The sequence below is a fragment of the Nocardia pneumoniae NBRC 100136 genome (assembly GCF_000308755.1).
GTDB classification, from domain to species: domain Bacteria; phylum Actinomycetota; class Actinomycetes; order Mycobacteriales; family Mycobacteriaceae; genus Nocardia; species Nocardia pneumoniae.
Map to the genome: position 1 here is coordinate 1 of NZ_BAGF01000049.1, position 57671 is coordinate 57671.

Genomic DNA, 57671 nt, shown 5'->3' on the forward strand with positions numbered 1-57671 from the left:
GACCCTGCGGCAGCGACCAGTACGACGTGGAGACCCGGACCGGCGGGAAACGCGATGTACTGTGAACTACTTCTCGCGGCCGGTGAACTGGTCCATCGAGTGGTAGACGCCGACCGTGTTCAGGAACAGGTCGCGCAGTTTGATCGGGAGCAGGCCGGAGAGCGCCTTGTTCAGGCGGGAAGTCCAGGGCAGCACGACCAGGGGGGTGCCGTTCTTCATTTCACGCCATGAGGTGTCGACCACGTCCTGCTGTTCCAGGATCGGAGTGAACCAGAATCCCTTGGCGCCCTCGAACATTCCGGTGTTGATGTAGGTCGGGCACACGGTGGTGATCTTCACGTGGTCGTGCCCCGCCTGCTCCAGTTCGATGCGCACCGAGTCCGACCAGCCCAGCGCCGCCCACTTGGACGCGGCGTAGACGCTCATGCGGGGATTCGACACCAGACCCGCCGACGAGGCGATGGTGAGCACCCGCGCCTCGGTGGAGCCCGCGACCATGGCGGGCAGGAACTCGAGCGTCACGTACATCGGGGCCAGGGAGTTGATCGCCATCGTCTTGTCGATGTCGGCGCGATTCTCGGTTTCCCAGAAGTAGCTGTTGCCGCGCACGATGCCCGCGTTGTTGACCAGGATGTCGATGCTGCCGACCTGTTCGCGCACGGTCGCGGCCGCCTCGGCGATCGCTTCCGGCGCCGAGACGTCGACCACGTGATGGTGCACAGCGCTGCCGTGGCCGGTCAGTTCGGCGGCGGTCTCCTTCAGCGCGGTGTCGTTGATGTCCCACAGCACCACCGCGGCGGCGCCTTCGCGCACCGCGCGTTCGGCGAACAGCTTGCCGAGCCCCATCGCGGCTCCCGTGATCAGGACCCGTTTGCCCGCGACCGTGTTCAGTTTCATCCGTCTTCTTCCCGATCCGTGAGTCGTGCGAGTTACTTCTGCCGCAGCGCCTTCATCACGCCGAAGTACAGCGTCATGGTCTTCGCCCACATCGCCTCCGACATGCCGGGCAGCGGCGCGATCGGCAGCACCCGTTGCACCGCGATGGTCTGGGTGTCGATGTACTTCAGCAGGCCTTCGGGGCCGTGCCTGCGCCCGGTGCCGGAGATGCCGAGCCCGCCGGAGGGCGCGTCGGCGCTGCCCCACGCGGCGATGAAGCCCTCGTTGACGTTCACCGACCCCGCGTTGATCCGCGCCGCGACCGCACGGCCGCGGGCGGTGTCCTTGGTCCACACGCTGGCGTTCAGCCCGTAGGCGGTGTCGTTGGCCTGTTCGATGGCTTCATCGTCGCTGCTCACGCGGTAGATCGACACCACGGGACCGAAGGTCTCCTCGCGGTGGACCGTCATGCCGGGCCGCACCCCGGCCAGCACCGTGGGTTCGTAGAAGTAGGGGCCGAGGTCCGGGCGCGCGCGACCGCCCGCCAGCACGGTGGCGCCCTACGCGACCGCGTCGTCGACGTGCGCGGTGACCGTGTCGAGCTGTCGCTGGAAGGTCAGCGACCCCATGTCGCTGTCGTAGTTCAGCCCGCCACCGAGCTTGATCTTCTGTACGTGCTCGACGAATTCGGCGACGAAGCGGTCGTACACGCTGTCGTGGACATAGATCCGCTCCATCGACTCGCACAGCTGCCCGGCCGAGGCGAAGCAGGCGCGGATGGCGATCTTGGCCGCGCGGGAGACGTCCGCGTCGGCGAGCACCAGCAGCGGGTTCTTGCCGCCGAGTTCGAGCGAGTACCCGATCAGCCGCTCGCCCGCCTGCTGCGCGATGGTCCGGCCGGTCGCGCTGGAACCGGTGTAGTCGACGTAGTCGGCGCGGGCGATCACTTCGCCGCCGATCACCGATCCGCGGCCGAGCACTGCCTGCCACAGTCCGCGCGGCAATCCGGCGCGCACGGCGGCGTCGATCGCCCACAGCGCCGTGAGCGCGGTCTGGTTGTCCGGGCGGGCCACCACGGCGTTGCCCGCGATGAGGGCGGGTAACGCGTCCGAGGCGGCCAGGGCCAGCGGATAGTTCCACGGTGAGATGACCGCGACCACGCCCTTGGGCCGGTGCCGCACGTCGACCCGGGTGAGCACGGGAAGCACACCGCGCGGCCTGCGCGTGGCCAGCAGCCCGTGGGCCACCGAGGCGTAGTACCTGGCGTTCACGGCGACGTCGCCGACCTCGTCGAACGCGTGCGCGCGCGACTTGCCCGTCTCGGTCTGCACGATATCGAGGATGGCGTCCTGCTCGGCCAGCACGATGTCGTGGAACCGGCGCAGCACCGCGATCCGCTCCCGGACCGGCCGCCGCGCCCACTGCCGCTGCGCTTCCCGGGCGGTCGCGAAGGCGGTCTCGATGTCGCCGGTGGAGGACTGCGGCAGGTCGGCGATCTTCGCGCCGGTCGCGGGCGCGAAGACTTCGACGGCAGGGGCGCCGCCCGCGACGGCGTGCGAAAGCAACGGCCGTACCAGCGACGAGGGCAGCGCGTCGGCGGGGGCCAGCTGGGGGGCGGTCGTCATGGTCGGCCCTCTCGAGGACGGTGGGCTGCGCCGCACGCAAGCACCATTTAATGAACAGTGGTGTTAGATTAATGTCTATGTCACAGCTCGTGTCAAGCTGTTCGTCGTGGGACACAGGCAAGCCGAGGGCGGCGTTGTGAGGCGGCACGATGTCGGCTGAGACCACCACCGCACGGCGCGGGCGACCGCCGCAGACCCAGGAACAGGCCGAAGAGGTGCGCGCCCGCATCGTGCTCGCCACCGCGGAAGTGTTCACCCGCAACGGTTCCCGCGGGCTGAGCGTCGCGCAGATCATCGAGCAGGCGGGGCTGGCGCGGCCGACGTTCTACCGCTATTTCGGCAATGCGACCGAACCGCTGCTCGCGGTGCTGGACAGTTCCAACGACGGGCTGGTCGGCGGCATCCGCGCGGCGCTGACCGGCACCGATGAGCCCGTCGAGCTGGGCATCCGGCTGATCGACGCCTATCTGGACTGGGCGCGCGGCCATGGCCCCATGCTGCGTCCGCTGTTCGCCGAACTGCACGACCCGGGCTCGCCGGTCTCGGCGTATCGCGAGCGCGCGCTCGACGACATTCGCGCTCTGGTCCGCGAGACCTTCACCGAGCTCGGCCGTCCGGTTCCGAGCCCGCTCGACCTGGACGCCGCGCTGCACTTGTGCGAGTACGTGGTCTACCGCATCTCCGCAGGCACCGCGCCCGGTGCCGAACCGGACCCGGATACCGTCGCCGCCGCGCGCCTGACGATGATCCGGGTGCTGCTCACCACCCTCGGCACCCGGACCGATCTGCAGTACGCGCTGACGCTGGAGACGATCTTTCCCCCGGAGCCGTAGGCGAACCCGCGGGTCAGCGCGGAATCGGGGTGACCGGGTGACCGGCGGTCCTGCGCTGTTCGAGGCGGCGGATCAGCTCGCGCACCCGTGGGTCACGCGCGAGCATGCCGTCCAGCACCACGTTGATCACGCCGCGCAACAGCGCGTAGGGCTCCCATTGCGGCGGCGCCACGGTGCGCGGCGCGCGGCGCGCGATGCCCTCGGCGAGGGATTCCGCCGCCTCGCGCACGGTGATCCGCTGGTTGAGCGGCCAGGGCAGCAGGGCGCCCAGATCGGCGCCCAACTCGTCCTCGTCGAGCGTGCCGTGCGTCATCGCGGTGTCGACGACACCGAAGTACGCCACGCCCGCCGTGGCCCCGACGGCGGCCAGCTCGACCCGCAGCGCCCGCCCGAACTGCTCCACCGCGGCCTTGCTCACCATGTAGGGCGAGCCGCCCATCCCGGGTGCGAACGCCGCGGCGGAGGAGACGACCACGACGTGCCCGTTCGCGGCGACGATGTCCTCCAGCGCCGGGTGCACGGTGTTGAACACGCCGGTGACATTGATCCCGATGACCCGATCGAAATCCCCGGGATTCATCGTCCTGATGGTCGCAGGCTCCGGCGCCACGCCCGCGTTGGCCACCACCACGTCGATCCGTCCGAAGCGCTCGCGTACCCGGAATATGGCTTGGCGCATGCCGATTCGATCGGAGACGTTCGCCCGCACGACGAGCGCGCGCTCCCCCATCGACCGGGCGACCGCCGCGGCGGCGGCCTCGTCGATATCGATCAGCGCCACCGAAGCGCCTGAGGCGTAGAGCTTTTCGGCGAGTGCCCGGCCGATACCGGTGCCCGCGCCGGTGATCACCACCACCCGGTCCCGGACATCCAGCCGGTCCGCGGCGGGCTGGGCGGACCGGAAAAGCACGCTGCGCAGCAGGTCCATGACCACGGCGCTCACCCGACCCGCAGCTGGTAGGACTCCGGATCGAATCGGCTTGTCCGACGCCGGTATTCGAAGCTCCAGTTCGGATACAGTCCCGCGTTGCCGCCGTCGGCGGTCTGGTAGTAGCTGCGGCAGCCGCCGGTCAGCCAGGCGGTGTCGCGGCTGCGTTCGGTCACCTCGTCGAGGAAGGCGCGCTGAACCTCCTCGCGCACAGCTATCCGCTGGATGTTCCGCGTACGCATGGTGGTCACCGCATCGACGATATAGCGCACCTGCGCTTCGATCATATAGATCGCGGACTGATTGCCAGCAGCGCCGAACGGCCCGAGGGTGCAGAAGAAGTTCGGGAAGCCCGCCATGGTCGCGCCGAGGTAGCTGCTGGGGCGGGTCCGGTAGCGATCGCCGATCGATCGGCCGTCGACGCCGAGTATCCGATCGAAAATCGCAGGTGGGACACCGAATCCGGTGCCCCAGATGATCGTGTCCACCGCATGCTCGGCGCCGTCGGCGGTAACGATCGACCGTGCGCGAATCTCCCGGATGCCGTCGGTCACCAGTTCGACATTCGGCTTGGTCAGCGCCGGATAGTAGGCGTCGGAGAAGATCGCGCGCTTGCAGCCGATCACGTAGTCGGGCGTGAGCTTGCGGCGCAGCGCCGGATCGCGGACCTGCCGCAGCAGCTGGAGTTTCGCCAGCGCCTCGTACGGGTGCCGGAAGCGCTTGTCCACGAAGCCGACCAGGCCGAACCCCTCGATACCGGTGTAGTACAGACCGCGGATGGCCTTGCCGAGCAGGGGCATCCGGCGCAGCAGCGCTCGTTCGGCGGGCAGCGTGCGGCGATCCAGCCGGGAGACGATCCACGGCGCCGAACGCTGGAAGACCGTCAGCTTGCCGACCACCGGCTGGATTTCCGGAATGAACTGCACCGCGGAAGCGCCGGTGCCGATCACCGCGACCCGCTCACCGGTCAGATCGTGCTCGTGATCCCAGCGCAACGAATGGAATTGCGTGCCTTCGAATGTTTCCGCGCCGGGCAGCCGTGGGATCCGCGCCTCGCTGAACGGCCCTACGGCCGAGATCAGCACGTCGGCGGTCAGGTCGCCGCGGCCGGTGCGCAACCGCCACCGGGTCGCCGCCTCGTCCCAGCGCGCCTCCAGCAGTTCGACGTCGAAACGCATGTGGCGCACCACATCGTGGCTCGTCGCGACCGACCGGATGTAGCCGAGGATCTCCCGCTGCGTCCCGTAGGTGCGCGACCAGTTCGGGTTGGGCGCGAAGGAGTACGAATACAGGTGCGAGGGCACATCACACGCGCAACCCGGATAGGTGTTCGCCCGCCAGGTGCCGCCGAGATCCCCGGCGCGTTCGAGCACGACGAAATCGTCGATTCCCGCCTTCCGCAGCGATACGGCGAGGCCGATCCCGGCTATCCCTGCTCCGATCACCACGATCGGGACGTGTTCCGGATCCGCAGCCATAGTCATGCCTTCCTCCCACACGCGGGCACCATTGCCCGCCGAGCCGTGTTGCTCACCAGCTCATAAGTCCAGGTCGAGTTCGCCACCGCGCGCGCGGGATACGCAGGTCAGCATCGTGTTCGCCCGCTCGTCGGCGACCAGCAGCCGATCGCGGTGTTCCACCGCGCCCGCGAGCACCCTGGTCTTGCAGGTCCCGCAGAAGCCCTGCCGACACGAGTAGGCCACCCCCGGCAGCACCCGGCGGATCGCGCTGAGCGCGGATTCGTCGGCGGCCACGTCCACATCTATGCCGCTGCGGCGCAGGCGGATCCGGAACGGCTCGCCATCCCGCACGGGCAGCGGCGAGAACCGCTCGGTGTGCAGCGAGACCGTCGGGTCGTGCAGCGCGAGCACCGCACGCGCGGCCTCCGCCAGCGGCGGCGGGCCGCAGACGTACACCGCGGCGCCGGTGGGCGTCTGCTCGAAGATCATCCGCGCGTCCGGGACGCCGAACTCGTCGTCCGGTCGCACCACCACGTCGCCGCCGGTGTAGCGGGCCAGCTCGTACAGAAACGGCATCCGCGACCTGGTCCGGCCCAGGTACATCAGCCGCCAGGGCACTCCGGCGCGCTCGGCGGCGGCGACCATGGGCAGGATCGGCGTTATCCCGATGCCGCCCGCGACGAGCAGGTAGCACGGCGCCTCGACGAACGGGAACGCGTTGCGCGGACCGCGCACGCGCAGCCGGTCACCCGCCGTCAGCTCTCGGTGGATCTCCGCGGAACCGCCCTCGCCGTCGGCGATGAGGCGCACCGCGATCCGGTAGAACCCGCGGTCGGCGGGATCGCTGGTGAGCGAGTACTGCCGCTGGCGCCCCGACGGCAAGAAGACATCCAGATGCGCACCCGGCGTCCAGGCGGGCAGCGGCGCACCGCCCGGGTCGCGTAGCCACAGGCTCACCACCCCGTCGGCCTCCTCCCCGATCCGATCGATGACCACCTCGAAGTCGTAGCCGGTGTGGCGCACCGGGTGCGGCGGCGAAAGCAGGCGCGCGGTGTCGCCTTCCACGAAAAGCCGCTTGTACGCGTCGGCGGCCGAGCCGATCAGCCGCAGCGCGGAGCCGGGCCGGAACCGCTCGCCTACGGCGGTCACGCGTCCGCCGCCCGTGCCGCGGGCGACTGCGCGAGGTAGCGCAGCGCGTTGTCCATCGGGCCCAGCTGCGACGGATGGAAGCCGGGCCGCAGATAGCGCGGGATCTCGGTGAGGAAGGTCGTCATGCTCGGCACCACGCCGCGCACCGACGCGCTGACGAATTGCAGCGGCCAGAACCGTCCCTTGTCCGGCGACGGGTCCTTGTGGAACAGGTAGCCGCCCGAGACGACGAACAGGATCAGCAGTCCCGCGCTGGCGATCAGCGCCTGCCGCGCCTTGCGCGCGTATCCCCCGTCGACGTACATGTACGCGTCGTAGACGACGCTGCGATGCTCGACCTCCTCGGCGCCGTGCCAGCGGATCAGGTCGAGCATCGCCGGGTGCATGCCCTTGGCTTCCAGCTTGTCGTTGGTCAGCAGCCATTCGCCGATCACCGCTGTGTAGTGCTCCATGCCCGCGAACAGCGCCAACCGCTCGCACAGCCACTCGTGCTTGGCCCGTCCCGTCAGCCCGTGGTCGCCGAGCACCCGGTCGATCAGCCACGCGACACGGTCGACCATCGGGCCCACGTCCAGGCCCAGTCGCTCCAACTGCCTGCGCGCCTTCTCGTGCGAACTGGCGTGCATGGACTCCTGGCCGATGAAGCCGCGCACTTCCTCGCGTAGCCGCTCGTCCTCGATCAGGGGCAGCGCCTCGGCCAGCGCCTGCGCCATCGCGCGCTCCCCTTCCGGCAACACCAGGTGCATCACGTTGATGATGTGCGTGGCCATCGCCTCGCCGGGGATGTAGTGCATCGGCACCGTGGCGAAATCGAATTCGACGGCGCGCGCGTTGATCGCGTGCGCTTGGTCGACGTAAGCGGCAGACCCCATCTCGCACCCCTCGTCGTTGATCGGTGTTCTCGCAATCTATTATTGACATCAACCGCTGTCAACATCAGATGATGTCAATTCGATCGCTGTGAGAGGATGGCCGCATGGTCGAAGGGGACGGTTCGATTCCGGGTATGCGTCGCTGGCGCGGACGCTCTCCCGCCGATCGCGTCGCCACGCGCCGAGAACAGCTGATCGAGGCGTGCACGGAGCTGATGGCCACCGTCGGCGCCGCCGAGACGTCGATGCGCGGCGTGTGCAGGCAGGCCGGGCTGACCGAGCGCTATTTCTACGAGAGCTTCCCCAACCTCGACGCGCTGCTGACGATCGTGCTCGACACCGTGGTCCTCGGCGCGCGCGACCGGCTGCTGGCGGAGCTGCCCAACGCACCCGGCGAGCGCGACGCGATGTTTCGCCACATGGTCGCCGTCTTCACCGAATACCTCGTGGAGGACCGCCGCCGCGGCCGCATCATGTTCGTGGAATCCCAGGCAACACCGGTGCTGATGCCACGGGCGAACGAACTCATCGGCTTGTTCACGGCGCCGATCGCGCTCATCATCGGCGGGGGCAACTACGCCGATCCGGTATCCGACGAGCACGACTTCGCCCTCAACGCCAACGCCATCTTCGGCGCACTGGCCTACCTGTACCGTCCCTGGCTCGACGGGGAGATCCCGGTCTCCCGGGAGCGTTTCGACGAGCACGCCGCCGCTGTCATCGAGCGGATCGCGACGGCGCGCTCGTCGCTGCGCACCGAGACATAGGCCCAACAGGCCACGTCACAGGCGTGAGGCATACCGATACCAACACGCTCCGCGCGGCGCGGGCACATCTGCTGGTATCCGCGAACGTGACGTTTGCCGTTGGCCACGAGTGCTACTCGGTAACTGCGAAAGGGGATTCGATGATCAAAGGAGACAGCCATGTCTGATCTGGTGCGCCAGAGTTTCGAATCACCCGAGGAGACCCGGCCTTTCGAGCAGGACAAAGGCAGAGTCGATCTCGTCAACCTGGACCGCGGCCCGGTGGGCCGGGCGGTCTTCGAACCCGGATGGCGGTGGTCGGTTCATGTCAAGCCGATAGCCCAGACCGACAGCTGTCAGTCAGCCCACGTCGGCTACTGCATCTCGGGCCGAATGGTGGTAGCCATGGACAACGGCGAGCAACAGGAATACGGGCCCGGCGACTTCATGATCGTCCCACCCGGCCACGACGCATGGACCGTGGGAGATGAACCCTGCGTCGTGCTCGACTGGCAAGGCTTCGCCGACTACGCCAAGCGGTAGGCGGGCGACACCGCCGCTGACAAGTGCGCCGCCCACACGGCATGCAGGTGGCACCGCACAGCGGTGCCACCTGCACTCGCTTCGACACAGAAGCTAGTCCCGGGCCCCGGCTTCCGCGGGTCGCCGCGCCCGTTCGAAACGCATGGCCCGGTCGGCGATCCGGCCGTATCGCAGCGTGAACACGTCGCGCAGATAGTTCATCCGCAGCCGCCACGGGGCGCGGTCACCTTGCACGGGGAACAGACTCTCCGCGCGGCGCACGTAGCCGGGGGTGAAGCCGGGGAACAACGATTGGGAGCCGACCGACGGGTCGCGGACCGGCACGCAGCGCACGTATCCGTGCTGATCCATGTGCTCGAGCAGCCGCACGACATACTCCGACACCAGATCCGCTTTCAACGTCCACGAGGCGTTGGTGTACCCGATGACGAAGGCGAAGTTCGGCACGCCGGACAGCATCATCGCCTTGTAAGCCATGGTCGCCGACGGCGTCACCGGCGCGCCGTCCACCACGAGTTCGATGCCGCCGAAGACTTGCAGATTCAAGCCCGTGGCCGTGATGACGATATCGGCATCCAGCGTGGCGCCGGAGGCCAAGCGCAGGCCGGTCTCGGTGAAGGTCTCGATCCGGTCGGTGACCACGTCGAGCACGCCCTGCCGGATGGCGCGGAAGAAATCGCCGTCGCGTGCGAGGCACAATCGCTGGTCCCACGGGTTGTATCGGGGCGTGAAGTGCGTGTCGATGTCGTAGCCCGCGGGCAGCCAGCGCCGCTGCCAGCCGCGGATGCGTTTGCGCATACCCGCCGGATTGCGCCTGCTGAACTGATAGAGCGCGGTGGAGATCGCGACGTACTCGGCCCGCGCGAGCGCGTACGCGGCCCGCGCGGGAAGGAAGCGACGGACCGTGAGCGCCAGCGGGTCGCGGGAAGGCGCGGAGATGATGTAGCTCGGGCTGCGTTGCAGCATGGTCACGTGCGCACCCTGCGCGGTGAGCGCCGGGGCGAGCGTGACCGCGGTGGCGCCGCTGCCGATGAGCACCACCCGCTTGCCCGCGCAGTCGAGTTTCTCCGGCCAGAACTGCGGATGCACGATCGAACCGGTGAACCGTTCGATGCCGGGGAACTCAGGGGTGTATCCGGTGTCGTAGCGGTAGTAGCCGGCGCAGGAGAACAGGAATCCCGCCGTGAACGTGACGGTTTCACCGGTGTCGGTGCGCTCGGCGCGCACGGTCCACCGATTGTCCGCGCTGGACCACTCCGCGCGAATCACTCGGTGCCGGAACCGGATTCGGCTGTCGACGCCGTACTCCGCGGCGGTCTCGCGCAGGTAGTCGAGGATGGCGCCGCCGTCGGCGATCGACGCCTCGCCCAACCACGGCTTGAACCGGTAGCCGAGGGTGTACATGTCCGAGTCGGAGCGAATACCCGGGTACCGGAACAGGTCCCACGTTCCGCCCAGGTCCGCCCGGCTCTCCAGGAGCAGGTAGGAGCGCCACGGGAAGGCTCGGCGCAGGTGGCATGCCGCGCCGATGCCGGAGAGCCCGGCGCCGACGATGAGCACGTCGACATGCTCGGCCGCGGTCGTCATCACCTCTCCCTTCCGTCGTCGGCGAAGGTCCTGGCGGACCGGGCGGCGCTCGCCCTCTCCCAACCCTATCGCCCCAGGTGGAGGGTTCGAGACACGGAGCCCGCAAGCCTCGGAGGAAACGATGGGTTTCCTTCTGCCCCAACAAGGCTCGCAAATAGTACAGGCCGGACAGGCCGCTCGATACCAACCGGCCCCGCAGTGCGAGACTCGCAGTGAAGTCACTCACATCCACCGGTGGGCACAACTGGTCGAACGCCCACGAACAACCACCGTTCGGCAATAGCCGATCGGTAGCCATTCCGAAAGCGGTGGATTCGCCGACCCGGAGCGGCGAACTCGGTCCCGAATGGGAAACACCGCGATAAACCGATACGTGCGCTCGACTCGCAATGATGCGAACGTCATAGCCAGTCGATCACCGGTTGGTGATACCGCACGAAACATCTATGCTGGGAAGTGATTTCCGTCTCAGACGGAGCGGTCACCGTACCTATAGCCATTCGTTGTTACTGTCGGGTAGTGTCAATCTCACCGACGATCAGAGTCGATCCGGAACCGTATATGTCAACGATTTCAGGAGCGCTCGTGTCCAATTCTCGCTTCGAATCCATCGGCGCCTATCTGCCCTCGAATGTGGTCACCACAGACGAGCTACTGTCCCGCATGAAGGAACCCCCTTCATTCGATCTGGAGAAAATCACCGGCGTTCGTGAACGCCGGCGGCGTGATACTCGACCGGAAAGTCACGAAGACTCGTTCACCTTGGCCCTGAAGGCTGTCGAGGACTGTCTGTCCAGGTCACAGTATGGTCCAGAAGACATCGACGTGATCATCTACACCTCGATCTCACGTAGCAAGCATGCCACTCGCATGTATATGGAGCCCTCTTTCGCGTTGGGGATCAGCCGTCTTATCGGCGCGAAGAACGCCATTGCGTTCGATATTTCGAACGCGTGCGCCGGAATGCTCACCGGTACCTATATCCTGGACCGGATGATACGCTCCGGCGCCGCCCGGAACGGACTCGTCGTCAGTGGTGAAGCGATTACCGCGATCGCCGATACCGCGGTCGACGAGATTTCCGAGAAATACGACCGGCAGTTCGCTTCGCTGACCGTCGGCGACTCCGGATGCGCCATCGTGCTGGACCAGGCCGTCGACGAAAACGACGTTATCCACTACATCGAAATGATGACGGCCGCGGAATACGCGCACCTGTGCCTCGGCATGCCCAGCGGCAAAACCCAGGGCGTGGCGATGTACACCGACAACCGCACGATGCACAACGAGGACCGTTTCCTGCTCGGCACCAACACCCAGCGGAAATTCCTCGAGGCGCAGGGCAAGACCTTCGCCGACGAGAAGTTCGACTACGTCATCCACCACCAGTTCGGCGCCGCCGCCATTCCGTGGATGAACGCCATCGCCGAGCGTGAGTTCGGCAGCCCGATGCCGCCGGATCTGCGGGTCATCGACAAGCTCGGAAACACGTCCACCACTTCGCATTTCATGGTGTTGCACGACCAGCTCAGCCAGCAGAACATCCCCGCGGGGTCGAAGCTGCTGCTGATCCCGGCGGCCTCCGGCATCGTCACCGGGTTCGTGTCCACCACCATCTCGTCGCTGAAGGTCTGAGGTCAGTCATGAGCGTGCGCATCAAGTCCACCGGCGTCAGCCGGGCAGGCGACACCCACAGCATCATCGAGCACACCGCCCGCGCCGCCAAGCAGAGCCTGCAGCGCGCCGGAATCCGTGCCGATCAGATCGGCCTGCTGATCAACGCGGGCATCTACCGCGATTGGAACATCGTCGAACCCGCGGTGTCCGCGCTGATCCAGAAGGCGGCCGGGATCGGTCTGGAGTACGCCAAGGACGACCCGAGGACCTTCTCGTTCGATCTGATGAACGGGGCGGTCAGCGTGCTCAACGCGGTTCAGGTGGCCACCTCGGTGCTGGAGACCGGCAGCGCCGAGCACGTGCTGATCGTGTCCGGCGACACCCATCCGTCGATGACGCGTTACGTCGCCGACGACGAGTTCCCGTACGCCGTCTCCGGCGCGGCACTGTTGCTGGAGCGCACCGACGAACCGGTCGGCTTCGGCACGGTGCACACCGTGAAGGGTGAAGGCACACCGGCGGTCGAGGGCTATCTCGACACCACGACGATGGGCAACCGGGGGCGCGGCCTGATCACCGTGGTGCGGGAGCCCGGCTTCGAAGACCGACTGCTGGCGGTGGCCGTCGACGCGGCGCGCCAAGCCCTAGCCGAGTCCGATCACGCCTCGCTGAGTGAGATCGCGCTGATCGCGTCGACGCCGAGCCCGGAGTTCCCGAAGCAGCTGGCCGACGCCCTCGGCATCGACCAGAACGCGGTCCGCACACCGGATCTGCGTTACGGCGACCCGCACACGGCCGCGCTTCCCGCGGCCTACGACCTGGCGATCGCGGACGACTCGTTCACCGAGTACCGCCAGGTGCTGTTCGTCGCGGCGGGCGCGGGCCCGGCGGCCGCGGCGGTGCTGTACCGGTTGCCCGTCCTCGCCGGGGCGCCTGCGTGACAACGGGAACCTCCTGGCAGGCCATCGATCGGTTCCGTGCCGTGGTCGGCACGGACCCCGGCCGCGTGGCGGTGCGCTACGCGGCCGGGGTCGACCCCGATGGCCTGCCGGCCTACCGGCACCTCACCTATCGCGATCTGGACCTGTGGTCGGACACGATCGCCGAACGGCTGGCCGCGGCGGGCGTCGGTACCGGGACGCGCACGATCGTGCTGGTACTACCGAGCCCGGAGCTTTACGCGATCATGTTCGGGCTGCTCAAGATCGGAGCGGTGCCGGTGGTGATCGACCCCGGCATGGGCGTGCGGAAGATGTTGCGCTGCCTGCGCGCCGTGGACGCCGAGGCATTCATCGGCATCCCGCAGGCGCACGCGTTGCGCGTGCTGTTCCCGCGCAGCTTCCGCACCGTCCGTACCGCGGTGACGGTCGGCAGACGCTGGTTCTGGCGGGGTGAATCGCTGCGGGCATGGGGCCGGACCCCCACGGGTCCGGTGCCGCCGGGCCGCCCCGCCACCGAGGACGACCTACTGCTGATCGCGTTCACCACCGGCAGCACGGGACCGGCCAAAGCCGTGCGACTGACCTACGGCAACCTGGCCGCGACGGTCGACCAGGTGCACATGGCGCGCGGAGAGGTGACGCCGGAGGCTTCGCTGATCACCCTGCCGCTGGTCGGCGTGCTCGACCTGATGCTCGGTTCACGCTGCGTGCTGCCGCCGCTGATCCCGAGCAAGGTCGGCGCGACCGATCCCGCGCACGTGGTCGACGCGATCCAGAAGTTCGGGGTGCGAACCATGTTCGCCTCCCCCGCGGTGCTGATCCCGCTGCTCGAGCATCTGCGTGCCCACCCGGCCACGCTGACGTCGCTGGAGAGCATCTATTCCGGCGGCGCTCCGGTGCCGGACTGGTGTATCGCGGGGCTGCGCGAGGTGCTGCACGACGACGTGAAGGTCGTCGCCGGGTACGGATCCACCGAAGCGCTGCCGATGTCCACTATCGAATCCCGCGAACTGCTGGACGGATTGGTCGATCGGGCGCACCGCGGCGAGGGCACCTGCATCGGCCGGCCGCCCCACCGGGTGCAGGCGCGGATCGTGGCGATCACCGACGAGCCGATTCCGACCATGGCTCGGGCCGAGGAGCTCGCCGGCGAGCTGGAAACCACCCGCGGCATCGGCGAACTCGTGGTCGCCGGTCCGAACGTCAGCACCGGCTACCACTGGCCGGAACAGGCGAACGCGCAGGGCAAGATCGTCGACGGCGATCGGATCTGGCACCGCACCGGCGATCTGGCGTGGATCGACGAGCAGGGACGGATCTGGTTCTGCGGACGCAAGAGCCAGCGGGTGGTCACCGCGGACGGTCCGATGTTCACCGTTCAGGTCGAGCAGGTGTTCAACACTGTCGCGGGGGTGGCTCGTACGGCGCTGGTCGGGGTCGGCCCGCGTGGGGCGCAGCGGCCGGTGCTCTGCGTCGAAGTGAAACCGGGCGCCGACCCGGTCAGCGTCGAGCGCGCGCTGCGGGCCCATGGCGCACAGTTCGACCGCACCAGGATGATCGCCGATTTCCTGGTCCATCCGTCCTTCCCGGTCGATATCCGGCACAACGCCAAGATCGGACGCGAACGACTCGCGGTGTGGGCGGCCAAACGGCTCGGAACGGACGCATAAAACATGAAAACAACTGCATTTCGGGCAATTCCCGTACTGGGGTGGCTGTATTTGGTCGGTGGCGCGCTGGCCGCGGCAACCGACCGTGTCCCGGACAGCCGGCTCCTGCGCACGGTGTGGTGGATCGACGCGTTCCTCAGCATCGTGGTGCACGCGGCCCAGATTCCGGCGGCCCTGCGCGCTGCCGAAGGCTCGGGCCGTAGCCGGCTCGAGACCGCGGCATTGACGCAGATCTTCGGCTTGACCTGGTGGCGGACCCAGCCCGGCAAGGAGATAGAGCAATGAGCAAAGTTCTGGTAACCGGCGCGTCCGGATTTCTGGGTGGTGCGCTGGTGCGCAGGCTCGTGCGCGACGGCGAGCACGACGTGTCGATCCTGGTGCGCCGCACCAGCAATCTGGCCGACCTGCGCGACGACCTCGACAAGATCGAGCTGATCTACGGCGATCTCACCGACCCCGCCTCGCTGGAGGAGGCGACCCGCGGCGTCGACATCGTGTTCCACAGCGCCGCCCGGGTGGACGAGCGTGGCACCAGGGAGCAGTTCTGGAACGAGAACGTCCGGGCCACCGAACGGCTGCTCGAAGCCGCCCGCCGAGGCGGCACCGGGCGGTTCGTGTTCGTCTCCAGCCCGAGCGCGATGATGGACTACTACGGCGGCGACCAGATCGACGTCGACGAATCGGTGCCGTATCCGCGGCGCTACCTGAACCTGTACGCCGAGACCAAAGCCGCGGCCGAGCGCGCCGTCCTGGCCGCCGACAGCCCGGGATTCCGCACCTGCGCCCTGCGCCCGCGCGCGATCTGGGGCGCGGGCGACCGGTCCGGTCCGATCGTGCGCATGCTCGGCCGGGCCGGCGCGGGAACCTTGCCGGACCTGTCGTTCGGCCGCACCGTCTACGCCTCGCTCTGCCACGTCGACAACATCGTCGACGCCTGTGTGAAGGCGGCGGCCTCGGACGCGGTGGGCGGCAAGGCGTATTTCATCGCCGACGCCGAGAAGACCGATGTGTGGGGCTTCCTGCGCGAGGTCGCCGTCAAGCTCGGGTACCAGCCCCCGACGCGGAAGCCCAACCGCACGGCGCTCAACGCGGCGGTGGCGGTCATCGAGACGATCTGGCGCATCCCGGCCGTCGCGACCCGCTGGTCGCCTCCGCTGTCGCGCTACACCGTCGCGCTCCTGACCCGCAGCGCCACCTACGACACTTCCGCCGCACGGGATTTCGGCTACCAGCCGGTCATCGATCGCGACAGCGGACTCGCCGAGTTCCTGGCGTGGCTGGAACACCAGGGCGGGGCGGTCGAACTCACCCGAAGTCTGCGCTGAACACCCACCGGTATCGGAGGCCAGCATGAGCAACGCCACCGTCTTCCGCAGGAAGATCACTCCTACCGAACGTCTGTACTTCTCCACACGCGCGGTGACACCGCCGTTCGTCATGCACATCGCCGTCCACGGCGACGGCAGCATCGACCCGGCGGCGTTGCGGCGGGCCGTCGACGTGGCTTCGGCGGCCAACCCCGGTGCACGCCTGGTCCGCGACGGTGACGACTGGGTGGACGGTGGTCTGGCCGCCGCCGTGCGCCATGTGCCGAGCTGGTCGCTGAACTACGCGGCGCTGGAGAACGACGCGGTGCTGAACAGACCCATCGGTCCGACGCCGGACCGGACCACCGAAGTGCTGCTGCTCACCGGCGAACAGACCACCATCGTGTTCCGCGCCTTCCACGGCGTGATGGACGGGATGGGCATGCGCCTGTGGGTGGACGACGTATTCCGCGCGCTGCGCGGATACCCGCCGCTCGGCGCACCCGACCCCATCGCCGACGCCGAACTCGTGGCCCGGATCGGCGCACCCGGCAAACCCACCCTGGTGCTGCCCACATTCCGGGCCCCCACCGGGCGCGGCCGCCAGAATCGAGCCGCCGTGCGCTGGCTGCTGCGCCACCGCACGATCAACGCGACCGGAAAGGGAATCGTCGCACGGGTAGCGGCGATCCTTGCCACGGAGTCGGGAGTCGAGTCGCGCTTCATGATTCCGGTCGATCTGCGCAGGCACGACCCCGCCCTGCGGTCCACCGCCAACCTGGCGCTGCCGCTGTTCCTCGACGTCCACCCGGGTGAGAGCTGGGAGACCATCAGCGGCCGGATGCGCGGTGGGCTGCGGGAACGACGTGAGCTGAACCAGCTCGACAATGGCCGCCTGTCGAAGTTCCCACCCGGCGTGATCCGCGGGGTGCTGCGGACGAGCAACTGGCTCGGCGCACGGCTGAACCGGAACATGGTGTCGGCCACCGTGTCCCACATGGGCAGGGTCGATCTGGACGAGATGACGGTGCCCGGCTGGACGCCGACCAGTGTGCGGTTGCTGCCGCAGCACAGCGGCGCGATGCCGCTGCTGTTCACCATGCTCGAAGTGGACGGCAAGCTGGAGCTGACCGTCTCCTGCCGCAATGGCTCCGGCATCGAGTCCCGGCTGGAGGCGCTGCTGGACACGATCGCCGCACGACTGGAGGCCGAGCTGGCGACGCCCGAGGTGGTCGCGCGATGACCGCCCCGATCCGCGTCGTCCTCGCCCGGCCCCGCCTTGTGCTCGCGATCGTGGCCGGAGTGATGCTGCTGGCCGGTCTGGTCGGACTCGGCGCGTCCGACAAAGTCACCGCGGCCGGATTCGTCGATCCCGGCAGCGAGTCGGCCCGAGTGGACGAGTTGGTGAGCGAGCATTTCGGCCCGCAGAATCCCGACGTGGTCGTGCGGTACACGGCACCGGAGGGACAGACGGTCGACGATATCGGCGCCCGCGTCCAAGAGACGCTGGCCCGGATCGACCCCGCCATGCTGCAACGACCGATCGAAACCTACTGGAACGCGGGGTTCGCTCGAAAGCAGTTCCTGCGGTCGGCGGACAATCGGCACGCTCTCGCGGTGGTGTACCTGGCCGGTGACGCCAACCAGCGCGTCAGCGCGTACCCGGATATCGAGCCCAAGCTCCGGGTTCCGGGTATCGCGACCGATCTGTCCGGCTACAGCGCGATCTCCACCGAGATCAACGAGCAGTCCCAGCACGATCTGCTCCGGGCCGAATCGCTCTCGCTCCCGCTGACGCTGGCGATCCTGGTCGCGGTGTTCGGCGGGTTCATCGCCGCGTCCTTCCCGGTGGTGGTCGGCGGCTTGACGGTGCTCGGCGCGATGGGCGCGATCCGCGTGCTGGCCGAGGTGACCGAGGTGAGCACGTTCGCCGTGAACGTCGCCTCGCTGCTCGGTCTGGGCATGGCCATCGACTACGGGTTGTTCCTGGTCACCCGATTCCGCGAGGAGGTCGCCGCCGGGCACGAGCTGAAAACCGCGATCACCCGCACCTACGCCACGGCCGGTCGCACGGTCGCGTTCTCGGCATTGCTGCTGATCTGCGCGTTCGCGGGCACGTTCGTCTTCCCGCAGGCGGTGCTGCGATCACTCGGCATCGGTGCGATCACGGCGGTGGGGCTGGCCGCAGCGCTCTCGCTCACCGTGCTGCCGGCGCTGCTGGCGCTGTTCGGCTCGCGCATCGGCAGCGCGCGGGCCACCGATCGCGCCGAGCGGTTCTGGGGCCGCCTGGTCGACCGCGTGCTGCGGCGGCCGGGTCTGGTGACCGTGGTCGTCGGCGCGGTTCTGCTCGTGCTCGCGGCTCCGCTGTCCGGATTGCGGCTCGGCGACATCGATCATCGCGCGCTGCCCGAGGGCAACGAGATGCGCACTGTCGTCGAGGAACTCACCGCGCAGTTCCCCGCGGCGGGTAGCGGGGTGACCGCCGTCCTGCACGGAGAGGACGGGCCACCGCAATCGGCCGCCGTCGACGCGGCCGCGGCCGCGCTCGGCAAAGCCGAGGGTGTCCGGCAGGTGGTGCAAGTGGGTCGCGCGGAGGACTTCGTGGTGTTCCACGCGTTCCTCAACAGCACCGACCGCACCGAAGAAGCGGGTGCGACCGTGCGCGGCATGCGCGCACTGACTCCCCCGGACGGCACAGACATCTGGATCGGCGGCGACACGGCGGCCACCGTGGACAGTGTGCGTTCGATCGTCGCGCGGATGCCGTGGATGATCCTCGTCATGGTGACCGCGACGATGGTCCTGCTGTTCGCGGCATTCCGCTCGATCGTGCTGCCACTCAAAGCCGTCGCCATGGCGTTCCTGAGTCTGGCTGCCACGTTCGGCGTGCTCGCCTGGATCTTCTGCGGCGGACACCTGGCCGGTGTGCTCGGCGTCAGCACCGGAACGATCACCGCGGGCATGCTGGTGCTGATCCTCGCCGTGGTCTTCGGTCTCTCCACCGACTACGAGGTATTCCTGCTCTCACGCATGGTCGAGGCACACGACGCGGGCGCCGACACCGCCGCGTCGGTACGCCTCGGCACGGTCAAGACCGCGCGCGTCATCACCGCAGCAGCCACCCTGCTGGTGATCGTCACCGGAGCGTTCACCCTGTCACCGCTCGGCCCGATGCGGTTCCTCGGCCTCGGAATGATCATCGCCCTGGTCGTGGACGCCACCCTCGTACGGATGCTCCTGGTCCCCGCACTGGTCCAGCTGATGGGCCCGGCGAACTGGTGGTCGCCACGCCGCCGCCGTCGCCTCGTCCCGGCCACCGTCGACCGGATCGAGGAGAAGACCCCGACCACGGCGTGATCGAGGGCTGGTGGCCGCCGGCACGGCGGCCACCAGCTCGGTGTCCGTGCGGACATGGCGGGAACCTACTCGAACCGGACCGAACTGCTCCGGCGCCTCTCCGAGCTGCGTAAACGCCTCCAGGAAAGCGGACGGCGACCCTCAACATCTCCGAAGAAGACGAGCATACGGCGGACCGAAGAAGCACTTGACGCCCGAGGAAACCGCTGAGATCGCGGCCAAGTGCGAGGCTGGCGCATCCATGGTGAAGCGGAAGGCCAAGGACCACACGGCCAAAGCACGCGATAGTGAGGGGTCTCCGAGACGCGGGCGTGACGATCCGGCGATGGGGCAGACATGTATTGCCAGCGACCGCCTGAACAGTGACCACAATCTCATGCCACAGCGAGTAGCTCCCTAAACTCGGAGGTCCGAAGGCCCCCTGTAACTCAGCTCAACAACATTCGTCGCGGAGGTGCCGGTGACAGTGAGCAAGCCGAGCCGACCCGGATTTAGCGTCTCCTGAAGTAGGCCAGCAGGTTGTGCGTCAGGCGTCTCGAGGAGCGTTCCGCCGTCCGGGAGTGAAACTGCGCGGTATGGAAGTCCGCTGTTCGGCTCATGGCCGTCGAGCCACGCCACCTGCGCAGATTCGACTGTGTGTACCCACGGCTCACTACGGCCTGTACCGTCCCGGTTCGTAAACGAGATCCACAGATCATGCGAAGGCAAAGTTGGCCAGTCATTGTCCTGCGCCAGCTGACGTACTTCATCAGACCGCAGCCACCCACGAAGTTCACCCATTGTCGTGAAGCGTGCCTCCGACGACGTAACCGCCGAAATCGCTCCTGACCGTGAGGAGAAGCCAGCTCGCATAAGCATCGCCGCTGACTTATTGAGAGTCCCTGCCTCAACCGCAGCTACTGCATACCCCTCGGTTGGCGTGACTACTGTCGAGAAATCATTGAGACTATCCACTGCTGACACCTGCACCCGCACAGCCTCCATTGCCCACGGCAACCGGTAGGCCAGCGAGTCTTCGATGAATTCAAGCACTTCGCCATCATCGTGAGGAGCGATTTCCGCCATAGGCTTGCCTCGCAACCAACCTTTCAAAACTTCCTGCCAGCCTATCGGGCGCTTCTGAGGCGCGAAAGGATAAATATTCAGAGCGATTGACGCGAATGAGGTGATCGCTTCGATCGCACTTTCTCCATCTCCTTCAACTATTCCCCGGTCGGCCAGGTATAAAAACTGCGTAAGCAGCGCTGAGTTTTCGGCCAGTTCGCGCCCGGTCGCAAGTCCGACACCCGCAAGAAAGAAACCGCGCCGTTGAGATGCGGTCGTGTGACTCCAGAGAAATCTTGCTCGTGCCGCCAATCCGGCCGCGAGAACCCGTTGCGCATTCTCGTGGCGATGCAACATACTCCGCGTCCACAGCGATGAGGCTAGCGCGGTATCGAGCGCCGACTCGATACTATTATCAGCACCAACATCCCCATCGCTCAACAGGCCAAATAGAGCACAATCCAGACTAGCCAACTGTGCCCGCCACTTACGTTCAGCAGCGCCGACATCTTCCTCGTTCGAGGAGGATACTTCCGGGAACTCCCAAGCCGTGTTACCACCGACGTATTCGATTAGAGTATCGATATCAACACTATCGCCCCCCAGCTTTTCTCGCATTCGAAGGAGAAGCGACTGCACCAGTCGGATGAGACCACTACGCATGTCGCGAAGCGCCCTGTCCTCGACAAGCTTCTTCCACTTCTCTCTAACATAGGGCCGAGCGTCATACATCGGATACAGCACAAGGCCAGCCGAATCGACGAACGCTCTCCCTGCGCGACCGACAATGTTACGAAACTCCGATGTTTCAATCACATTGCCGCTTCGCGAGATACTATGGAAAATCAAACTGCTAGCGGACAAATTCAACCCTTGAGCAAGGGTTGGCGAGGAAACCGTAACCTTCAAGACCCCCTGCTGCAATAGCCTTTCGATCTCTTTTCTATACGGTGACGGCAAAGAACCATGATGAATCGCGACGCCGAGCTTCAAACATTCAAGGATGGGGTGATCGCTACCGAACCACTCTTCGCCAATCGCGAGAGCCGCCTGCAAGCGCACGGAATCAGCACTGAACACACTCTCAAGTGCACCGCGCCGGTTGAGATCAACGATGCAATCCGCATAGGATTTGACCGACCTTTTTTCAGGACAGAAGATTAGGACGGTCTGACCATCCGCAACGAGCCGCCATGCCGCCGCTAGGCACAACTCCTTCTGATCTTTCGGGAATGGCTTCTTCCGCTTGCCAATCGGAGGAACGACGGCTGACAAGAACGTTGGCACAAATGGTTCCTCTCTCCCGACGGTAATGTTCAGCCGTGCATGATCTCGTTGCCAAATAATCTCGCCGTATCTCAGCGTGGTGGGTCTCCACTGACTTGAGATCAACCCGTCAGGTCGATCATTCGTTAGCCAATCCACGAAATCTCGTACCTGGTCACCATCGGGCAGGATCGCCGATAGACACACGATACGTCTGCTATCCGCATCGGAGCGACGCAGCAGTCGTTGCACTTGGACCTCGTATCGAACCTCACGCTCGTTCTCGCCGATCATGTGCCCCTCATCCAGCACAACGAGCCCGACGTCATCGAGTAGAGACGGATCATTGCGGAGCGCAAAGTCGAGTTTTTCCGGCGTGGCTACCACGATGTCACGGCCAGCGAGAATGTCCTGATCGACTTCACTGACTCCGGTTGTTCCGTAGAGGGAGGACACGGTACGCCCGAGTGGTACGAATGTGCGTTCCAGTGCCACTTCGGTCTGTGCCGAGAGAGCCCGAAGCGGAGTCACAAACACAACTCGCTTTCCCTCCGCAAGGGTAGCGAGGATGCAAATTTCTGCGATGCGTGTCTTCCCTGCGCTTGTCGGTAGCGAAAGAACAAGGCTCTCTTGCGTGTTCAGTACACGGGCCGCCGCTTCCAACTGAGACGGCCACAGGTCAATTTCTGACCGCCGGCGCCGGAACAACGACGCGATGAACATTGCGCGCAGCGACTGCCACCCGGTTCCTGCACCATCCAGCGGCCCGACTGGGAGCACAGTGTGGAAGCTAGCCCGCCAGAGACCGCCGAGCAGGTGAATAGCAAGGCGATGACACCACCACTGGCGTACGAGATTCAAATCGCCAGCTGCGTTAAGCCCAGTTTGCAATCGACTGACGGCCTCATCAAGAAGTTCGGCCTCACCTCGCTCAAAAGCAAGCATCGCCACGCTCATTGCCCCGACGAATGCGTCCGTCAGCGCCATATCTACGACATCGATGACATCAGGAGCACGTTCATCCGGCGCGCCGCTGGTAGTCTCGGGCTCGAATACGTTCTGCAGCATCGAAAGGAGTCCTCCATCGGAGGCAGACTCAGTCCGACTACTTGTTATCAACGCCGAAAGCGTGTCGAGATCTCTCAGCATGAGAAGGACAAGACATTGTTCACCAAGAGTGATATCCGCCCGATCATGCGAGGAACTCAAAAGAGAGTAGGCCCGAGCAGAAAACAAGCCGAGGTGGTACGCGGCAGCAGCAACGACCCGATGAAATCCGCGGTCGTCATCGTGCGCCCCCCTCGCGATGACTGCCTCAATAGCGATAGCCGCATTTTCGAAGGCCTGCTGACCCAGCCCGCGATCACCATCCGCCTCAAGAAGCCGAATTCCATTACCAAGCAACGCATAGCCGTAGGACAGCAAATCGTAGCTAAGAAGAGGGTCCACCGCTGGCGCATTGGCCGGCAATTCACCATCACGCCAGATCATCCCTCTGGCCTCACCGCGAGCAAGAAGTCTTCTGCGGAAACCCGGTGAAATCGCCTCGCGGATTACCGACTCAATTGTGGAGGCATCTTCAGGCATCGGCGATGACCTTCGCATAGACGTCAGCTATGAACTGCTGATGATTTGGAACTTGAAGCCCTACTGCATAACGCCGAACACCTTCATCATAGGCCTTGGTATTGTTTCGCAGGGCGGCCCGAGGGTCGTTTTCAGTGAAGGTAAATAGCAGCTGCACAACCTGATCCTCGCCGATTCCGTGGGCGAGTAGAGCAGCGTCTATCAACCTCGCCAGATCGTCTTCACCTTGGTCGTAAAGCCGATCCGCGACGAACTCCAAAGCGTGAGGAGATGGCCGACCGTCATCACCTCGCAGTGCCTCGTCTGCCTCCGCAACTGTTGTGGAAGATAGCCGCAACCGGCTCTTGATCTCCCCCTTTAGGAATTCAATCGTTCCAGATATGGGCGTACGAATCCCGACGATGTCATCCCCCCGCATAGCCATGTTTGGGTGATCCTTCCACCGAAAGCGCGCGATCGCTCGATATCCAAGCTCCTGTTCGGCGTACTGCACCCCGAGGATCTCCCCCACGTCGCCGGATCGAGCCTTCATATCTGTTGGCAGCTTGTTTCTGAGGTACTTCGCGGCAGCTGGTCTACCCAAAGTCTCCAGGATCCCCGCGATCCGACTCGGCGAAGCATACCGTTCTGGTAGGACTCCAGCCGCCCATACGATGCCCGTCGCTGCACCGCTGGCCGACGCGGCCATGTGGACTACCCGATGCTCCCCGACCGCCTCATGGACCGGTGGCGCCCACGAACCGATAGCAACCATGCCGTGATCCTCCCAGAAGGCTCGCTACGGCAATCATCCAGGCTCCCACTAGGCCACGGCGGATCTGGCCACTGAAGTTACTCTGCCGTAAGGAATTTCACGCGAGCCAAGGCCGCACGAAGCACGGGTTTAAGGGCGATGCCCGCATCGTCGTATCGGAAGTGCCCAGCCTGCTCCCTTTGCGACGGCCAGCCTGGACTGCCGGCCACGCTGACTCCAGTTCAAACAGCCATTTGCCTATCTGCGCGCTATGACCGGAACCAGCCGGAACTTCCATCGTGTGATCATCGGTGCGATCCAGCCGCTAGAAAGCACCCGACGCAAAAGGTGGCCTCACCCTTGCCGTTGCCCCAAAGGACCTCAGCTCAAGTAGGACCACCCTCGTGGACATGGCGGGAACTTACTCGAACCGGACCGATCTACTCGAAGAGTTCGCTGAGCTGCACCAACGCATCGATCAAATCGGACCGCGCAGAGTACGGCCGTCGCAGTCACATCGTCAGGCGGTCGCAAGAAGCATCTGACGCCGGAGGAAGCAGCCGAGATTGTCACCAAGTACGAAGCCGGAAACTCAATGGCTCAGCTAAAGGTGGAGCATCACATGGCCAAGCGGACGATGGCGAAGGTGCTTCGGGAGGCGGGGGTGGAGATCAGGCCAAGAGGCCTACAGCGGAGGTCTTTAAATCGGGGGCGATCAGTTTGATGGCTATGAACGTATTAGTAGTATGCAGGAAAGTGTCCATTGAAAAGCTGATCCCAATAGTAGAAGGCTGTCCGGTTATCTCCCTTCTTATTTGCCTCAAGAGCATTCCTTGCTCTGGTGGCGGCCGTCTGCAATTTCGACAGAGCCTCGGTCCTTTTCGCATCGCTTGAGCATGGTTCAATGCGACCTGTCGACCCGGTCGGATCGTTCATCGCCGCCAGGCCGCCATCGCTCAACTCTTCCAAGAAGAAGGCAAGATCGTACGCATACACGACCGTCGTCTGTCCAGAGATATACTTGGCTGCTCTCATCTCTAAGTAAAATGAGGAAATCGGTACGTCGCGGTAATACTTCCAAGCCTTGATGAGACGCGCGAAGGATTTCGCGTACCCTTCCCCAGGCTTGGCGTTGCAGCTATTGACGTACTTGAGGTGCGACTCTGGCGTCGATTCGAGCCACTCGGTAGTGACTCCCGGGATGAGAAACTTCATCTCTCCTTCCCGGACATTCCCCTGAGCATAAGCCGGGATAACCTCACATGTTTCGTAGCCTGAGCCAAAGTTTACGACGACTGCCGGTCTGCGTACTTGGATTACCGTGTTCGGATACCGCTCTTTAAGCGTGTCTCTCACCGAGGTCAAAATACTAGAGGAATAGGCCGGTCGATCGGTCTTCAATGACACAAAGTAGTCGACGTCGCTGTAGCCCGATACTCCGGTCCCGTGGCTGAACGATCCCGACTCGAACATGCGATACAGTCCGTAAGCTGAGTTAAGTTTCGAGTACAATGAGCTACGGTGTGATGCCGCCGCAGCTCTATTGGCATCAGTCGGTACAAGCCAACTGAGAAAATTTTCGAAGGCCTCTGTCGAATCAGTCGCCATTCTTCCCCTCCTCCTCATCGATTGCATAGGTTTGGCCACCGCCAGATATGTTGCGACCGGCTCGCCGGTACGCGAACCGGGATGGAATATCTGCGGTCTTATTGATCTCGTCTCGTCGTGCAGTCAGCTCAGCCAGTTGTGCACGCGCTTCATCGAAGAGCAGCACGGGCAAGTCGATTTCGCGGCGCTGCCGTGCCGCTGTTTGCACCTCAAGGTAGGCGTTGGCCGCACTGTGGGCTTGCTGAGTTCGACGATTGCCGTTCAGAAGCGTTACAAGAGCACTGAGGCCGGCTGATCCAAGCGCGAGATAGGCGGCGACGATGCGGTTGGCGGCATCGGCGAGACCAGTTGCACCCGAAACCGCCGCCAGAAGAGCTGCGGGAATTCCCACAAGTAGATTAATACTCCGCCATAACTTTGCTTGTTCAAACTGCCCCTGCGCACTGTACATTGCGCTTTCTTCCAGCCTGTCAAGCTCTTGCTTTATGGCTTCCTTCGAACGCAGATCCTCTGATTCGCTCATTCAACCGCAACCTCGTACGAATGGTTTCGATACATCCTCTTCCCCCCAAATAATTGTTTCATGAAAGATCGGGAAACCTTACCGCGTGACTCAATAATCTGTTGCTGTATGGTTCCGAGCGCATGCATTTTTGCGACGACGGAGTACAATTCCCCTTCTATGACACCCTAGGCGGTACACCACCTCAAATTTTGATCCTTTTCATCGCGTCCGATTTCTCGCGACAAATGGTCCTCAAGCGTTTCAATAGAAAGCTCGTCAGTGAAGGGTGTCCTTTTGAGCCTATGTCAACCGTATAAATTCCTCCGCTTTCATGTCTTTAGTTAATAACTCACTAAGGAAAGTGTCAACCGTAAGAACTTCAGACTGGTCCGCGCCTCGATACGGGGCACGCCTGTCACATAGATGGGACCTATTCCAAGGCGCGCCAGCCCCACCACGGCCGGTTGCCCGCTTGGCCGCGAATGCAAGCCAACCGGTGACCCGCCTGTTCTCGCCACCTCGGGTCAATCGTCGCGACCTGCACCGCCATCGTGGTCATGCGGAACTCCCGGATGTCCCGCAGGAGCTCGAAGCCCTCCCACGCTGTGACGTCATACCCATAGACATCGCAGAATTCGCCGTACTGTTTCGCGCTGATCCAGCCGAACGACGTCCACTTGATCGCCGTGTGCACCAAGTCCCACTCGGGCGGTCCTACCGACGTTCGTTCCAGATCGAGCACGATGACTCGGCCGTCGTCGGTGGCCACGACGTTGCCCACCCAGGCGTCGCCGTGGATGACGCACCACGGCAAGCCCGTTGGCAGCCTCTCCCATCGCTGCCGTAGGTCCGCTAGGTGCTCGCGCATCCACCGTTGATCGTCGTCGGGCAGAAAGTTCGCGTTGTCGATCCGCTCATCCAGGCGCACGAACGGTGCGAGCTTGCCGAGGTCGAACGAGGCTGGCGGCGCCAAGGCGTGAAGCTGCTTCAACGCTCCGGCCAGCTGCGCAGGCGTGCCGTGATGGTGGGGTGGCAGCTCCCGCCAGAACGTCACCGACCGCCCCTCGACATCAACTGGCTGTTGAATGCAGGGAACGACCTGTACGGCGTCGATGCCGGAAGTCTCCAACCACTGCGCCACCAGAACTTCCCGTAGTGCCGCAGTTCGTTGTCCCAGTTGGCTGATCCGCACCACGGTGCCACCGGGCAGCCGGTAGATTGCGTTCTCGCCCAAGCGGAGGAGTTCGGCGTCGGCCGGATCGACTCCGGCCGTCAGGCAGGCAGCTCGGAGGATCGCGGACAGCTCGGCGCCGGATGCGTCGCTCATACCCCCGCCACGACAGCGTCGATCCGTGTCCGCAGTTCATCAGCTTCGGTGACATCTCGGTGCTGCTTGGCGAAGCCTGTCAGCTCGCGTAGATCATCCGCGGCCCGCCGCGAGCGGATATGACCAGCATCGACCAGAGCGGCCATACCGAAGGCGGCAGCTTCCTGGGGATCGCCGGTGGCCATCGTGAGCGACGCCAGCTTGATGCCGGAAATGGCGCGAGACCGCACGTAGGTATCGGTGTGGCCGTCAACGGCAGCCTGAAGGCGCTGCTTGGCTTCGGTGGCGAACCGCCCCTGTACGGCGAGGTCGAACAGGGCATGTCCGGTGTCGCCGGAATGTTGCGCAGCGTCGTAGTACGACATCCACGGCGGATCATCCTCCGGCGACGCGTCGGAAAACGCCTCGTCCGCCTGCCCTACCGCCCACATGGCTTCTTCGACGCGGTGAAGCTTGGCCAGCGCCCGTGCCCTGGCGGACTGCAACATGGCGCGTTCGGTGGCGGTCAGCCGATCTGAGCGCACCATTGCGAGTTCGATATAGGTCAAGCCGTCGTCGGGATTGCCACACCAGATGGCCTGTCGCGCCATCGAAGACAGCACTTTGCCCCTGAGGTGCCAGTCGCCAGCCTCTTCGGCACAGGTCCACGCCAGCCGGAACATGCTGCGGGCATCGGCATGGGCGTACGCGTCGAAGGCCATGAAGCCCGCCGTGTGGCCGAGGAACCCGACCGCACTCTGAAGTTCGGCCCGATGCTTTTCCGAGCAGTGGGCATTGAGCAGGCTGACGGCGTAACGGAGTTGCGCGCCAACGGCTTCGCGCACCAGCCCGCCCCCGTAGGCGTGATCCCATGTGCTGAACTCGTGGGCGGTGCGGCGGATCTGTTCAATCTCCGTCGCGCCCACTGTCGAGGGCACGGGCGTGGGCTGGATTGTGTTCAAGAGGCCGATCAGGGGCGCGGCGGCACCTGTCACCGTGACACCAAGCGCGGCGCGGAGGAAATCTTGGCGCTTCACGTCATCGAGCGTAGCGGCGGACGCGCCGGGCAGCTTGAACCACAACAGATCACCGGGGATGCCGAGCACCTGCGCCCAGCGGATGAGCTTCGACAGGTATTCGGGCGCCGGACCTTTCTCTAGGCGGCTGAGCTGGGCTTGCGTCAACCCGAGCCAACCGGCGACGAGTTCTTGCGGCAAGGTCCGGCCGTGGTACGGATGCGTCCGATACGCCGCGATAACCCGCCCCATGTGCCACGTAGCGAGCGCGTCGCGCATCTGATCGGTTTGCCAGAACCCAAACGGCACCTGCGGCGGGTGCGCCATCTCCTCGCGGAAACTGGCCTCGCAGGGGCTACAGTACGGCTGCCCGTTGTAGCTGTTCAGCCGGTTGCCGCAGCGCGTGCAGTACCGCTGCGGTTTCGGTGCCCGCGTCATCATTTGCCCCTGGGTGTGATCGGGTCGAACGCCGTTTTCCCTGGTCGGGCGGACATTACCACCGGATGCCGGTGGCGACTATACGTTCGATGCATATCGCAAAACCGCAGGTCAACCGGTGTTGTACGTTCGACGGCATTCGTACCAAACCTGACACGCCCATGTCCCAAAGGCATAGTGCCGGGCGGGAATTCGGCATATCAATGGAGTGTCCCGGTGCGCGACGGTAGGTCCTGGTATCCGGCACCAAGCCGACGCCTCACTCTTCCGGGCGCACCGGTCCCAGTGCCGGGGCTGGTGGCGAAAGCCCTTGGTGCCGGGTACCTCCATCACTTGGCGCTACCTCCGGAGGTACGGATGCCGTACGGCACGCTCGCTATCCACCAACTCGCTGCCATCACCCAGCAGGAATCCCACCTGGCGCCTGACACACCTTTCACTGTCGGGCAGGCCCACAGCGTCATGCAGTTCCATGTGGCCTGCCGGGCGAAATACTGCCCGCGTAAGGCTGCGGCGCTTCAAGCTCTAACAGATGCGGGAAGGGTCGTTCCCTCGACGAGCAGGCCTCGGTGAGCATCGCCATGATGAACGAGCTACCGCTGTTCCCGAACGCCGAACACCTCCAGCGCGCCTTCCGGGGTGACGTGGTGGCATCGCCGTTGGTAGAGCTGACCGATGCAGCCTCCGCCATGATCCCAGTGCACCACCAACGCCGCGCAGCCTTGCAGCAGATGAATGCGCCAGATGCACTGTCCACCAACGCGCTTTGTCAGGCAGTCAAGGAGTTCACCACCTCCGAAGCCCAGCTGACGACACTGGCGACCGCGATTGACCAGAGCGTGGTCAAGGTGCTCCGAAGCCGCCGACACGTCGCCGGGGTCTGGCACACCGAAACCGTTGGATTGGTTGTCTGCCGCCTCGCGGAGCTGTGGTTGAACTACCTCGCTAGCCAAACCCACGAAGACGCCTACTGGGTAGCCCGGATCAGCGATGCCTACAACTGCCTGGTTGCCGAGCTGACGACGGGGCGGCGACTGCCGCCGGACATGTGAGCAGGTGCCGCGATGCCAGAACCTTTGGAGCAGAAGACATTTGTACAGGCGGACGGCATGCTGGCGGAGTTCATGTGCCAGGTGCACCTGCTGGAGCTGACCCCGGAACGCGCCGAGGAGCTGCGATACATCCATCGGTTCCATCGCCCGGACGAGTGCATCGTGCACCTACAAGCGGCCTACCTGCTACTGATCGAGAATGCTGCTGAGTGATGGCGTCGGTTGTCTGGATTCTGTGGCGAAGCTCGGTGATCTTCACGGCGGTGCTGAGCTATCGGGTTGGGGCTTACTGGAGTTCGACGGACACTCCGGGTCGGCACCGGGCGGGGAGGGTGCCGAGTGCGACCCGTGGGAGGAACTGGTGGACGAGGAAAACGAGCCAGAAGGAACGAGCAACTCATCGCCGACCGCAGCCGGTCTACCCGCTGGTGGAGCGACGAGGACGATACCGAGGGACTTCCACGGGTACAGGACATCCGGCCTTTGACGCGGCCCACGCCGATTAGGCGTCCTCCGTGGGTCGAAGGAAATTCGCTGTGACTTCGGAGATCAGACGAAGCTGCCTTCCTGCTCGCAATGGTTTGCAGCGCCAGATTTATTTCGTAGTGGTCGACGAGGACCTGCCGCTGGTCGACCGCTACATCGAAGCAATCCGGAAAGTCATCACACACCACACCGAACTGAAGGGATAAGGATTGATGATCGAGACCACACTCTTGCAGAAGCTGACCAGTGCGGCCGACCGCGACGGCGTGCAGCAACTCGTCGTCGGAGCCGTCGTCCAACACGGCGCCGACATACTGCTGCTGCAACGGCCTGCCGACGACTTCCTGGGCGGCATCTGGGAACTGCCCAGCGGCAAAGTTGATCCCGGCGAGCCGCTCGACCAAGCGCTGATCCGAGAGGTCAAGGAAGAGACCGGGCTCGACGTCGCCGCTGTTCGCGACTACCTCGGCGAATTCGACTACCAATCCGGCAGTGGCAAGAAGAGCCGCCAGTTCAACTTCACCGTCGACGTGACCAGCTCCGAGCCAGTGAAGCTGACCGAGCACGACGCCTACACCTGGACCAGCCTGGCTGAAGAACCCCCAGTCACGGACGCGGTGAAAGAAGTCCTGCGCCGGTACCGGGATTCATAGGAGAAACTCACCGCGCAGTTTCCCGCGGGCGGGCAGCGGGGTGACCGCCGCGCTGCACGGAGTGGACGGGCATGTCGGCATGACCGGCCGAACACTCGAACGCCCCCGGATGAATTGGGGCGGCGTTCTCTGCTCAGTGAACTGGCCCAATGCGCACGCTAGCCCGCCACCGGTCATACGCCGAGCTCTCGCCTTCAATGGCGGCGCGAATGTGAGATTGCCGTCATCAGGTTGCGGATTCTCCTTCGCGCCGCGACAGTCCGCTGGCGCGCAGCACGCGGCGCGAGATGCCCGCGCGGATGGACTCGTCGGTGCCGATGATCCGGACGTGACGGCGGGCCCTGGTGATCGCGGTGTAGAGCAGTTCCCTGGTCAGCAGGGTGGATTCGGGCTCGGGCAGCACGATGGAGACGGTGTCGTACTGGCTGCCCTGGCTGCGGTGGATGGTCATGGCGAAGACGGTGACGACTGCGGGGAATTGGGTGGGATGCACCAGGTACGGTTCGCTGCCGCGTTGCAGCGCCGCCCGCAGGGAACCGTCGGGCATGCGTACGACGACGCCGGTGTCGCCGTTGTAGATGCGCGCCTCGTGGTCGTTCGCGGTCACCAGCAGCGGCTGGCCGGGGTACCACGGGGCCTGGTAGGTGTCGGGGCCCGCTCCCCCGGCGGCGGCCCACTCGGCGGCCATCCGGTCCCAGCGTTCGACGCCGAAGGGTCCTTGGCGGTGCGCGCACAGCAACCGGTGCGATTCGAGCGCGCTCAGCGCGCCCGCCGCGTCACCCTCGAGGGCCGCGCCGGTGACGGCTGCCGCGGCACGGACGACGTCGGCGCGCACCGCAGTCAGGTCGTCGGGCGCGGCCAGCGACAGTTCATCGCTGTCCGTACGCAACAGCTCGAGGGCGGCGTCCGCGTCGCCCGCCCGGACCGCGATGGCCAGGTCGGCGATCCGGCCGCCGAACCTGCGGCCGCGGGTCAGTCGCACGATGCCACCGCGCAGACGGGTGCGCTCCAGCGCGGTCAGCGCTTCCGAATGGTCCGCTGGGGCAGCAGCTTCGGGGCCGACAATCTGGTCGAGGACCGGGTTCGGGGTGGTGGCGACCGGTCCTGCGACGAGATCGGCGAGCACGGCGCCCGCGTCGACCGAGGCGAGCTGATCCGGGTCGCCGACCAGGATCAGGCGGGTGTCCGGGCGCAGCGCGGCCAGCAGCCTGCTCATCATGGTCAGTGAGACCATCGATGTCTCGTCCACGACGATCACGTCGTAGGGCAGGCGGTTGAACTCGTGGTGCTTGAACCTGGTGCCGCGCCCGCGTTGCCAGCCGAGCAGCCGATGCAGGGTCGCGGCGGTGAGTTCCGGTAGTCCCAGCGAATCGGCTTGTTCGCGAACGGCTTCCTGCAGGCGCGCGGCCGCTTTGCCGGTTGGCGCGGCCAGCGCGATACGCAGCGCGGGCAGCTTCGGGTGGGCCTTGCGGTGTGCGTCCAGCAGCGCGATGATCCGCGCGATCGTGTGGGTCTTCCCGGTGCCGGGGCCGCCCGCCACCACGATGGTCCAGTGGGTCGCGGCGAGCGCCGCCGCCAGCCGCTGGCGATCAGGCGCCGCTCCCGCCGGTGTGTCGAACAACCGGTCCAGCTCTCGACGCACGATCCGCGGGTCGACTACCGGGTGCTGGGCGGACCGCTCGGTGAGCACCCGCCGGATCGTCTGCTCCTGCCGGTAGTACCGATCCAGGTAGAGCAGCGGGCCGGAATCGTCCGGCCCCCGGGATTCGACCAGCCGCAGCGGCCGCAACGGCCCCGCCGGTCCGCCGCACACCAGCGGGCTGACCCGCAGCGCCGCCACCACCGTCGCGATGTCCGGCCACGGCAGTGTCGCCGGATCGATACCGGCGTCCCACGTTTCGTCGGCGTCGACGCCGATCTCCCGCATCCGGTGCAGTTCCAGGCACACCGAGCCGGAGCGCACCGCGCGCACGGCGAGCGCCGCGGCGAACAGCACCTCCTCCGACGATTCCCGGCCCAGCCTGCCCAGCCGCAGCGCCACGTGCACGTCGGCGGCCGACAGCACGCCCGCCTCGTTGAACGTGCGCAACAGGCCGGTTCCCCGCTGCGCCACCTGAATCGAGGTCATCGCCCGGCCTCCCCGGCCAGCAGCGCCGACAGTGCTACGACCAGATCGGCGGGCGGATACCAGTCGAAGACGCCGCAACCGGACGGCGTCTCCGGCCCGATCATGCCGCGCACGAACAGGTAGCGAACGCCACCGAGGTGACGCGCCGGGTCGTAGCCCGGCAGTCGCCAGCGCAGATACCTGTGCAGCGCAACCGAATACAGCAGCGCCTGCAGTGGATAGTGGGAGTGCAGCATCTCGGCGGCCATCCGGTCGCGCGTGTAATGCGCGACGGTGAGATCACCGGTGCCCAGCCGGTTGGTCTTGTAGTCCACGATGACGAATCGCGGCGCCGCGTCATCCGGGACGCGCAGCACGGCGTCGATACTGCCGGTCAGGTAGCCGCGCAGCGGGATGTCCTCCAGCGCCGCCATCAGGTCCGCGTACTCGTACAGGTCGTCGTCGGCCGGGAGGTGGGCGCGCAGCAGGTCGGCGATCCGCCGCAATGTCGCCGCGGTCGCGCCGGTCCGGTCTCCACCCGCCAGCGGCAGTTCGAATTCGAGTTCGGTGAGGCGGTCGCGGCAGGCGACGTCGGCCAGGCAGCCGGACCCGAGCGGGGTCCGCAGCACCGCGAGCAGCGCCGTGGCGAGCTGTTCGGGGTCCGCCTCGGCCATCAGTTCCGTCACCGCCGCGCGGCACCGGTCGCGTACTTCGGCCGCCAGATCGGCGCGATCGGTGTCGATCCGTTCCAGCACGCCGTGCACGAGCGTCCCGAATTCCGCGCCGTAGGGCAGCGCGTTCATCAGCGAGGCGACGCCGGTGGGCTCCGGTTCGGACGCGCCGATCGGCGGTGCGCTCGCGGGCTCGTCACCAGGGCCCCTGGCATCCTCCGGTTCGCTGTCGGTGTCGAGCGCGGCAGGTCCGTGCGCCGACGCGGTGAGCGCCGAGTACGAGGTGCGCCGCCACTGCTGGTCCAGGACGCGGTCGAACCGCGCGGCCGCCAGCTCGCCGAGCACGGGTTCGGTACGCACCCGCCGGATCGGGATGTCGTCGCTTGCTGCTGCCGCCGTCACCGAGACGGCCGCTCCCGCGTCCTGGGCCCACGCCGAAAGGGCGGAGGCGGCATCGGCATCCGCGGGCACGGTGGCGCGCGCGGCGACCGCGGCGCCGCGGTCGGCCCGCCCGAAGACCATCCGGTGCAGCGGGGAAGCCGCGGTGGTGATCGCCGGCGCCCACCAGGCGACGATCTGGCACATCGCCCGCGTGAGCGCGACGTATAGCAGCCGCAGCTCCTCTCCAGCCTCCTCGGCTTCGCTGCGCGCCTTGCGTTCGGCGTAACCCGCCGCGTCCGGACCGCCCACGTCGAGCACGCGCGCACCCTCGTCGTCGTGGAACAGCAGCGTCGCCGGGTACGGGTTCTTCGCGCTGTCCCAGGCGAACGGCAGGTAGACGATCGGGAATTCCAGTCCCTTGCTGGCGTGCACGGTGGCGATCTGCACGGCGGCGGCGTCGCGGTCCAGCCTGCGGCTGCGGTCGGCGACGGCGCCGGAGGCGGGATCGCGCACCCGGTCGGCCAGCCATCGGGTCAGTGCGGTAAGCCCGAGTCCTTCGGTGAGCGCGACCTGGTCGAGCAGCTGCGCGATGTGCCGCAGGTCGGTGAGCTGGCGCTCCCCGTTCTCCACGGCGAGCAGCCGCTGCGCCAGGCACGCGTCGGCGGAGATCTTCTCGAAGACGGCCGCGAAGCCCGCGCGGGTGAACAGCCGCGCGGCCTCGCGCAATTGCGCGCTGACCCGCCCGACGAGATCGGCTCCCCCGCTGTCGATCTCGGCCGCGGTGACGCCGAGCAGCGGGGTGCACGCGGCCAGCCGCACCCGGTCGCCGCGGTGCGGCTGTTCCAGCGCCCGCAGCACCCACAGCCAGTCGGTCGCGCTGCTGGTCGCGAAGACGCTTGTGCCGCCGGCGAGCACGGAGGCGACGCCGACGCGGTCCAGCGCGGCGCGCACCACCTCGATCTGCGAGCGGGTCCGCACCAGCACCGCGATGTCACCGGGTCCGATCGGCCTGCGCGCCGCGTCGCCCGGCAGCCGCATGTCCGAATCGGACTCGGCCACAGCAAGTTCCGATTTCACATCGAGCAGCACGCCGGATTCGAGCAGGCCGACGATGTCGGCGGCGAGGTCGTCGGCGACCTTGGCGCGCATCCGGCCGACGGACGGGAACCCGGACTTGTTCAGCGGCCCGGCGCCCGTGCGGGGCAGGCATCGCAGGCGCATCGGGGTGATCAGCTGCCGCGGACCGGACAACCGCGACCACGGCCTGGTCGGGGTGACCGGATGCACGCCGATCTCCTTGTGCCCCAGCGCGGCACCGCCCTGCAGGTGGTCCAGCGCGGCCAGCAGTCCCGCGTCGCTGCGCCAGTTGGTGGTGAGCTCCTTGCGGGTGTCGGCGTGCGCGACCGCGTCCAGGTAGCTGAGCACCTCGGCGCCGCGAAAGGCGTAGATCGCCTGCTTCGGGTCGCCGACCAAGACCAGCGTGGTATGCCCGTGGAACGACCTGCGCAGGATGTCCCATTGCAGCGGGTCGGTGTCCTGGAACTCGTCGACCAGGGCGACGCGGTAGCGCTCCCGGATGCGGCGGCACGCGCGGGCGCCGTGGTCCGGATCGGCGAGTACGTCGTGCAGCAGCACCAGCAGATCGTCGAAGTCGCGCAGCCCCGCAAGCCGTTTGCGTCGTTCGGTCTCCGCGCGGACGGCCTGCGCGAACGCCACACGCTCGCTCGCACCGGACTCGCCGTCGGGGACGAGCACCGCGTGCCGGTCGCGCACCGCCGCCAGCGCGAGCGTGCGGGCCTCTTTCACCGGGAACGGAGGTTCGGCGCGGGCGTAGCGGTTGAGGTACAAATCGTCGACCACGGTGGCGACCAGGTCGTCCACGTTCTCCACCAGACGGGTGCCGGGATCGTGTTCGCCCGCGAACCCGAGCTCATCGAGCATGCGCTGACAGAAGCTGTGCGTGGTGGCGATGGTGCCCGCGTCGAAATCCGACAGCGCCGTCAGCAGGCGCCGCTGCCGCAGCCGCACCTCCGCTTCGTCGGCGTCCGCCAGATACCGGACCAGCTCGTCGGCGTGTGCCCGCGCCGCGTCCGGGTCGGCCAATCCGGCGGCGACGGCGACGAACCGGTCGCGGGTGCGCTCCCGCAGCTCCTGCGTGGCGGCGCGGCTGAACGTCACCAGCAGCAGCTGGGCCACCTCGATCCCGGCCTCGGCGACGTAGCGCACGGCGAGCCCGACGATGGCATGCGTCTTGCCGGTGCCCGCACTGGCTTCCAGCACGGTCGTTCCGGTCGGCAAGGGACCGTACGGCTCGAACGCGGCGGCGTCGAACGCGGCCGCGGTGAAGGAGGTTTCCTGGACGGTCACGCGTGCCTCCCTCCTGCGCGGCCGGATGTCACGCGGTCTGCGGATGTCACGCGGTCTGCGGATGTCGTGCGCGCGTGGTGGAGCGGCCGCGCCGCGCCGACCGGATCCGGGGTACCAGCCGGAAACGACAGTCCGAGCTGCCATTCTGCCGTGCGCGCGACCGCGCAACGGCGACCAACACGCCCCGAGGCGGTGGTGGATTCCCCTGCGCCGCACCGAAGCGCGCCCACCGGACGCCGCCGACCGGCCCGATCATCACCGATCACGGCTGCCCCTGGCTTTCCGCGGCCAGCAGCGGAGCCCAGATCCGCCGGGCCAGCGCGCCGAATCGGGTGGCCTCACCCGGCTCTCCCGCGGGCGCGGGTGCCGCCATCAGGTCGTCGAGCCGGGGCGCCGGGCCCCAGACGTAGCGCAGGTGGCGGTCGGTGTGATCGCCGAATGGTCCGGGACCGTTGGGGCCGCCGTTGAATTCACGCTCCGCCGCGGCGATCGCTTCGTCGACACCCGCCCCGCGGAAGCGTCGTTCGGCGTAGACCGCGGTGGCGGTGGGCGCGACGGGCAGCGGTTCGGTCAGCCCCGCGTCGCGCAGGGCGACCAGCTCGCGCAGGATCTCCGCGGCCACCGGCGCGTCGGGTGCGGTGAGCTCACAACGCCATGCGGGACGGCCGAATTGGCCACGGCCGGTGCTCACCGCGCGCCACGACCGGTCCTCGGTGACGGCGAGGGCGAGCAGCGAAACCCACGCGCCGACACGGTGCTTCGGGGCGATCCGGGAGAAGGTGGTGCGGACCAGCGTTTCGCCGCGCACCTCCGGCACGGTGCCGGTGAGCCTGCGTCCGTTGCCCAGATCCGCCGCGATGTCCACGGCGCGCGGAGTGCCCGCGTAGTCCGCCTGCGCGACGCGCACCAACCGGTCCACGGTGTGCTCCACCTCGTCGAGGACGGCCGCGCCGAAACCGAAGGGCGGCAGGGTGCCGCGCCGCCATTCCGCCGCCCGCAACCCCGCCGGATCCGCGCCGGTCAGGCGGGCGGCGAGGAGACGCTCGCCCAGTTCCCATTTGGCGAGGCCGTCGAGTTCGATGGGCAGCCGGTCGGCGATGTCCTCCTCGTGCTCCGGGACGCGCAGGCCGAGGCGCTGCCACAGGAACGCCCGCACGGGATGCTCGGCGAACGAGATCAGGTCGGCCAGTGCCACATCCGTCGTTTCGGCGGGCGGCAGGGGTGTGGGCAGGAACGCGGGACGCGGCTGCGCGGGCCGACCGGACGCCTGCGCGCCCGCCAGCGCCGCGGTGTCGAAACTGAACGGGCGCTCGGCTCGGAAATTGCGGCGGTCGAAGTCTTGCAGCGGATGCCGCGTGACCACCGCGTCCATCGCGGCGCCGACGTGCGCCCGCAGCGCGTCCAGCAGTTCGGCGACCGGGATGGCGGGCGGGCGGTGCGCCCCGGTCACCGGATCGGCGCCGGTGTGGAACACCAGCAGCGTGTCCCGGGCCGCGAGCACCGCGTCCAGCAGCAGCTGCCGGTCCTCGCTGCGCGGATCCCGCTCACCCAGCAGCGGTTGCCTGGCCAGCAGGTCGTCACCGTCCGCGCCGCTCGCGCGCGGGAACACCTCGTCGTCCAAGCCGAGCAGCACCACCACCCGGTGCGGCACCGACCGCATCGGCACCATCGTGCAGACGGTCAGCTCTCCGGTACGGAAGTTGGCCCTGGTCGGCCGCGCCGCCAGCCGCGAACGCAGCAGCACCCCGACGTCGGCCAGCCGCAACGACACCTCACCCGCGTGCTCGGTCGCGGCGGCGAGCTCCTGCCTGGCCTCGGTGCGCATCCACGCCTGGGCATCCGGCACGTCGGTCAGCAGATCCAGCGCGCGGCCGAGCACCGCCGCCCACTCCTGCGCGGGTCGCGGACCGCGCAGGTCGCGCAGGCACACCGCGAGCCGATCGATGTACTCGGCGAAGCGTCCGGCCAGGTCGACGTCGTTGCTGTCCACGTCGTCCAGTGGCAGCGCGAGATCCAGCCAGTCTTCGGAGGTTTCGCCCGCGGTGACGCCGAGCAGGATCCGGTCCACCGCGCTGTTGAGCGTGTTCTGCGCGAAGTCGGCGAGCCCGAACGCCTGCCGCTGGCGCTGCCCGATCCCCCAGCGCGCACCGGATTCGGCCGCCCACTCGCGCAATCGTTCGACATCGTCGTCGTCGAAACCGCAACGGCGCCGGACGGCTTCGGCCGCCGCGAGGTCGAGCACCTGGGTCACGGTCACCCTCCCGTCGGCCAATTCCAGCAGCACACCGATCACCGCGAGCAGCGGATTGGTCACCCCGCGCCCCCGGTCGGCCAAACGCACCCGCAGCCGATGGCCCGGATGCTCCGAATCGGCCTGCGCCTCCGGTGATCCCGGCGTCCGCTGCCCGAACGCCGCGCGCACCAGCGGCGCGTACGCCTCCACCTCCGGGCACATGACCAGCACGTCGCGCGGCTGGAGCGTCTCGTCGGCCGCGAACAGCCCGAGCAGGCATTCCCGCAGCACTTCGACCTGCCGCGCGGGACCGTGACAGGCGTGCACCTGCACGGTGCCGTCCGCGGCCACCGCTCCCGGCGCCGGTGGCCATCGGTCGTCACGGATGCCCGCCTGCAACGCACGCAGCAAGGTCGTGGGCGAACCACCTTCCGGTGCACCGCTCTCGGTTCCAGTCACGGCGGAATGGTGTGTGTCGGAGCCGGTAGGCGTGAGCCCGGCCAGCCGCTGCTGGAGCTCCCGGACGTCGCGGGCCAGTCCGGCCAGCAGCGGATGCGACACCGCCGCGGCGCTGCGATCCTCGGCACGGGTACGCGCCGGTGGCATCCGGTCCACGCGCGACCAGAGGACCGGGCTCGGATGCGCGAGCCACAAGTGGATGTCGCGGGCGGCGGCCAGGGCCGAGACCACCGCGAGCTGGTCGCTGGGGAGCCGGGTCACCCCGAACAGCGACACCCGCGGGGGAAGCGGGACCAGATCGGGTTCCGCACGCAAGCGCGCGCAGGCGGCCTCGAGCCGCTCGGCCGGGCTGGGTTCCCCGATCTCGGCGCGCAGCCTGCGCCAGAGCATGGGTTGCCAGAGCAGGTCGTCGGGTACCGCGGCGCCCGCGCCGTCGGTGTCCCGGCCCGCCGCCCACTCGGTGATCAGCGCCGGGCGCTGGGCGCCGTAGCTGTCGAACAGCGCGGCCACTTCCGCCGCGGTCGCGTAACGCCGCCCGAGGCGGTGCTCGCGGCCCGCGCCGCTCGGCGCGCCCAGATGCCTGGCCAGCACGGCGCACCACGGCTCGGGCAACGACGCATCGATCACCCGGAGCAGCGTCCACACGGCCCGCTCCTGCGCCCACGGGTCGTCCTCGGGCGCCACCCCGCTCGCCGCGGCCAGCACTTCGGCGACCAGCGCGGCCGGTGACGGAAAGGCGATGTTCGCGCAGACACCGTCGGCCGAGTCGCCCGCCCCGAGCACCGCCGAGAGCGACTGCGTCAGCCAGCGCTCCACGCCTTTGGCGGGCACCGCGACCACTTCCGCCGCGAACGGGTCCTCCTGCGGCGACGACAGCACCCCGGCGAGCGCCTGGGCAAGGACGTCGGCGCGCTCGGCACGGTGGATGTGCAGCGGCATCTGCGCCCTCTCGGTCGATGGGTGCCGGGCAGCGCTGGCCTCGGACTTCGTGCACGTTTATACGCCCGGCGACCGACGCGCAATCGCACCGCCCCATCCGGACGGTAGTGAAATAGACCACACCAGAACGGATTACTCCGTCGTGTCATGCGGGCCGCACACGGCCTATGTGCGACAGTGCTGCACCGGGGAGGGACGAGAGCTGCACCGAAAGGCTGGTTCGCGTTCATGGATGCGATGGTGATTCCCCTGGTTCCGAAAGGCGGATTCACGGTCCGCCGAGTCGGTGACCGCTGGGAGCTCGTCAACTCGCGCCACTACGGTCGTACCGTCGTCCTCCATTCCTGGCCCCGGGACCGGCACACCGAGGCGTTCGAGCACTGCTACCGCCTCAACGGACGGACGGTCGAGGAACTGCGCGCCGCCTTCCGCTGAACCGCTCTGGCCTGCGACGACGTCGAAACCCGGTGCGAGGCAAGCACGCAAACGCCCGAATAGCACAACCCGGACCCGAGCTCAAGACGTGCGAAGGGACCCGCGATGTGCGATCGTGGTCCCTCGTGCGTTATCCGTCCCCCGCCACCCGGACCGTTCCCCGCGTGGCCGCCTCCGCCTGTGTCCTCGCCGCCACGGCGCTCCTCACTCCGAGCCTGCCTGCCATACTCCCGACCGCGGGCGCCGCGCCGCTCGCGCATACGCAGGGATGCCTGGCCGGTTTCGACTGCGATATGAGCAGCCGCATCGCCGCCGTCGACGCCTACTTGAAGAACCGTCCCGGCGTCACCGGCTACGTCGTGCGCGATCGGGTGTCCGGCGGGGTCTACGCCAACGCGAACGCGGAGAACGCGGTCTGGACCGCGTCCACGATCAAGCTCGCGATCGCCGCGGATCTGCTGAATCGGGCGCGGGTCGGCGCGATCGCGCTGTCGCCGGAAGACCGTGGCCTGCTGGAATCGATGCTGGCCACCTCCAACGACGGCGCCGCCGACGTGCTGTGGACGAAGTACGCGGGGATCGACCGGATGGCGTTCAACAACGCCTTCCGCGCCAACGGCATGACCTCGCTGGTGCCGCAGCCGACCAACACCGCGCTGTTCCCGGACTGGTCGTTCCAGAAGTGCACCGCCGCCGACCTGGACCGGCTGATGAACCACATCCTCGAGCAGATGCACCCCGACGACCGCAACTACCTGGTGGACCGGATGCGCGCGGTCGACTCCAACCAGCACTGGGGCGTATGGGGCGCGGGTGCGAAGATGCGGCCGGGCCTGAAGAACGGCTGGTCCGCCGAGCAGGGCGGCTGGGTGGTCAACTCGGTGGGCTTCGCGGGACCGGGCGAGCGCTACACCCTGGCCATCATGACGTCGCTGGGTGACGCGGGCGGCTACACCGAGGGCGCCGACACCGATACCAAGATCGCGGAGATGCTCCTCGCCGGGCGGTGACTGTGTCTGATTTGCAGCGCCTGCGGCGCTGCGTGTTCGCGGCCCCGGGAAGTCTCGCGTCCGAGCGACCGAGACTCGCGCCTGCGGCGCATGCGCTTCGGTCACTCGGACGCGAGACGGGCCGCGAACGGTGCTCGTAAGACTCGCACCCGACGGGGCTGGGAATGTCCGAATCGGCTGGGTGTTCGTTTGCCAGCCGCTGCGGCGCCCGTAAGACAGAGCAACCCACAGAGCCGGGAGGGTGCGAATCGCTCAGGTGGCGGCGCGCCTGCGCAGCGTCATGGGCGCGCCGTCCCTGGGGAAGGGGATCGTGGTGAATCCCCAGGGCATCCGGTATTTCTCCGGGATGCGCCACTCGTATTCGCGCACCAAGGCGGCGGTCACCGTCTTGACCTCGAAGGTGCCGAAGTGCATCCCGATGCACTTGTGCGCGCCCGCGCCGAACGGCATCCAGGCCAGGCGGTGCGACTTGTCCTCGCGCCGCTGCTCGCCGAACCGTTCGGGGTCGAATCGCTCGGGCTGGGTCCATAGCTCGGGCAGCAGGTGGTTGACCTGGTAGGCGAGGTCGACCGGGGCGCCGGCCGGAATGTAGTGCCCGGCGATCTCGGTGTCGCGCACGGCGCGGCGCGACAATCCCGGAACCGGCGGCATCAACCGCAGGCTTTCCTTCACGACCAGGTCCAGGTCGCGCAGTCCCTCCAGATCCGCGATGGTCGGCGGCGCGTCGCCGAGCCGTTCGTCCATCCCGAGCACCTCGGCTCGCACCCGCTGCTGCCAGTCCGGGTGTTTGCCCAGGTAGTAGGCGACCGCGGTGGCCGTGGTCGTCGTGGTGTCGTGCGCGGCCATGATCAGGAAGATCATGTGGTTCACCACGTCGGCGTCGCCGAAGACGCCGCCGTCCTCGCTGCGCGCGTGGCACAGCCCGGAGAAGAAGTCGGGCGATTCGGTGCGGCGCTTCCGCGGCAGCATGGCGGTGAAGTACTCCTCGAGCACCCTCCGGCCGCGCAGTCCGGCCCGCCAGTTGCCGCCGGGCACGGAGTGCCGGATGATGGCCAGCCCGGCGTGGGTGCAGTCGACGAACGCGTCGATGAGCTGCTGGCGCCGCGGGCCGACGTCGACGGCCATGAATGTCTCTCCGGCGATGTCGAGGGTCAGCTCCTTGATCGTCGGATACAGCCGCACGGTGCGCTCGGCGTCGCGGCCCCGCGGAACCCACCGCGCGATGCTCGCGCGCACCACCGGGGTCAGCGCCGCCAAGTGCGCCTCCAGCCGGTCCCTGGTGAAGGCCTGCTGCATGATCCGACGATGGAATTTGTGCTCGTCGAATTCCAGCAGCAGCAGTCCGCGCCGAAAGAACGGTCCGATGAAGTAATCCCAGCCCTGGCCGAAGTCGCGGCGCCGGTGACCGAGCACCTCGTCGAGCGCGTCCGGCCCCGCGACCAGCACCCGGTCCACGCCGAGCGAGGTGTTCAGCGAGACCGGCCCGTAGCGGCGGTAGCGCTCCATCATCTCGGCCGGACCCCAGCGCATGTAATGCAATGCCCGGCCCAGATAGGGCAATCCGGCATCGCCGCGCACGGCGACGGTGTCGCTGCCGCGCGGCGGCGTGGCCAGCACCTGGCGCCGTTCCGGCAGCAGCCCCAGCGCACGGTCGATGAGATGATCGTGCGGGACCTCGATCAGCGCGACATTCTCCGATTCGGCCTGCACACTGGTTTTTCGGCCGATCACGCGGTCACCGGTGACCATGGTGAACCTCCCTGGAGACAGGGTCCATCGTAGGCTTTCCGCCGCATCCGCTCGGCCGGTTCCGGCACGGCGATCCTCCCCGCGGCGATTCGCCGTCGGTGAGACATCGCACCGCAACACGCCAGGAACGGGGATCTCGCCGTGACGGTGCACGGCGCGGCGGCTACGGTTGGGCGTGTCAGGAACCGTCGCCGGGGACGCCCCCGAGGTCCATCGAGGAGCAGCACGATGAGCAGTCAGACTGTCGGGAACGGTCGTCACCGGGTGGTGGTGATCGGCTCGGGCTTCGGCGGCCTGTTCGGCACCAAGCACCTCAAGCGCGCCGACGTCGACGTCACGCTGATCTCCAAGACCTCGACCCATCTGTTCCAGCCGCTGCTCTATCAGGTCGCGACCGGCATCCTGTCGGTCGGCGAGATCGCGCCCGCCACCCGGCTCGTGCTGCGCAAGCAGAAGAACGCACAGGTGCTGCTGGGCGAAGTCACCGACATCGACCTGCACAACAAGACGGTGACCTCGCGTCTGCTCGACAAGGACACCGTCACCCCGTTCGACAGTCTGATCGTCGCGACCGGCGCGCAGCAGTCCTACTTCGGCAACGACCGGTTCGCCACCTTCGCGCCCGGCATGAAGACCATCGACGACGCGCTGGAGTTGCGCGGACGGATCCTCGGCGCGTTCGAGCAGGCCGAGCTGGCCACCACCCAGGAGGAGCGCGACCGGCTGCTGACGTTCGTCATCGTCGGCGCGGGCCCGACCGGTGTCGAGTTGGCCGGTCAGATCGCCGAACTCTCCGATCGCACCCTGGAGGGCACCTTCCACAACATCGATCCGCGCGACGCGCGCGTGGTGCTGATCGAGGGCGCGGGCGCGGTGCTCGGGCCGATGGGGCCGAAGCTCGGCGGCAAAGCCGAACGACGGCTGACGAAGATGGGCGTGGAGATCCAGCTCAACGCGATGGTCATCGATGTCGACGCCTTCGGCGTCACGGTGAAGGACTCCGACGGCACCGTCCGCCGCATCGAGTCGGCGTGCAAGGTGTGGTCGGCGGGCGTGCAGGCCAGCCCGCTGGGCAAGATGATCGCCGAGCAGTCCGACGGGACCGAGGTCGACCGCGCGGGCCGGGTCGTGGTCGAGCCGGACCTGACCGTCAAGGGCCACCCGAACGTGTTCGTGGTCGGCGATCTGATGTCGGTGCCGAACGTGCCCGGTCAAGCGCAGGGCGCCATCCAGGGCGCGACCTACGCGGCCAAGCAGATCAAGGCGGGCCTGAAAGGTCAGTCGCCGCAGGAGCGCAAGCCGTTCAAGTACTTCAACAAGGGCAGCATGGCCACCATCTCGCGGTTCAGCGCCGTGTGCCAGGTGGGCAAGCTGGAGTTCGGCGGGTTCATCGCGTGGCTGGCCTGGCTGGCGTTGCACCTGTACTACCTGGTCGGGTATCGCAGCCGGATCATCACCGTGATCCAGTGGTTCGTCACCTTCCTCGGCCGCAGTCGCGGACAGATGGCGGCCACCGAGCAGTGGGTGTTCGCGCGACTGGCCCTGGAGGCCATCAGTACGGGCGACGACGAGGACGCCGAACAGCTGGCCGCCGCGCTCGGCGCCTCCACCAACAGCCGGGCGGCGGTGGACAGGGCCAGCACCAACGTCAAAGCGGGTTAACTAGCAAACACACAGTTATTTCAATTCGTGCTGTGACAGCGCACCCGACCAATCCAGGTCGCCAGCGAATCCGAATGTGGGGCGTCGAAGTCTCCTTCCGGATGAAAGGTGATCTATGGGCACAGGCAAGCACAGAGCAGCCGACCCGCGTCGACAGAAGATGGGCTCGGTTGTCCTAGCGGGCGCGATTCCCTTGGTGGTCGCGCTGGTGGGGACCGGAACCGCGAACGCCGATCCGGTCCCTGCGGCCCCGACCGACCAGCAGACCGGCCACACCGATCAGTCGGAGCAGTGGCCCGCGGCCGAAGCGCCGAATGTGCGTCCGTACGAGGGCCTGCATATTCCGGAGGACGTGCTGAGCTCGCTGCAATGGGCGCGGCCGATGCCGGAGAAGAAATACCTGGCCCCAGTAGAGACGCTGCACCTGCCGGTTCCGGTCGCCCCGGTGCCGCCGATCGCGCCGCCGCCGGGAAAGTTGCGCTTCGGTGACGTGCAAGTCGACGCACCGGAGTGGCTCTACCGGGAGCAGGCGATCCAGCTCAACGACGGCGCCGCGCAAGCCGAGGCCACAATGGCGACATTCCTGGACTCGGTCGGCATGGAACGCACCCGATCAGACCGCATCGCGGGCCAGACCGTGGGTGCCGCGGCGATCGGTGCGGCCGCGGGAGCGGCGTTCGCAAGCCCGTTCGCCCTGTTCGGGGCCGCCATGGGCGGTGCGATCGGCGGGGCCATCGGCCTGCCGTTCGCGCCGATCGGCCTCGCCGCGGGCCCGATGGGTGCCGCTTACGGCGCGGCCCTCATGGCCGTTCCGCTCGCGGCCATCGGCGCGGGCGTCGGTGCGACGCTCGGTGCGGTGCACGCCTTCAGCGCGCCCCCGCAGGCCCTCAGCACACCTCCGGAGTCCGCCGACACTCCACCGGAGCAGGCCCACACCCCTGAGGTCGGTCCGGCCACGGAGGTGGCCAACGGTTGACAGGACCGGCGCAGTCCAGGGAGAAACCGAAAGGGTGGGAACCCGACGACACTGGCGGGCTCCCACCCTTTCTCTTTCTCCCGTCCAAGGCCGGATTACACCCGTCCTGGGCGAATTCCACAGGACCGGTACGAGAGTGTTCGTTACGACTCCCGATGAAAGCTGTGACGTATCGCTGCCCCGGCAACGGGAACACAGCATGAGAAAAGGCTCGGCGAGGACTCACTCGGAGACGGCGAGCAGCGACCCGGTGCGAGTGAACAGGCTGCCCCCGGCCGCGAGCGGCAGCCGGGTCTGTGTCAAACCCGTTGTGGCTGCCGGACGTCCGTCGGGATAGACGAGTTCGCTCTCCACTGCGCGTGGAGCGGCCAGCGCGTCGTCGGCCGATGTGCCCGCGCCCAGTTCGAGACGATGGCGCAGCAACGGGGTGTCGTCCACGTCCGCGATCAGATCTCCCCGCCAGCGGCCCGAATCCTCACCGGTGCGGCCGATCTGGACACGTTCGCGCATGCGCAGCCGGGCATCGGAGGCCAGCCGGATCGTGGTGACGGTGTGGTGCCGGGCGGCGCCCGCGACGATCATCGGCTCGGGATCGAAATCCAGCGCTCCGCCGCTGCCTACTTCGAGGCGCCACCGCGCGAACGACAGCGACGTCGTCGCGCCGGGCAACGCCAGGGTCGCCGCGGCGGAGCGCACCACCAGTTCCGCGCCCGGCGCGACCACGATCACGATGTCGAGTTCGTCACCGCCGAGCGGCGTGGCGGCGGTGCCGATCAGATGAACCGTCCGCGGACCGGTGCGGCGAGCCGACAGCCCACCGCTGGCGTGGATCTCCGGGAGCGCCGCGGCGGTGGCGACTATCCGTACCTCGGTGCGCAACAGTGGAACTCAGTGCGCGACAGCGGATTCGCCGGTGCCCGCCCGATCCTGCTCGGCGATCGCGCGTAGTTGCTCGCGCACCCAGTTCAGCACCGGCGTCGCCGCCGGGTCCTCGGTGAGCGAGACCAGCACGGTCGGGCGGCCGGCACGTACCCGAGCCGCGTCGCGTTCCATCACGCCCAGGTCCGCGCCGACCAGCGGCGCGAGATCGGTCTTGTTGACCACCAGTAGATCCGAGAAGGTCACGCCGGGGCCGCCTTTGCGCGGTACCTTGTCGCCGCCCGCCACGTCCACGACGAAGATCTGCACGTCGATCAGTCCAGAGGAGAAGGTCGCGGTGAGATTGTCCCCGCCGGATTCGACGAGGATCAGATCCAGCGGCGGGTTGGCGGCGACCAGATCGTCGATGGCGTCGAGATTGGCGGTGATGTCGTCGCGGATGGCGGTGTGCGGGCAGCCGCCGGTCTGCACGGCCGCGATCCGCTGGTCGGGCAGTACCGCATGCCTGCGCAGGAAATCGGCGTCCTCGGTGGTGTAGATGTCGTTGGTCAGCACGGCCAGCGACAGCTCGTCGCGCAGTTGCCTGCACAGCGCGGCCACCAAAGCGGTTTTGCCGGAGCCGACCGGGCCGCCGATGCCGATGCGCAGCGCCTCACCGGGGGTCCGGGTCCGCTTGGGGCGATCGTGACCGTGGTCGTGCGGCTCGCCGTCGATCAGGTGCGGGGGCATGGCGCGGTCTCCTTGACTCGAGGGGCTTCAACTGGCGAACAGTGGCATGTCGCGGCGCAGGTGACGCTCGGCGAGCACGTCTTGCAGTGGGTCGGACACCGCGGCGAGGCCGGTCACCGCCTCCGCGGCGACCCGGTCGCACAGGTCGGCGAGGCGGATCGTGCATGCGGCGATCGCGGCGGGGTCCAGCGCCAGCAAGCGCTGGGCGGCGGTCGCCGCGCCGGTGAGCGTGGTGTAGACGACAACGGTCGCGATCTGTCGCGGCGGTACCGCCGCGGCCGCGCCGACCGCACCGAAAACCGTGGACAGGTGCGGTGTCGTACCCAATGGCGACCACTCGTGCTCCGGCCACAGCTGTTTGGCCAGACGCAGCAGGCCACGGCCCTGCGCGCGCGAGGCCGCGCGGGCGCCGGGTGCGGGTGTGCGCGCGTCGGCCTCCGTCTCGGCGCGGGCCGAATCGAGTTCGCCCGCGCACACCGCGGCGGCCAGCGACGCGGCCACCAGGCCCGTGGTCCGGATCCGGCGGCGCAGATACAGCTCTACCGTCGCCGCGTCGCGGATCAGGCCGGAGGCGATGGCCTCCTCGACTCCGCCGGAGTGCACGTGCCCGCCGATCGGCAGCCGCGAGTCGGCGAGCGCGAGCACCGTCGTAAGGCTCGACGCAGCCGCATCGCTCGGACCGGATTCACGCACTCGTCGATCCTATGTCCCGGCATGTCGCACAGATGTCCAGGATGTTCCTGCGTCGTTCCGGTTGCGGTGCGTCAGCGCCGGAAAGCGCGCTCCATGAATCGCTGGGCGCGGCCGCGGGTCAGGTCGGTCCACGCCTGGACCGGCGCCGACCACCAGGGGGCGATCTCGCGCGGCTTAGCGGTCACCGCGTGGCAGACCAGGTCGGCGGCCTCGTCGACGGTGAGCCCGGGAACCCGGCTGAAGTCGGTGGGTGCGCTCATTCTGGTGTGCACCAGCGGCATATAGATCGAGGTGGTCGTGACACCGTCGGAGGCGACCTCGACCGCGACGCTGCGCAACCACACGTCGAAGGCGGCCTTGGACGCGCCGTATGCCGCCCACCGCGGGGCGGGCGGCACACGCACGCCCCACGTCGAGATGTTGACGATGTGGCCTCGCCCGCGAGCGCGCATCGCGGGCAGCAGCGTGAGCAGCAGGCGCACCGGACCGAGATAGTTGACATCGATGGTGCGCGTGAAATCGTGGAAACGGTCGTAGGACTCGTCGATGGCACGGCGAATCGACTTGCCCGCGTTGTTGATCACCACGTCGAGGTGGCCGTGCTCGTCGAGCAGTGCGCGGCCGAGGCGTTCGACGGCGTCCATGTCGGTGAGATCGGTGGGATAGGCGTGCGCGACGCCGCCCGCCGCGCTGATCTGCGCGGTCAACCGGTCGAGTTCCCCGGCGGAGCGGGCGACGAGCAGGACGGTCGCCCCCGCCGCGGCCAGTTTGCGCGCGCTGGCTTTGCCTATCCCGTGCGATGCGCCGGTGACCAGCACGATCCGGCCGTCGACCGCGGCGCGCAACGCCTCTTCCCGTGGACGCGATGTGGGGTACAGCAGACGCGTCGCCACCCGTTCGGCGATCGGCCGCCCGTTGCTCGAAGCCGGGGTCTGGTTCACGAATTCGACTGTAGCCCCGATCAGGCCGATCACTCCGGGATCGCGGGATCACCCGTTCCGCGACCTCTCGGTTGCGGCAAGTCCTGCCGGGTGAGGTAGACGGCGGTGCTCAGGCCGCAGCGTCTCGCGATCGGCGCGCGGTGGAGCTCAGCGCCGAGCCGACGAAGCGAGCCGGGCGATCAGAGCCATCGCCACCAGCGCGGTAGCCCCGACGGCCACCGCGATATGCATTCCGTTGACGAAGGATTCGCGTGCCGACTCGATCAGCGCCGCGTCGCCGCCCGCCTTCTGGATGGTCTCGCCGAGCGTGGCCGCGTAGTCGCCGCCGGACCGGAAGATCAGCGCCGCGAGCGAGCCGAGCAGGGCGAGACCCAGTGCGTTGCCCAACTCGAAGCTGGTCTCCGAGATGCCGACGGCCGACCCGGCCCGCTCCGGCGGCACCGAGGACACCGCCACGTCCGACACCAGGGTGAAGGCCAGGCCGTAGCCGACGCCGGCGATGGTGGAGCCGGTCAGATACCACCACAGCCCGCCGTGTACGCCGACGCCGAGCAGCAGCAGACTGCCGACCGCCGAGGCGAGCAGGGCGAACACGAAAGTGGCGGTGACGCCGAAACGGTGCCCGACCCGCGCGCCGCCCATCGAGCAGACGAACACCGCGATCGCCATCGGGATGCCGAGCAGCGCCGCGGCCAGCGGCGTGCGCCCGGTCACCGACTGCAGATAGACGCTGGTCAGGTAGCTCAGTCCGGCCAGCGACATCATGCCGATCAGGCTGGAGCCGATCGCCACCGAGAACGGGACCCTGGCGAACAACCGCAGGTCGAGCAGTGGTTCGTCGAGCTTGCGCTGTCTGCGGACGAAGACGGCCGAGAGCACCGCGCCGATCAGCGCGATGACAACGGCGTGCGCATCGATGCCTTCGGTGGCGGCGTGCTTGATGCCGTAGACCACCGGCAGGATGCCGCCGATGGACAGGGCGACGCTCGGCAAGTCCAGCGGTCCGAGCGCGCCCGCCCGGTGTTCCGGCAGCACGAACGGGCCGAACGCGAGCAGGATCAGCAGCACCGGGATATTGATGAGAAAAACCGAGCCCCACCAGAACTGGTGCAGCAGCATGCCGCCGATGATCGGTCCGACGGCCGAGCCGCCCGCGAAGAACGCAGTCCAGACACCGATCGCGGCGGCGCGCTCACGCGCGTCGGGGAACAGGCTGGAGATCAGCGCCAGACTGGACGGCAGCAAGGTCGCTCCCCCGATGCCCATCAGCGCCCGCGCCGCGATCAGCACGCCGGCGCTCGGCGCGAACGCCGCGATCACCGACGCGATCCCGAACACCGTGGCGCCCGCCAGCAGGATGGTGCGCCGCCCGACCCGGTCACCGAGGTTGCCCATGGTGATCAGCAGGCCCGCGATCAGGAATCCGTAGATATCGAGGATCCACAGCTGCTGGTCCGCCGAAGGGTCGAGGTCGACGGTCAGTGTCGGCAGCGCGAGGAACAGCACCGAGATGTCCATCGACACGAGCAGCACCGGCAGCAGCAGGACCGCCAGGCCCAGCCAGGCGCGGCGCGAGCCCACGGTGGTCGGCGCCGTCCCCACTGCCCGCACGTCTGTCATTCCGAACATCCTCTCGCTGGCGCGTACGTCGTACGCATGGCTCGGGTACAGTGTACGCTACGCAGTCGGGGCCCCGAATGGAAGCGAGCCGTGGGATGACCGAGATCAAGCTGCACCGCACCGCCATCGTCGACACCGCCATCGAACTCGCCGATACCGAGGGCCTGGACGCGCTGTCCATGCGGCGCATCGCCGACCGGCTCGGCGTGGGAGCCATGTCGCTGTATCGCCACGTCGCCAACAAGGACGAACTGCTGGCGTTGATGACCGACGAGGTGGCCCGGCGCAACCCGTACCCCTCGCCGGAAGAACGGTGGACCTGGCGCGACCGGGTCCGCATCGCCGCCGAGATCGATTGGGCGCTGTACCGGCAACATCCGTGGGTGCTACTCACCTTCGCCACGCCGCGCTACAGCTTCGGCCCGCAGAGCCTGGCCTGCCTGGCGTGGTTGGTGGACGGCTTCCTGGAGCTCGGCGTGTCCACCCGCGAGGCGACCAGCATGTCCTTCACCGTGTGGAACTACATCTCCGGGGCCACCCTGCCGGAGATCAGCGCCGAGTTGATGGCGCGCAAGGGCATGAACCCCACCGGCGACAACGGTCTGCGGACACTGCTGAACGGCACGGCCGAGGGGCCGGTCCCGCCGGTGCTGGCCGATCTCGCGGGCAGCGGGGTCAGCGACCTGACCCAGGAAGAACTGCTGTATGGCGGGCTCGATGCCCTGTGCGACGGGTTCGCGGCACGGGCAGCGCGGCGCGAGCGTTTGACCTCTACCTAACTCGAGGTCGCAGGCTGGTGGGCGACCGCACCACGAACAGGAGTCACCGTGCACGCCATTCGCCTGCATAACTTCGGCCCGGCCGAAAACCTGCGCTACGAGTCCGCATCCGACCCCGAACCCGCTCCAGGCCAGGTCCGCATCGCGGTGTCGGCCGCCGGAGTGCATCTGGTGGACACCATGCTCCGCCGCGGCGAGCCCGGCCCCTATGCGCTGCCGCAACTGCCCACCATCCCGGGGCGCGAGGTCGCGGGCACCGTGGACCGAGTCGGCGCGGACGTCGACCCGAGCCTGCTCGGCGCGCGGGTGGTGGCCCACCTCGGCGCAGTGCCCGGCGGTTACGCCGAGCTGGCGGTGACGGAAGTCGCTCGGCTGCACGAGATTCCAGCGAATCTGGACGCGGCCGAGGCGGTGGCGATGATCGGGACCGGGCGGACCACCATGGGCATTCTGCAGTTCACCCCCTTGGATTCCGACAGTGTCGCCGTGGTGACGGCCGCCGCGGGCGGCATCGGCACACTGCTGGTGCAATATGCCAAGAACTCCGGAGCGACGGTGATCGGGCTGGCCGGTGGGCCCGCGAAAGTCGAGCAGGTGCGACGCAACGGCGCCGACCTCGCGGTGGATTACCTGCTGCCGGATTGGCCGGACCGAGTTCGTGCCCACATCGGTGATCGAGGGGCGAGCGTGCTGTTCGATTCCGTGGGCGGCGCCGTCGCACGCTCTGGCGTGGACCTGCTCGGCAAAGGCGGGCAGCATGTGGTCTACGGCCGCTCCGGCCAGTCGAACGACGAAGGCCCGCTGTTGTTCTCAGCCGACGGACTCACCGACCGCGACATCACCTCCGAGTTCGTGGTCGGCCCGCCGATGCTGGCGCGGGCCGGTGGCGACCTGCGCGTCCTGGAGGAGCGAGCCATGGCCGAAGCGGCCGCCGGTCGGCTGCGCCCCGCGGTGCACCGCTTCCCGCTGGCTGAGGCGGCCGCCGCACACCGCGCGCTGGAGACGCGCGGAACGACCGGCAAGGTGGTGTTGATTCCCTGACCGAGGCGCTTACTCGAAGCTTTCGCCGTTGACGACGGCGTAGGCGAAACCGTCCCATCCCTTGCTACCCACGGTCTGCACGACCGTCGCGTCCAGGCTCGGTTCGGCGGCGAGCAATTCGATCAGTTCCCGGCTGGCCTGTGCGGCCGGGTCCGGCGAGTGCTCCTCGGCGACCGCTCCGCCGCGGACCACGTTGTCGACGATGATCACCGAGCCCGGCCGGGTCAGGCGCAGCGCCCACAGCACATAGTTCGAGTTGTTCACCTTGTCCGCGTCGATGAACACCAGGTCGAACGGGTCGGGGTCCTCCTCGGCGAGCACAGGCAGGCTGTCCAGTGCGGCGCCGACCCGGATGTCCACTCGGTCGCCCACCCCGGCCCGCTCCAGGTTCGCCCGCGCCACCTCGGCGTGCTGCGCGGCGAACTCCAGCGTGACCACCTGCCCCTTCGCGCCGACCGCGCGGGCGAGCCAGATGGTGCTGTATCCGCCGAGCGTGCCGATCTCCAGCACGCGCCGCGCCCGGACCGTCCTGGCCAGCAGATGCAGAAACTTGCCCTGCGGCGGTGACACGTCGATCGCGGGCAAGCCCGCCGCTTTGTTCGCGGCCAGCGCGGCTTCGGACGCCGGATCCGCCACCAGCGTGTCCACGACGTAGCTGTCCACGTCGGCCCATCCAGGTGTTGTCATGCCTGGAAGTCTGCCACCGGATTCCGCCCCGCGGATCGGCTTGCCGAGTAGCGTGCGGCACAAGGAGACGTGCCCGCTCATGACTGCGCCAGCCGACCCCGCACAGGACACGACATGACGAATCTGCCGCACGCCATCGCCGTCACCGCCTGCCTGCTCGCCCTCGGCGGCACCGCCCCCGCCACCGCGATACCCGCCGGAGGAGGGGCCGAGTACGTCGCGCTCGGCGATTCCGGCGCGGCCACCACCGGCGTGCGGAACTTCGACACCTCGGCTCCGCCACGGTGCCTCCGCTCGACCGCCAACACACCGAAGCTGGTCGCCCGGGATCTCGGCCTGCGGCTCGACGACCGCACGTGCAATTCGGCCCGTATCCCGGACCTCGCCGCCGCGCAGCAGCCGGGCATCGCACCGCAGTTCGACGCCCTCGGCCCGGACACCAGGCTGGTGACCGTGCACATCGGCGCCAACGACGCTCTGATGGCCGAACACGTGGTCGCCTGCCACGTGTCCGGCCTTTTCGGCGTCGGAGCCTGCGCCGGTCCGGCCTGGGACGCCGACATCGACGGCATCGCGGCGTCGTATTCGGCCGCGTTGCGGCAGATCTCGTCGCTGGCGCCGAAGGCGAAGATCGTCGTGGACGGCTGGCCGCGCTACGTCCGCGACGGCGGCTGCCCCGAACTGGTCGGCCTTCGCCCGTCCGACGCCGCCCACATACAAGCCGCCTTCGACCGCCTCAACACCGTGGTGTCCGGCGCCGCCACGGCACACGGAGCCATCTACGTCGACACCCGCGCCGCGTCGGAAGGCCGCGACGCGTGCGCCCCCGCCGGGGTTCGCTGGATCGACCCGGTGATCGCCACCGAAACCCTCGTCCCGTACCACCCCACCCCGCAGGGCATGCGCGGCGTCGCCGACCTCATCGTCCCGGCGATCCGCGCGTCGGGACTGCCCGATTGAGCGCCTCTCCCGGCGCCGCGGCGCCCTGGACTCCATGGGAATCCGGGGCGCGTCGACCCGGTGCTACTTCGAGAAGCTTTCCGGAGGCTGCCAGGGGCGGCCGTGCGGGTCGTCCGGGCGGGGGGCCGGGGGTTGCTGCGGAGGCTGCTGTTGCGGTGGCTGCTGCGGCGGAAAAGCCTCCTGTGGAGGAAGCACCGGCTGGTGCGGTGAGGGCTCGTACCCCTGCGGCGGGGATGTCGGCGCCAAGCCCTCGACCGGAGTGCGCGCCGTGGCCTCGGCGGCGCGCACGGCACGCTCGATGGTCGGGTCGGGCGCGGTGTCGAACCAGTCCGCGACGTCGGAGTCGTCCTCGGGCTTGACTTCCGAGCCGTCGGTGGCGGGCGGTTCGTAACGGAACACTCCGTCGTCACCCTGCGTGCCGAAGCTCTTGGCGAACCCTTCCAGCGCCTTGCCGAAATCGCTCGGCACCAGCCACACCTTGTTGGCGTCGCCGCGGGCGACCATGGGCAGCGTCTGCATGTACTGGTAGGCAAGCAGTTCCGGCGTCGGCTTGCCGGATTTGATGGCGGCGAAGACCTTTTCGATGGCTTTGGCCTGCCCCTGCGCCTGCAGGTAGGCGGCGGCGCGCTCACCCTGGGCGCGCAGAATGCGGCTCTGCCGTTCACCTTCGGCGGACAGGATCGCCGATTGCTTGGCGCCCTCGGCGGACAGGATCTGCGCCTGCTTGGCGCCCTCGGCCGTCTTGATCTGCGATTCCCGCTGACCCTCCGCGGTGAGGATCATCGCGCGCTTCTCGCGGTCGGCCTTCATCTGCTTCTCCATCGACTCCTGGATCGACGGCGGCGGATCGATGCTCTTCAACTCGACCCGCGCGACGCGCAGCCCCCAGCGCCCGGTCGCCTCGTCGAGCACGCCACGCAGCTGGCCGTTGATCGCGTCGCGGGAGGTGAGGGTCTGCTCGAGCGTCATCCCGCCGACCACGTTGCGCAACGTGGTGACGGTCAGCTGCTCGACCGCGGCGATGTAGTTGCTGATCTCGTACACCGCCGCCTGCGGGCTGGTCACCTGGAAATAGACCACTGTGTCGATATGCAGCGTCAGGTTGTCCTCGGTGATCACCGGCTGCGGCGGGAACGACACCACCCGCTCCCGCAGATCCACCTTGGCGCGGACCCGATCGGCGAACGGAACGAGGAACGTGAGCTGGCCCGACACCGTCCGCGAGTACCGGCCCAGGCGCTCGATCACCGCGGCCTCGGCCTGCGGCACCAGCGCGATCGACTTGAAGACCACCACCACGACCAACAGGACGAGGACGGCGGCAACGATCAGTACAGCCATTACGGCCCCTTCCAGACGACGGCGGTCGCGCCGTCGATCTTCATCACGTATACGGTCGTACCCGGCTCGTAGACTTCGCTCACGTCCATCGGCCTGGCGGTCCATACCTCCCCGCCGAGCTTCACTTGGCCGGAATGCTCCGCGACCTGCTCGAGCACCAGTGCAGTCTTACCGGGCAGGGCGTCCACGTTCGTCGGCGTGGGCGGTGGGGTTCCGAAGCGTCGCCGCACAATCGGGCGGACGCCGAGCAGCAGCACACCCGAGATCACCGCGAACACGATGGCGTCCGCCACGACCGACGTGCCCGCCGCGGCGCTGACACCGGCGGTGCCGAGCGCGGCCACACCGAGCATCAGCAGCGTGAGGTCCCCCGTGAGCATTTCCGCCGCCGCGAGCAGGATGCCCGCGACAAGCCAAAAAATAGCGGCCACACGACCACTGTAGTGCTCCGGCCATTCCCGCGGGACCAAGCGACATGAGTACTCGCTCCTAATTCGCCACCGGGACGCGCGCGGACCCGTTGCCCCGAAAACTTCGGCGGCGGTGCTAGCTTCAGGCGGGTGAGCGGGCGTGACAGGTATGGCGACATCTTCTCCGGACATCCCCGATCGAAGAAGCGGGCGGTACCCACGGTCACCGCGGAACGCGACCTGGTCGTCGAAGACGCCGCCACCGGATTCTGCGGCGCCGTGGTCGGTTTCGACCGCAGCTACGACGGCGAGTTCGTGAAGCTCGAGGACGCCCGCGGCGCGGTGCGCCTGTTCGCGCTGCGCGAGGCCGCGTTCCTCATCGACGGCGAGCCGGTCACGCTGGTCCGGCCGACCGCGGCCGCACCGAAGAAGCCGGCCCGCTCCGCCTCCGGGTCCACCCGGGTCGAGGGGCTGCGCGCGAGGGTGGCCCGGGGAAGCCGGATATGGGTCGAGGGTGTGCACGACGCGGCGCTGGTGGAGCGGGTGTGGGGTCACGATCTGCGCGTCGAGGGCGTGGTCGTCGAGCATCTGGAGGGCTTGGACAACCTGGCCGAGCGACTCGCCGACTTCCGGCCGGGGCCGGGCAGGCGGGTCGGCGTACTGGTCGACCACCTGGTGACCGGATCGAAGGAGACGCAGCTGACCACCGGGCTCGGACCGCACGTGCTGGTGACCGGTCATCCGTTCGTCGACATCTGGCAGGCGGTACGCCCCGCGACCGTGGGGATCGCGCAGTGGCCGCAGGTGCCGCGCGGGGAGGACTGGAAGACGGGCGTCTGCGCACGCCTGCGCTGGGGCACCCCGCAGGACGGATGGCGGCGCGTCTACGGCGCGGTGACCTCCTTCCGCGACCTGGAAACGCCGCTCATCGGCGCGGTGGAGCGCCTGATCGACTTCGTCACCGAACCCGAATAGGCGGCTGCCTCGCAGCGTCGTAGCGCGTCAGCGGATTGTGGCGACGGCCGGATGCGGGACGGTGTCCGCACGGATCCAGCGGTCGTCGCGAGCATTGGACCCGGGGTTCCGGCGCTGCTCACGAATGCCATCGCGCATGGATGCCCACCGGTAGCGCCCACCCTTTATGCTCGATAATTATGTGCTCTCCAAGCGCGACGCTGACGGTCTGGGCGAGCTCCTGGCTGGCCGGTCGCAGCGCGCCCGACGACGTTCTGGCCGCCTTGCACGCATGGGCGCCGAGGCACACGATCGCCGCGGGTGATCCGCTCGCCGGCGGCCGCACCGACTTACCCTGGTCGGCGCACGGCAACCTGCCAGGAAGCGGAGTCATGGCTCTGCTCAAGGTGATTCGCGAGACGATGGCGCAGCCGGGGTCGCAG

The 57671-nt window shown here is 67.6% G+C and carries 47 protein-coding genes and 1 pseudogene (1 of these 48 running past the window's edge); 23 read left to right on the forward strand and 25 right to left on the reverse strand.

The annotated features are described in order from the left end of the window. Nucleotides 1-66 precede the first annotated feature (66 nt). Together ON34_RS14925 and ON34_RS14930 are read right to left on the reverse strand one after the other, a co-directional pair. Complete coding sequence (locus tag ON34_RS14925; RefSeq protein WP_040779810.1) at nt 67-897, reverse strand: SDR family NAD(P)-dependent oxidoreductase; 831 nt, start codon at nt 895-897, stop codon at nt 67-69. A 32-nt stretch (nt 898-929) separates the two neighbouring features. Beyond that, a pseudogene (locus ON34_RS14930) lies at nt 930-2501 on the reverse strand (succinic semialdehyde dehydrogenase). Between the two features lie 149 nt (nt 2502-2650). Between ON34_RS14930 and ON34_RS14935 the strand changes: the two are divergent. Further along, nucleotides 2651-3334: a TetR/AcrR family transcriptional regulator gene (locus ON34_RS14935; protein WP_040779811.1), complete on the forward strand. Its 684-nt coding sequence runs from the start codon at nt 2651-2653 to the stop codon at nt 3332-3334. Between the two features lie 13 nt (nt 3335-3347). Here the strand turns inward: ON34_RS14935 and ON34_RS14940 are convergent, their stop codons facing one another. From ON34_RS14940 to ON34_RS14955, 4 genes are read right to left on the reverse strand one after another with little or no spacing between them, the layout of a single operon-like run. Beyond that, the gene (locus ON34_RS14940; protein WP_245548039.1) at nt 3348-4277 is read right to left on the reverse strand and encodes a short-chain dehydrogenase/reductase; all 930 of its coding nucleotides are present in this window, start codon (nt 4275-4277) and stop codon (nt 3348-3350) included. Then, on the reverse strand, nt 4274-5746 hold the full coding sequence (locus ON34_RS14945; protein WP_040779813.1) for a flavin-containing monooxygenase: 1473 nt from the start codon (nt 5744-5746) through the stop codon (nt 4274-4276). Before ON34_RS14945 ends, ON34_RS14940 begins: the two co-directional genes overlap by 4 nt. 54 nt (nt 5747-5800) lie before the next feature. Next, nucleotides 5801-6871 carry a PDR/VanB family oxidoreductase gene (locus ON34_RS14950; protein ID WP_040779814.1) on the reverse strand — a complete coding sequence of 357 codons (1071 nt, stop codon included), beginning with the start codon at nt 6869-6871 and terminating at the stop codon, nt 5801-5803. Continuing rightward, entirely contained in the window at nt 6868-7743 is an 876-nt protein-coding gene (locus ON34_RS14955) for a metal-dependent hydrolase (protein ID WP_051022659.1), read from the reverse strand. The genes ON34_RS14950 and ON34_RS14955 overlap by 4 nt, the downstream gene beginning before the upstream one ends. A 104-nt stretch (nt 7744-7847) precedes the next feature. Here ON34_RS14955 and ON34_RS14960 point away from each other — a divergent pair, with 104 nt between their 5' ends. Both ON34_RS14960 and ON34_RS14965 read left to right on the forward strand, forming a co-directional pair. After that, complete coding sequence (locus tag ON34_RS14960) at nt 7848-8510, forward strand: TetR/AcrR family transcriptional regulator (protein WP_040779816.1); 663 nt, start codon at nt 7848-7850, stop codon at nt 8508-8510. Between the two features lie 159 nt (nt 8511-8669). After that, nucleotides 8670-9032, forward strand: a complete 363-nt coding sequence (locus ON34_RS14965) for a cupin domain-containing protein (RefSeq protein ID WP_040779817.1) — start codon at nt 8670-8672, stop codon at nt 9030-9032. Between the two features lie 93 nt (nt 9033-9125). Here ON34_RS14965 and ON34_RS14970 read toward each other — a convergent pair whose 3' ends face one another. Further along, nucleotides 9126-10619, reverse strand: a complete 1494-nt coding sequence (locus tag ON34_RS14970) for a flavin-containing monooxygenase (RefSeq protein ID WP_040779818.1) — start codon at nt 10617-10619, stop codon at nt 9126-9128. Between the two features lie 585 nt (nt 10620-11204). On the opposite strand from ON34_RS14970, the gene ON34_RS14975 reads away from it, so the two are divergent. The 7 genes from ON34_RS14975 to ON34_RS15005 are packed head-to-tail and all read left to right on the forward strand — an operon-like array spanning nt 11205 to nt 19511. Continuing rightward, nucleotides 11205-12254: a 3-oxoacyl-ACP synthase III family protein gene (locus tag ON34_RS14975; RefSeq protein ID WP_040779819.1), complete on the forward strand. Its 1050-nt coding sequence runs from the start codon at nt 11205-11207 to the stop codon at nt 12252-12254. A gap of 8 nt (nt 12255-12262) precedes the next feature. Continuing rightward, a complete protein-coding gene (locus ON34_RS14980; protein ID WP_040779820.1) occupies nt 12263-13177 on the forward strand; it encodes a beta-ketoacyl-[acyl-carrier-protein] synthase family protein in 915 nt (304 codons plus the stop codon). Next, nucleotides 13174-14847 carry a fatty acid CoA ligase family protein gene (locus tag ON34_RS14985; protein ID WP_040779821.1) on the forward strand — a complete coding sequence of 558 codons (1674 nt, stop codon included), beginning with the start codon at nt 13174-13176 and terminating at the stop codon, nt 14845-14847. Before ON34_RS14980 ends, ON34_RS14985 begins: the two co-directional genes overlap by 4 nt. A 3-nt stretch (nt 14848-14850) precedes the next feature. Beyond that, on the forward strand, nt 14851-15132 hold the full coding sequence (locus tag ON34_RS14990; RefSeq protein ID WP_040779823.1) for a hypothetical protein: 282 nt from the start codon (nt 14851-14853) through the stop codon (nt 15130-15132). Beyond that, on the forward strand, nt 15129-16172 hold the full coding sequence (locus tag ON34_RS14995) for an NAD-dependent epimerase/dehydratase family protein (RefSeq protein ID WP_051022662.1): 1044 nt from the start codon (nt 15129-15131) through the stop codon (nt 16170-16172). Before ON34_RS14990 ends, ON34_RS14995 begins: the two co-directional genes overlap by 4 nt. A 25-nt stretch (nt 16173-16197) precedes the next feature. Next, complete coding sequence (locus ON34_RS15000; RefSeq protein WP_040779825.1) at nt 16198-17397, forward strand: ATP-dependent DNA helicase RecG; 1200 nt, start codon at nt 16198-16200, stop codon at nt 17395-17397. After that, nucleotides 17394-19511, forward strand: coding sequence for an MMPL family transporter (locus ON34_RS15005; protein ID WP_040779826.1), 2118 nt, complete (start codon nt 17394-17396; stop codon nt 19509-19511). Before ON34_RS15000 ends, ON34_RS15005 begins: the two co-directional genes overlap by 4 nt. A gap of 396 nt (nt 19512-19907) precedes the next feature. On the opposite strand, the gene ON34_RS34635 is transcribed toward ON34_RS15005, so the two are convergent. The 6 genes from ON34_RS34635 to ON34_RS15040 all read right to left on the reverse strand — a co-directional run bounded on the left by ON34_RS34635 (nt 19908) and on the right by ON34_RS15040 (nt 29017). Beyond that, nucleotides 19908-23408, reverse strand: a complete 3501-nt coding sequence (locus ON34_RS34635) for a DEAD/DEAH box helicase (protein WP_083889461.1) — start codon at nt 23406-23408, stop codon at nt 19908-19910. Beyond that, the gene (locus tag ON34_RS15020) at nt 23401-24162 is read right to left on the reverse strand and encodes a Hachiman antiphage defense system protein HamA (protein ID WP_083889463.1); all 762 of its coding nucleotides are present in this window, start codon (nt 24160-24162) and stop codon (nt 23401-23403) included. The genes ON34_RS34635 and ON34_RS15020 overlap by 8 nt, the downstream gene beginning before the upstream one ends. Nucleotides 24163-24879: 717 nt before the next feature. Continuing rightward, a complete protein-coding gene (locus ON34_RS15025; protein ID WP_306303645.1) occupies nt 24880-25776 on the reverse strand; it encodes a nucleotidyltransferase domain-containing protein in 897 nt (298 codons plus the stop codon). Further along, entirely contained in the window at nt 25739-26272 is a 534-nt protein-coding gene (locus ON34_RS34640; protein ID WP_083889465.1) for an SLATT domain-containing protein, read from the reverse strand. Before ON34_RS34640 ends, ON34_RS15025 begins: the two co-directional genes overlap by 38 nt. Before the next feature lie 412 nt (nt 26273-26684). After that, complete coding sequence (locus ON34_RS15035) at nt 26685-27581, reverse strand: phosphotransferase family protein (RefSeq protein WP_040779832.1); 897 nt, start codon at nt 27579-27581, stop codon at nt 26685-26687. Further along, on the reverse strand, nt 27578-29017 hold the full coding sequence (locus tag ON34_RS15040; protein ID WP_245548040.1) for a helix-turn-helix domain-containing protein: 1440 nt from the start codon (nt 29015-29017) through the stop codon (nt 27578-27580). The genes ON34_RS15035 and ON34_RS15040 overlap by 4 nt, the downstream gene beginning before the upstream one ends. Before the next feature lie 566 nt (nt 29018-29583). Between ON34_RS15040 and ON34_RS15045 the strand changes: the two genes are divergently transcribed. The 4 genes from ON34_RS15045 (at nt 29584) to ON34_RS15055 (ending at nt 31205) form a co-directional block, all read left to right on the forward strand. After that, a complete protein-coding gene (locus ON34_RS15045) occupies nt 29584-30066 on the forward strand; it encodes a hypothetical protein (RefSeq protein WP_040779834.1) in 483 nt (160 codons plus the stop codon). 12 nt (nt 30067-30078) lie between these two features. Further along, on the forward strand, nt 30079-30279 hold the full coding sequence (locus ON34_RS15050) for a hypothetical protein (RefSeq protein ID WP_040779835.1): 201 nt from the start codon (nt 30079-30081) through the stop codon (nt 30277-30279). 323 nt (nt 30280-30602) lie between these two features. After that, nucleotides 30603-30758 (forward strand): hypothetical protein, encoded by a 156-nt coding sequence (locus tag ON34_RS36085; RefSeq protein WP_157172309.1) that lies wholly within the window; start codon nt 30603-30605, stop codon nt 30756-30758. A 6-nt stretch (nt 30759-30764) separates the two neighbouring features. Continuing rightward, a complete protein-coding gene (locus tag ON34_RS15055; RefSeq protein WP_040779837.1) occupies nt 30765-31205 on the forward strand; it encodes an NUDIX hydrolase in 441 nt (146 codons plus the stop codon). Nucleotides 31206-31431: 226 nt separating this feature from the next. Here the strand turns inward: ON34_RS15055 and recD are convergent, their stop codons facing one another. The 3 genes from recD to recC form a co-directional block, all read right to left on the reverse strand. Beyond that, nucleotides 31432-33333, reverse strand: a complete 1902-nt coding sequence (gene recD, locus ON34_RS15060; RefSeq protein WP_040779839.1) for an exodeoxyribonuclease V subunit alpha — start codon at nt 33331-33333, stop codon at nt 31432-31434. Then, nucleotides 33330-36731, reverse strand: a complete 3402-nt coding sequence (locus ON34_RS15065) for a UvrD-helicase domain-containing protein (protein ID WP_051022667.1) — start codon at nt 36729-36731, stop codon at nt 33330-33332. The genes recD and ON34_RS15065 overlap by 4 nt, the downstream gene beginning before the upstream one ends. Before the next feature lie 262 nt (nt 36732-36993). Beyond that, nucleotides 36994-40362, reverse strand: coding sequence for an exodeoxyribonuclease V subunit gamma (gene recC / locus ON34_RS15070; protein WP_040779841.1), 3369 nt, complete (start codon nt 40360-40362; stop codon nt 36994-36996). Between the two features lie 237 nt (nt 40363-40599). On the opposite strand from recC, the gene ON34_RS15075 reads away from it, so the two are divergent. Continuing rightward, nucleotides 40600-40797 carry a hypothetical protein gene (locus ON34_RS15075; RefSeq protein ID WP_245548041.1) on the forward strand — a complete coding sequence of 66 codons (198 nt, stop codon included), beginning with the start codon at nt 40600-40602 and terminating at the stop codon, nt 40795-40797. 125 nt (nt 40798-40922) lie between these two features. Beyond that, nucleotides 40923-41807, forward strand: a complete 885-nt coding sequence (locus ON34_RS15080; RefSeq protein ID WP_040779845.1) for a serine hydrolase — start codon at nt 40923-40925, stop codon at nt 41805-41807. Between the two features lie 252 nt (nt 41808-42059). Here the strand turns inward: ON34_RS15080 and ON34_RS15085 are convergent, their stop codons facing one another. After that, entirely contained in the window at nt 42060-43556 is a 1497-nt protein-coding gene (locus tag ON34_RS15085) for a cytochrome P450 (protein WP_040779847.1), read from the reverse strand. A 228-nt stretch (nt 43557-43784) separates the two neighbouring features. On the opposite strand from ON34_RS15085, the gene ON34_RS15090 reads away from it, so the two are divergent. Both ON34_RS15090 and ON34_RS15095 read left to right on the forward strand, forming a co-directional pair. Continuing rightward, nucleotides 43785-45218 (forward strand): NAD(P)/FAD-dependent oxidoreductase, encoded by a 1434-nt coding sequence (locus tag ON34_RS15090; RefSeq protein ID WP_040779849.1) that lies wholly within the window; start codon nt 43785-43787, stop codon nt 45216-45218. 115 nt (nt 45219-45333) lie between these two features. Then, nucleotides 45334-46194 carry a hypothetical protein gene (locus ON34_RS15095; RefSeq protein WP_245548042.1) on the forward strand — a complete coding sequence of 287 codons (861 nt, stop codon included), beginning with the start codon at nt 45334-45336 and terminating at the stop codon, nt 46192-46194. Nucleotides 46195-46416: 222 nt separating this feature from the next. On the opposite strand, the gene ON34_RS15100 is transcribed toward ON34_RS15095, so the two are convergent. The 5 genes from ON34_RS15100 to ON34_RS15120 form a co-directional block, all read right to left on the reverse strand. After that, nucleotides 46417-47073 (reverse strand): urease accessory protein UreD, encoded by a 657-nt coding sequence (locus tag ON34_RS15100; protein ID WP_040779851.1) that lies wholly within the window; start codon nt 47071-47073, stop codon nt 46417-46419. Nucleotides 47074-47082: 9 nt separating this feature from the next. Continuing rightward, on the reverse strand, nt 47083-47802 hold the full coding sequence (gene ureG, locus ON34_RS15105) for an urease accessory protein UreG (RefSeq protein ID WP_040779853.1): 720 nt from the start codon (nt 47800-47802) through the stop codon (nt 47083-47085). 27 nt (nt 47803-47829) lie between these two features. Next, nucleotides 47830-48495: an urease accessory protein UreF gene (locus ON34_RS15110; protein WP_063821685.1), complete on the reverse strand. Its 666-nt coding sequence runs from the start codon at nt 48493-48495 to the stop codon at nt 47830-47832. A gap of 71 nt (nt 48496-48566) precedes the next feature. Beyond that, complete coding sequence (locus ON34_RS15115) at nt 48567-49436, reverse strand: SDR family NAD(P)-dependent oxidoreductase (protein ID WP_373291921.1); 870 nt, start codon at nt 49434-49436, stop codon at nt 48567-48569. Nucleotides 49437-49583: 147 nt separating this feature from the next. Continuing rightward, nucleotides 49584-51056: an MFS transporter gene (locus ON34_RS15120; protein ID WP_040779968.1), complete on the reverse strand. Its 1473-nt coding sequence runs from the start codon at nt 51054-51056 to the stop codon at nt 49584-49586. Between the two features lie 95 nt (nt 51057-51151). Here ON34_RS15120 and ON34_RS15125 point away from each other — a divergent pair, with 95 nt between their 5' ends. Next, a complete protein-coding gene (locus ON34_RS15125; protein ID WP_040779857.1) occupies nt 51152-51835 on the forward strand; it encodes a TetR/AcrR family transcriptional regulator in 684 nt (227 codons plus the stop codon). Nucleotides 51836-51883: 48 nt separating this feature from the next. After that, on the forward strand, nt 51884-52876 hold the full coding sequence (locus ON34_RS15130; RefSeq protein WP_040779859.1) for a zinc-binding dehydrogenase: 993 nt from the start codon (nt 51884-51886) through the stop codon (nt 52874-52876). Between the two features lie 9 nt (nt 52877-52885). Here the strand turns inward: ON34_RS15130 and ON34_RS15135 are convergent, their stop codons facing one another. Continuing rightward, a complete protein-coding gene (locus tag ON34_RS15135) occupies nt 52886-53563 on the reverse strand; it encodes an O-methyltransferase (protein ID WP_040779861.1) in 678 nt (225 codons plus the stop codon). Nucleotides 53564-53677: 114 nt separating this feature from the next. Between ON34_RS15135 and ON34_RS15140 the strand changes: the two genes are divergently transcribed. Further along, nucleotides 53678-54523: an SGNH/GDSL hydrolase family protein gene (locus tag ON34_RS15140; RefSeq protein WP_040779862.1), complete on the forward strand. Its 846-nt coding sequence runs from the start codon at nt 53678-53680 to the stop codon at nt 54521-54523. A 63-nt stretch (nt 54524-54586) separates the two neighbouring features. Here the strand turns inward: ON34_RS15140 and ON34_RS15145 are convergent, their stop codons facing one another. Both ON34_RS15145 and ON34_RS15150 read right to left on the reverse strand, forming a co-directional pair. Next, complete coding sequence (locus tag ON34_RS15145) at nt 54587-55864, reverse strand: SPFH domain-containing protein (protein WP_040779865.1); 1278 nt, start codon at nt 55862-55864, stop codon at nt 54587-54589. Continuing rightward, complete coding sequence (locus ON34_RS15150; protein ID WP_040779867.1) at nt 55864-56295, reverse strand: NfeD family protein; 432 nt, start codon at nt 56293-56295, stop codon at nt 55864-55866. The genes ON34_RS15145 and ON34_RS15150 overlap by 1 nt, the downstream gene beginning before the upstream one ends. Nucleotides 56296-56424: 129 nt before the next feature. Between ON34_RS15150 and ON34_RS15155 the strand changes: the two genes are divergently transcribed. Together ON34_RS15155 and ON34_RS15160 are read left to right on the forward strand one after the other, a co-directional pair. After that, entirely contained in the window at nt 56425-57249 is an 825-nt protein-coding gene (locus tag ON34_RS15155) for a DUF3097 domain-containing protein (protein WP_040779869.1), read from the forward strand. Between the two features lie 179 nt (nt 57250-57428). Then, nucleotides 57429-57671, forward strand: partial view of an Rv1486c family protein gene (locus ON34_RS15160; RefSeq protein ID WP_040779870.1) — the 5' end (the start) only. The gene runs 573 nt beyond the window's last position; the window shows 243 of its 816 coding nt (coding positions 1-243); it begins with the start codon at nt 57429-57431; the stop codon falls past the right edge of the window.

Bases quoted from the DNA above. Each gene is read 5' to 3' on its own strand.
- ON34_RS14925 (WP_040779810.1), bottom strand. From the start codon at position 897: ATGAAACTGAACACGGTCGCGGGCAAACGGGTCCTGATCACGGGAGCC.
- ON34_RS14935 (WP_040779811.1), top strand. From the start codon at position 2,651: ATGTCGGCTGAGACCACCACCGCACGGCGCGGGCGACCGCCGCAGACC.
- ON34_RS14945 (WP_040779813.1), bottom strand. From the start codon at position 5,746: ATGACTATGGCTGCGGATCCGGAACACGTCCCGATCGTGGTGATCGGA.
- ON34_RS14955 (WP_051022659.1), bottom strand. From the start codon at position 7,743: ATGGGGTCTGCCGCTTACGTCGACCAAGCGCACGCGATCAACGCGCGC.
- ON34_RS14960 (WP_040779816.1), top strand. From the start codon at position 7,848: ATGGTCGAAGGGGACGGTTCGATTCCGGGTATGCGTCGCTGGCGCGGA.
- ON34_RS14965 (WP_040779817.1), top strand. From the start codon at position 8,670: ATGTCTGATCTGGTGCGCCAGAGTTTCGAATCACCCGAGGAGACCCGG.
- ON34_RS14970 (WP_040779818.1), bottom strand. From the start codon at position 10,619: ATGACGACCGCGGCCGAGCATGTCGACGTGCTCATCGTCGGCGCCGGG.
- ON34_RS14980 (WP_040779820.1), top strand. From the start codon at position 12,263: ATGAGCGTGCGCATCAAGTCCACCGGCGTCAGCCGGGCAGGCGACACC.
- ON34_RS14990 (WP_040779823.1), top strand. From the start codon at position 14,851: ATGAAAACAACTGCATTTCGGGCAATTCCCGTACTGGGGTGGCTGTAT.
- ON34_RS14995 (WP_051022662.1), top strand. From the start codon at position 15,129: ATGAGCAAAGTTCTGGTAACCGGCGCGTCCGGATTTCTGGGTGGTGCG.
- ON34_RS15000 (WP_040779825.1), top strand. From the start codon at position 16,198: ATGAGCAACGCCACCGTCTTCCGCAGGAAGATCACTCCTACCGAACGT.
- ON34_RS15005 (WP_040779826.1), top strand. From the start codon at position 17,394: ATGACCGCCCCGATCCGCGTCGTCCTCGCCCGGCCCCGCCTTGTGCTC.
- ON34_RS34635 (WP_083889461.1), bottom strand. From the start codon at position 23,408: ATGCCTGAAGATGCCTCCACAATTGAGTCGGTAATCCGCGAGGCGATT.
- ON34_RS15020 (WP_083889463.1), bottom strand. From the start codon at position 24,162: ATGGTTGCTATCGGTTCGTGGGCGCCACCGGTCCATGAGGCGGTCGGG.
- ON34_RS15025 (WP_306303645.1), bottom strand. From the start codon at position 25,776: ATGCAATCGATGAGGAGGAGGGGAAGAATGGCGACTGATTCGACAGAG.
- ON34_RS34640 (WP_083889465.1), bottom strand. From the start codon at position 26,272: ATGAGCGAATCAGAGGATCTGCGTTCGAAGGAAGCCATAAAGCAAGAG.
- ON34_RS15035 (WP_040779832.1), bottom strand. From the start codon at position 27,581: ATGAGCGACGCATCCGGCGCCGAGCTGTCCGCGATCCTCCGAGCTGCC.
- ON34_RS15040 (WP_245548040.1), bottom strand. From the start codon at position 29,017: ATGATGACGCGGGCACCGAAACCGCAGCGGTACTGCACGCGCTGCGGC.
- ON34_RS15050 (WP_040779835.1), top strand. From the start codon at position 30,079: ATGCCAGAACCTTTGGAGCAGAAGACATTTGTACAGGCGGACGGCATG.
- ON34_RS15055 (WP_040779837.1), top strand. From the start codon at position 30,765: ATGATCGAGACCACACTCTTGCAGAAGCTGACCAGTGCGGCCGACCGC.
- recD (WP_040779839.1), bottom strand. From the start codon at position 33,333: ATGACCTCGATTCAGGTGGCGCAGCGGGGAACCGGCCTGTTGCGCACG.
- recC (WP_040779841.1), bottom strand. From the start codon at position 40,362: ATGCCGCTGCACATCCACCGTGCCGAGCGCGCCGACGTCCTTGCCCAG.
- ON34_RS15075 (WP_245548041.1), top strand. From the start codon at position 40,600: ATGGTGATTCCCCTGGTTCCGAAAGGCGGATTCACGGTCCGCCGAGTC.
- ON34_RS15085 (WP_040779847.1), bottom strand. From the start codon at position 43,556: ATGGTCACCGGTGACCGCGTGATCGGCCGAAAAACCAGTGTGCAGGCC.
- ON34_RS15090 (WP_040779849.1), top strand. From the start codon at position 43,785: ATGAGCAGTCAGACTGTCGGGAACGGTCGTCACCGGGTGGTGGTGATC.
- ON34_RS15095 (WP_245548042.1), top strand. From the start codon at position 45,334: ATGGGCACAGGCAAGCACAGAGCAGCCGACCCGCGTCGACAGAAGATG.
- ureG (WP_040779853.1), bottom strand. From the start codon at position 47,802: ATGCCCCCGCACCTGATCGACGGCGAGCCGCACGACCACGGTCACGAT.
- ON34_RS15120 (WP_040779968.1), bottom strand. From the start codon at position 51,056: ATGACAGACGTGCGGGCAGTGGGGACGGCGCCGACCACCGTGGGCTCG.
- ON34_RS15125 (WP_040779857.1), top strand. From the start codon at position 51,152: ATGACCGAGATCAAGCTGCACCGCACCGCCATCGTCGACACCGCCATC.
- ON34_RS15135 (WP_040779861.1), bottom strand. From the start codon at position 53,563: ATGACAACACCTGGATGGGCCGACGTGGACAGCTACGTCGTGGACACG.
- ON34_RS15140 (WP_040779862.1), top strand. From the start codon at position 53,678: ATGACGAATCTGCCGCACGCCATCGCCGTCACCGCCTGCCTGCTCGCC.
- ON34_RS15145 (WP_040779865.1), bottom strand. From the start codon at position 55,864: ATGGCTGTACTGATCGTTGCCGCCGTCCTCGTCCTGTTGGTCGTGGTG.